Annotated in this window: 50 protein-coding genes and 1 pseudogene; 25 read left to right on the top strand and 26 right to left on the bottom strand. The window is 37.2% G+C overall.

Features of this window, described 5'->3' with window-relative positions; translation table 11 throughout:
• Positions 1 to 477: 477 nt before the first annotated feature.
• The 8 genes from H8B04_RS12465 to H8B04_RS12430 form a co-directional block, all read right to left on the bottom strand.
• On the bottom strand, positions 478 to 837 hold the full coding sequence (locus H8B04_RS12465; protein WP_165291749.1) for a CoA-binding protein: 360 nt from the start codon (positions 835 to 837) through the stop codon (positions 478 to 480).
• A gap of 18 nt (positions 838 to 855) precedes the next feature.
• Positions 856 to 2,043, bottom strand: coding sequence for a serine hydrolase domain-containing protein (locus H8B04_RS12460; RefSeq protein ID WP_190302567.1), 1,188 nt, complete (start codon positions 2,041 to 2,043; stop codon positions 856 to 858).
• Positions 2,044 to 2,158: 115 nt separating this feature from the next.
• A complete protein-coding gene (locus H8B04_RS12455) occupies positions 2,159 to 3,784 on the bottom strand; it encodes a 2-oxo acid dehydrogenase subunit E2 (RefSeq protein ID WP_190302566.1) in 1,626 nt (541 codons plus the stop codon).
• A gap of 48 nt (positions 3,785 to 3,832) precedes the next feature.
• Entirely contained in the window at positions 3,833 to 4,828 is a 996-nt protein-coding gene (gene pdhA / locus H8B04_RS12450) for a pyruvate dehydrogenase (acetyl-transferring) E1 component subunit alpha (protein WP_190302565.1), read from the bottom strand.
• A gap of 173 nt (positions 4,829 to 5,001) precedes the next feature.
• Positions 5,002 to 6,381 carry a histidine--tRNA ligase gene (gene hisS / locus H8B04_RS12445; RefSeq protein WP_190302564.1) on the bottom strand — a complete coding sequence of 460 codons (1,380 nt, stop codon included), beginning with the start codon at positions 6,379 to 6,381 and terminating at the stop codon, positions 5,002 to 5,004.
• Positions 6,382 to 6,449: 68 nt separating this feature from the next.
• A complete protein-coding gene (gene rnc, locus H8B04_RS12440) occupies positions 6,450 to 7,178 on the bottom strand; it encodes a ribonuclease III (RefSeq protein ID WP_165291744.1) in 729 nt (242 codons plus the stop codon).
• Positions 7,179 to 7,254: 76 nt separating this feature from the next.
• Positions 7,255 to 8,508 (bottom strand): beta-ketoacyl-ACP synthase II, encoded by a 1,254-nt coding sequence (gene fabF / locus H8B04_RS12435; protein ID WP_165291743.1) that lies wholly within the window; start codon positions 8,506 to 8,508, stop codon positions 7,255 to 7,257.
• A 27-nt stretch (positions 8,509 to 8,535) separates the two neighbouring features.
• Positions 8,536 to 8,772 carry an acyl carrier protein gene (locus H8B04_RS12430; protein WP_159633049.1) on the bottom strand — a complete coding sequence of 79 codons (237 nt, stop codon included), beginning with the start codon at positions 8,770 to 8,772 and terminating at the stop codon, positions 8,536 to 8,538.
• Between the two features lie 269 nt (positions 8,773 to 9,041).
• Here H8B04_RS12430 and H8B04_RS12425 point away from each other — a divergent pair, with 269 nt between their 5' ends.
• Both H8B04_RS12425 and pyk read left to right on the top strand, forming a co-directional pair.
• Entirely contained in the window at positions 9,042 to 9,539 is a 498-nt protein-coding gene (locus tag H8B04_RS12425; protein WP_190302563.1) for an IPExxxVDY family protein, read from the top strand.
• Between the two features lie 126 nt (positions 9,540 to 9,665).
• Positions 9,666 to 11,096: a pyruvate kinase gene (pyk, locus tag H8B04_RS12420; protein WP_165291741.1), complete on the top strand. Its 1,431-nt coding sequence runs from the start codon at positions 9,666 to 9,668 to the stop codon at positions 11,094 to 11,096.
• A gap of 33 nt (positions 11,097 to 11,129) precedes the next feature.
• Here pyk and H8B04_RS12415 read toward each other — a convergent pair whose 3' ends face one another.
• Positions 11,130 to 11,480, bottom strand: coding sequence for a hypothetical protein (locus H8B04_RS12415; RefSeq protein WP_190302562.1), 351 nt, complete (start codon positions 11,478 to 11,480; stop codon positions 11,130 to 11,132).
• Between the two features lie 110 nt (positions 11,481 to 11,590).
• Here H8B04_RS12415 and H8B04_RS12410 point away from each other — a divergent pair, with 110 nt between their 5' ends.
• The 4 genes from H8B04_RS12410 to H8B04_RS12395 all read left to right on the top strand — a co-directional run bounded on the left by H8B04_RS12410 (position 11,591) and on the right by H8B04_RS12395 (position 15,424).
• Positions 11,591 to 13,432 carry a sensor histidine kinase gene (locus H8B04_RS12410; RefSeq protein WP_165291739.1) on the top strand — a complete coding sequence of 614 codons (1,842 nt, stop codon included), beginning with the start codon at positions 11,591 to 11,593 and terminating at the stop codon, positions 13,430 to 13,432.
• Positions 13,433 to 13,453: 21 nt separating this feature from the next.
• A complete protein-coding gene (locus H8B04_RS12405) occupies positions 13,454 to 14,140 on the top strand; it encodes a response regulator transcription factor (RefSeq protein ID WP_190302561.1) in 687 nt (228 codons plus the stop codon).
• A 104-nt stretch (positions 14,141 to 14,244) separates the two neighbouring features.
• A complete protein-coding gene (locus H8B04_RS12400; protein ID WP_190302560.1) occupies positions 14,245 to 14,928 on the top strand; it encodes a hypothetical protein in 684 nt (227 codons plus the stop codon).
• Positions 14,929 to 14,989: 61 nt separating this feature from the next.
• The gene (locus H8B04_RS12395) at positions 14,990 to 15,424 is read left to right on the top strand and encodes a hypothetical protein (RefSeq protein ID WP_190302559.1); all 435 of its coding nucleotides are present in this window, start codon (positions 14,990 to 14,992) and stop codon (positions 15,422 to 15,424) included.
• A 24-nt stretch (positions 15,425 to 15,448) separates the two neighbouring features.
• On the opposite strand, the gene trmB is transcribed toward H8B04_RS12395, so the two are convergent.
• The 4 genes from trmB to H8B04_RS12375 all read right to left on the bottom strand — a co-directional run bounded on the left by trmB (position 15,449) and on the right by H8B04_RS12375 (position 17,563).
• Complete coding sequence (trmB, locus tag H8B04_RS12390; protein ID WP_165291735.1) at positions 15,449 to 16,102, bottom strand: tRNA (guanosine(46)-N7)-methyltransferase TrmB; 654 nt, start codon at positions 16,100 to 16,102, stop codon at positions 15,449 to 15,451.
• Between the two features lie 147 nt (positions 16,103 to 16,249).
• On the bottom strand, positions 16,250 to 16,765 hold the full coding sequence (locus H8B04_RS12385) for a hypothetical protein (RefSeq protein WP_165291734.1): 516 nt from the start codon (positions 16,763 to 16,765) through the stop codon (positions 16,250 to 16,252).
• A gap of 2 nt (positions 16,766 to 16,767) precedes the next feature.
• The gene (locus H8B04_RS12380) at positions 16,768 to 17,226 is read right to left on the bottom strand and encodes a hypothetical protein (RefSeq protein WP_165291733.1); all 459 of its coding nucleotides are present in this window, start codon (positions 17,224 to 17,226) and stop codon (positions 16,768 to 16,770) included.
• A gap of 67 nt (positions 17,227 to 17,293) precedes the next feature.
• Entirely contained in the window at positions 17,294 to 17,563 is a 270-nt protein-coding gene (locus tag H8B04_RS12375; RefSeq protein WP_190302558.1) for a YtxH domain-containing protein, read from the bottom strand.
• Positions 17,564 to 17,768: 205 nt separating this feature from the next.
• On the opposite strand from H8B04_RS12375, the pseudogene H8B04_RS12370 reads away from it, so the two are divergent.
• From H8B04_RS12370 to H8B04_RS12335, 8 genes and pseudogenes are all read left to right on the top strand, one after another.
• Positions 17,769 to 18,863, top strand: a pseudogene (locus H8B04_RS12370) (YifB family Mg chelatase-like AAA ATPase); the annotation flags it as partial.
• A gap of 593 nt (positions 18,864 to 19,456) precedes the next feature.
• A complete protein-coding gene (locus tag H8B04_RS12365; protein ID WP_190302557.1) occupies positions 19,457 to 21,007 on the top strand; it encodes a DUF6377 domain-containing protein in 1,551 nt (516 codons plus the stop codon).
• Between the two features lie 212 nt (positions 21,008 to 21,219).
• Positions 21,220 to 24,213 carry a SusC/RagA family TonB-linked outer membrane protein gene (locus H8B04_RS12360; RefSeq protein ID WP_190302556.1) on the top strand — a complete coding sequence of 998 codons (2,994 nt, stop codon included), beginning with the start codon at positions 21,220 to 21,222 and terminating at the stop codon, positions 24,211 to 24,213.
• A 12-nt stretch (positions 24,214 to 24,225) separates the two neighbouring features.
• Positions 24,226 to 25,719 (top strand): RagB/SusD family nutrient uptake outer membrane protein, encoded by a 1,494-nt coding sequence (locus tag H8B04_RS12355; RefSeq protein WP_223815411.1) that lies wholly within the window; start codon positions 24,226 to 24,228, stop codon positions 25,717 to 25,719.
• Positions 25,720 to 25,757: 38 nt separating this feature from the next.
• Complete coding sequence (locus H8B04_RS12350) at positions 25,758 to 27,221, top strand: SusF/SusE family outer membrane protein (RefSeq protein ID WP_190302555.1); 1,464 nt, start codon at positions 25,758 to 25,760, stop codon at positions 27,219 to 27,221.
• Between the two features lie 80 nt (positions 27,222 to 27,301).
• Positions 27,302 to 29,053 carry an endo-dextranase gene (locus H8B04_RS12345; RefSeq protein ID WP_190302554.1) on the top strand — a complete coding sequence of 584 codons (1,752 nt, stop codon included), beginning with the start codon at positions 27,302 to 27,304 and terminating at the stop codon, positions 29,051 to 29,053.
• Positions 29,054 to 29,062: 9 nt separating this feature from the next.
• Positions 29,063 to 31,567, top strand: a complete 2,505-nt coding sequence (locus tag H8B04_RS12340) for a glycoside hydrolase family 31 protein (RefSeq protein ID WP_223815410.1) — start codon at positions 29,063 to 29,065, stop codon at positions 31,565 to 31,567.
• Between the two features lie 12 nt (positions 31,568 to 31,579).
• Entirely contained in the window at positions 31,580 to 33,739 is a 2,160-nt protein-coding gene (locus H8B04_RS12335) for a glycoside hydrolase family 97 protein (RefSeq protein ID WP_190302553.1), read from the top strand.
• A gap of 191 nt (positions 33,740 to 33,930) precedes the next feature.
• On the opposite strand, the gene H8B04_RS12330 is transcribed toward H8B04_RS12335, so the two are convergent.
• From H8B04_RS12330 to rsfS, 5 genes are all read right to left on the bottom strand, one after another.
• On the bottom strand, positions 33,931 to 34,101 hold the full coding sequence (locus H8B04_RS12330; RefSeq protein WP_190302552.1) for a hypothetical protein: 171 nt from the start codon (positions 34,099 to 34,101) through the stop codon (positions 33,931 to 33,933).
• 274 nt (positions 34,102 to 34,375) lie between these two features.
• Complete coding sequence (locus H8B04_RS12325; RefSeq protein WP_190302551.1) at positions 34,376 to 35,005, bottom strand: rhomboid family intramembrane serine protease; 630 nt, start codon at positions 35,003 to 35,005, stop codon at positions 34,376 to 34,378.
• A gap of 5 nt (positions 35,006 to 35,010) precedes the next feature.
• Positions 35,011 to 35,658: a LutC/YkgG family protein gene (locus tag H8B04_RS12320; protein ID WP_165291725.1), complete on the bottom strand. Its 648-nt coding sequence runs from the start codon at positions 35,656 to 35,658 to the stop codon at positions 35,011 to 35,013.
• A 42-nt stretch (positions 35,659 to 35,700) separates the two neighbouring features.
• Positions 35,701 to 37,782 carry an ATP-dependent zinc metalloprotease FtsH gene (gene ftsH, locus H8B04_RS12315; RefSeq protein WP_165291724.1) on the bottom strand — a complete coding sequence of 694 codons (2,082 nt, stop codon included), beginning with the start codon at positions 37,780 to 37,782 and terminating at the stop codon, positions 35,701 to 35,703.
• Positions 37,783 to 37,815: 33 nt separating this feature from the next.
• Positions 37,816 to 38,190 (bottom strand): ribosome silencing factor, encoded by a 375-nt coding sequence (rsfS, locus tag H8B04_RS12310; RefSeq protein ID WP_190302550.1) that lies wholly within the window; start codon positions 38,188 to 38,190, stop codon positions 37,816 to 37,818.
• A 44-nt stretch (positions 38,191 to 38,234) separates the two neighbouring features.
• Here rsfS and H8B04_RS12305 point away from each other — a divergent pair, with 44 nt between their 5' ends.
• The 4 genes from H8B04_RS12305 to pfkA all read left to right on the top strand — a co-directional run bounded on the left by H8B04_RS12305 (position 38,235) and on the right by pfkA (position 42,379).
• The gene (locus H8B04_RS12305; protein ID WP_190302549.1) at positions 38,235 to 39,005 is read left to right on the top strand and encodes a biotin--[acetyl-CoA-carboxylase] ligase; all 771 of its coding nucleotides are present in this window, start codon (positions 38,235 to 38,237) and stop codon (positions 39,003 to 39,005) included.
• 107 nt (positions 39,006 to 39,112) lie between these two features.
• Positions 39,113 to 39,565 carry a protein-disulfide reductase DsbD domain-containing protein gene (locus tag H8B04_RS12300; RefSeq protein WP_190302548.1) on the top strand — a complete coding sequence of 151 codons (453 nt, stop codon included), beginning with the start codon at positions 39,113 to 39,115 and terminating at the stop codon, positions 39,563 to 39,565.
• A gap of 84 nt (positions 39,566 to 39,649) precedes the next feature.
• The gene (locus H8B04_RS12295) at positions 39,650 to 41,356 is read left to right on the top strand and encodes a protein-disulfide reductase DsbD family protein (RefSeq protein ID WP_190302547.1); all 1,707 of its coding nucleotides are present in this window, start codon (positions 39,650 to 39,652) and stop codon (positions 41,354 to 41,356) included.
• Positions 41,357 to 41,404: 48 nt separating this feature from the next.
• Complete coding sequence (gene pfkA, locus H8B04_RS12290; RefSeq protein ID WP_190302546.1) at positions 41,405 to 42,379, top strand: 6-phosphofructokinase; 975 nt, start codon at positions 41,405 to 41,407, stop codon at positions 42,377 to 42,379.
• A 67-nt stretch (positions 42,380 to 42,446) separates the two neighbouring features.
• Here pfkA and H8B04_RS12285 read toward each other — a convergent pair whose 3' ends face one another.
• From H8B04_RS12285 to H8B04_RS12275, 3 genes are all read right to left on the bottom strand, one after another.
• Complete coding sequence (locus H8B04_RS12285) at positions 42,447 to 43,703, bottom strand: metallophosphoesterase (protein WP_190302569.1); 1,257 nt, start codon at positions 43,701 to 43,703, stop codon at positions 42,447 to 42,449.
• Between the two features lie 9 nt (positions 43,704 to 43,712).
• Positions 43,713 to 44,741: a ferrochelatase gene (gene hemH / locus H8B04_RS12280; protein ID WP_190302545.1), complete on the bottom strand. Its 1,029-nt coding sequence runs from the start codon at positions 44,739 to 44,741 to the stop codon at positions 43,713 to 43,715.
• A 71-nt stretch (positions 44,742 to 44,812) separates the two neighbouring features.
• Positions 44,813 to 45,661: a 4-hydroxy-3-methylbut-2-enyl diphosphate reductase gene (locus tag H8B04_RS12275; RefSeq protein ID WP_190302544.1), complete on the bottom strand. Its 849-nt coding sequence runs from the start codon at positions 45,659 to 45,661 to the stop codon at positions 44,813 to 44,815.
• A gap of 130 nt (positions 45,662 to 45,791) precedes the next feature.
• On the opposite strand from H8B04_RS12275, the gene H8B04_RS12270 reads away from it, so the two are divergent.
• A complete protein-coding gene (locus H8B04_RS12270) occupies positions 45,792 to 46,211 on the top strand; it encodes a nucleoside-diphosphate kinase (RefSeq protein WP_165291715.1) in 420 nt (139 codons plus the stop codon).
• 118 nt (positions 46,212 to 46,329) lie between these two features.
• On the opposite strand, the gene H8B04_RS12265 is transcribed toward H8B04_RS12270, so the two are convergent.
• From H8B04_RS12265 to H8B04_RS12255, 3 genes are all read right to left on the bottom strand, one after another.
• A complete protein-coding gene (locus tag H8B04_RS12265; protein WP_190302543.1) occupies positions 46,330 to 46,671 on the bottom strand; it encodes a redoxin family protein in 342 nt (113 codons plus the stop codon).
• Complete coding sequence (locus H8B04_RS12260) at positions 46,659 to 46,904, bottom strand: DUF5106 domain-containing protein (protein WP_190302542.1); 246 nt, start codon at positions 46,902 to 46,904, stop codon at positions 46,659 to 46,661. Before H8B04_RS12260 ends, H8B04_RS12265 begins: the two co-directional genes overlap by 13 nt.
• Positions 46,905 to 46,993: 89 nt before the next feature.
• On the bottom strand, positions 46,994 to 47,236 hold the full coding sequence (locus H8B04_RS12255) for a hypothetical protein (protein WP_190302541.1): 243 nt from the start codon (positions 47,234 to 47,236) through the stop codon (positions 46,994 to 46,996).
• A 273-nt stretch (positions 47,237 to 47,509) separates the two neighbouring features.
• Here H8B04_RS12255 and H8B04_RS12250 point away from each other — a divergent pair, with 273 nt between their 5' ends.
• The 4 genes from H8B04_RS12250 to H8B04_RS12235 all read left to right on the top strand — a co-directional run bounded on the left by H8B04_RS12250 (position 47,510) and on the right by H8B04_RS12235 (position 51,896).
• Positions 47,510 to 48,310 (top strand): tyrosine-protein phosphatase, encoded by an 801-nt coding sequence (locus tag H8B04_RS12250; RefSeq protein ID WP_223815407.1) that lies wholly within the window; start codon positions 47,510 to 47,512, stop codon positions 48,308 to 48,310.
• A gap of 141 nt (positions 48,311 to 48,451) precedes the next feature.
• Entirely contained in the window at positions 48,452 to 50,452 is a 2,001-nt protein-coding gene (gene dnaG, locus H8B04_RS12245) for a DNA primase (RefSeq protein ID WP_190302540.1), read from the top strand.
• A 27-nt stretch (positions 50,453 to 50,479) separates the two neighbouring features.
• Positions 50,480 to 50,833, top strand: coding sequence for a YraN family protein (locus tag H8B04_RS12240; protein ID WP_190302539.1), 354 nt, complete (start codon positions 50,480 to 50,482; stop codon positions 50,831 to 50,833).
• A 10-nt stretch (positions 50,834 to 50,843) separates the two neighbouring features.
• On the top strand, positions 50,844 to 51,896 hold the full coding sequence (locus tag H8B04_RS12235) for a glutaminyl-peptide cyclotransferase (protein WP_165292555.1): 1,053 nt from the start codon (positions 50,844 to 50,846) through the stop codon (positions 51,894 to 51,896).
• A 26-nt stretch (positions 51,897 to 51,922) separates the two neighbouring features.
• Here H8B04_RS12235 and def read toward each other — a convergent pair whose 3' ends face one another.
• Complete coding sequence (def, locus tag H8B04_RS12230) at positions 51,923 to 53,143, bottom strand: peptide deformylase (RefSeq protein WP_190302538.1); 1,221 nt, start codon at positions 53,141 to 53,143, stop codon at positions 51,923 to 51,925.
• A 79-nt stretch (positions 53,144 to 53,222) separates the two neighbouring features.
• Between def and ruvX the strand changes: the two genes are divergently transcribed.
• Positions 53,223 to 53,636: a Holliday junction resolvase RuvX gene (gene ruvX / locus H8B04_RS12225; protein WP_190302537.1), complete on the top strand. Its 414-nt coding sequence runs from the start codon at positions 53,223 to 53,225 to the stop codon at positions 53,634 to 53,636.
• A gap of 4 nt (positions 53,637 to 53,640) precedes the next feature.
• Complete coding sequence (gene ybeY, locus H8B04_RS12220; RefSeq protein ID WP_165292553.1) at positions 53,641 to 54,075, top strand: rRNA maturation RNase YbeY; 435 nt, start codon at positions 53,641 to 53,643, stop codon at positions 54,073 to 54,075.
• On the opposite strand, the gene tnpA is transcribed toward ybeY, so the two are convergent.
• Positions 54,072 to 54,311, bottom strand: a 240-nt coding sequence (gene tnpA, locus H8B04_RS12215) for an IS200/IS605 family transposase (RefSeq protein ID WP_190302536.1), incomplete at its 5' end; no start/stop codon positions are given. The genes ybeY and tnpA overlap by 4 nt on opposite strands.

The raw sequence follows: 54,311 nt of genomic DNA, 5'->3' as shown, positions 1-54,311 counted from the left end.
TGGTTATTTTGTTTGTTCAATAGGTGAAGCATCTCCTGATACTATTCGTGAGTATATTCTCAATCAGGGTTAGTCGCTTACATCCCACAGGCTAAAGACCTGTGGGGTTTACGCTCCGTTTTATAAATTAGGTGTTATAAAATTGAAAATAAACAAATCTCTAAGAGCACATTAATAATAAAAAGAAGAGGACGTACATCACCCATATGATTCGATTGGCAAAAAATTATATAAAGTATGGGAACAATTACATTATCAGGCTATATTCAAATTCAATATAATATTTTAACTTAAAGAAAGATTTATAAATATTGATAACTAAAGAAGTTCAATTTTCTACTTATAAGAAAATCTGACTTAGTATAATTTAGAGCAATTGACAACTACAAGCAAAGGGTCAATCTTTTACATAAAATAAAGACGCTTGTGATTTGATTTCACAAGCGTCTTATATTTATAAACTCTAAAATTTTAATATTAATACTGACCAGTATTTAACATCACTAATGTACAAGCTTCTACAGGCTCTATTCCTGCCTCTTTCAGCATAGAAGATAGCTCTGGATTCTCGGCCCCAGGGTTGAATATTACACGTTTGGGTTTAGTCTTAAGAATATAATCATAATAAGGAGCCTGATTTCGAGGCCCTACATATAATGTAATAGTGTCAATGTCTGTATGAATTTCTTCGGCTGGCTCAATAGCTACCCCTGCTACCTCTCCTACTTTACGGCCGACATTGACAATGGGATATCCCTTTCTAACTAATTTATTTGCTACTAAATAAGAATATCTCGCTGAATTCGTGCTTGCTCCTAAAATCAATGTCTTTTTCATATACTTAAATTTATAATATTAATGTTCCACAAATCCGCCGTTGGCATCATATGCATTTTGTCTTAATATAGGCATTTCTAAGATTTTATACAACTCATCGAGTTGATTTAAGCTTCCGTTTACCATATTTGACAATAACACAATTGTCACATCATTTGTTAAATCTCTTACGTAAAGATTTTTAAATCCGTGCCACCATCCTGTGTGATAGACAATTTTTTCCTTACCAGAAGTAAACATTCGCCAACCATAGCCATAGCTAAAAACACCTCTCTTGGCGTCCGAGCGAGGCACATATGCAGAGTCCAACAATTCGGGTTTTAACAAACGACCTTCTTTCAAAGCTCTATCCAACAAATACATGTCCTTTACTGTACTGTAAATCCCCTTATCGCCTAATGGCCCATCCAAATAATCCTGTACTACAGATCTGCGCCATACACGATCATGCCCAATTACATCGGTAGGAATTTTATCGTATTTAACACGAGATAAGGCAGCTGTTTTCTTCATGCCTGCAGGCTTAAAAACATTTTCCTGCATATACGTGTCAAAGTCCTGTCCTGAAACTTTCTCTACGATAGCACCCAACATCATATAGTTGGAATTATTGTAGTGAAATCTACCATCAGGTTTACCATATCGACCTGGCTTATGCTCGATCAGTAAATTTATTGCATCCGTATTGGACATTCCCATTTTACGATCAGGCCAAATTTTATCTACGAAGTACACATAATTAGGCATTCCAGAACGATGTGTCAGTAGCTGTCTAACGGTAACTCCTTCATATGGGAAACCTGGAAAAAAGTCCGAAACTAATTGATCGATCCCTACTTTTCCTTTATCTATTAATTGTAAAACAGCTAAAGCTGTCATTGGTTTTGATACTGAGGCTAATTCGAATTTAGAATCAATATGTAAACTATCCTTATGTAAATAATCCGCCCATCCAAAAGAATTTTGATAAATGATTTTTCCTTTCTTAGCAACTAATACATTACCATTGAAGCCTGATCGTTTATGCAGTTTTTGCATAAATTCATCCACACGAGGATCAAAATTTTTGGGATCATATATTAAAGCTATGCTATCTAATTCAGATTGCTTTTGCAATACTTCCTCTTGTTTTTTAGCTTCTGACTTACACGAAATAATAAAAATTGTACTTACAAAAAATGCTATTAACCTAACTAATCTATTCACGCTACAATACGATTTTTCAATTCAATTAAATATAAAAGGAATCTCAAATAAAAACCAAAAAAGAAGCCACTTTATTTTGTAAAGTGGCTTCTTTTTATGCTAAGCAACAATCTTTTTACGCTAATAAACGGATTGGCGCTTCTAATAATCCTTTTAATGTTTGTAAGAATTGAGCTCCTGTCGCACCATCCACTACGCGGTGGTCACAACCTAAAGTCAATTTCATTACGTTACCAGGTACTACCGCACCATTTTTCACAACAGGGATTTGTTGGATTGCTCCTACTGATAAGATTGCACCATCAGGAGAATTGATAATTGATGTAAATTCATCAATACCAAACATACCCAAGTTAGATACTGTGAAAGTTGAACCTTCCCAATCTGCTGGAGTTAATTTTTTAGATTTCGCTTTACCTGCGAAATCTTTAACCTCTGCTGAGATATGTGATAATGTTTTGCCATCAGCAAAACGTACCACTGGTACCAATAAACCATCTTCTACCGCCATAGCAACACCGATGTTTGTATGTTGGTTAAATCTGATTTTATCCCCTTGCCATGAAGAGTTTACTGCAGGGTGTTGTTTCAACGCTACAGCAACAGCTTTGATTACCATATCATTGAAAGATACTTTTACCGGAGCTACCTCATTGATCTGAGTACGCGCAGCAATAGCATTATCCATATCGATACTTACTGTCAAATAGAAGTGCGGAGCAGTAAATAAAGATTCTCCTAAGCGACGAGCGATTGTTTTACGCATTTGCGAAACATTCGACTCTGTATATTTTTCTTCGCCAACGAAAGTTGGTAAGCTAATAGTTTTAGTTTCTGATTTTGCAGATTCTTGAGCTGGAGCAGATTCTGACTTAGCTGCAGGAACAAAGTTTTCTACATCTTTTTTTACGATTCGACCACCGTCTGCTGAACCTTTAACCTCATTCAAGTTAATACCCTTTTCTTTAGCAATTTTACGTGCCAAAGGAGAAGCTTTCACCCTAGAGTCATCATTAGATGAAGTCGAAGCAGTAGCCGCTGGAGCAGAAGTAGTAGATGCTTCAGGTGCTTTTTCTTCTTTCGCCTCAGCTTTTGGAGTAGAAGCAGGTTGATTCAATAATGGAGTAACATCAGTTCCAGCAGGGCCTACAATCGCAATGATATCATTTACTTTTGCAGCTTCACCAGCTTCTAAACCCACATACAATAGGGTACCATCAGCATACGCTGTAACTTCCATTGTTGCTTTATCAGTTTCTACATCAGCGATGGCATCATCCGATTTGATGGTATCACCTACTTTGAAGTTCCATTGTGCAATAACACCTTCTTTCATCGTGTCACTCAACAATGGCATTGTAATTACTGTAACTCCCAAATCTTCCGCTGTAACTGTAGGAGTCGAATCCGCAGGAGCAGCAGTTTCTTCAGCTTTAGCTTCAGATTTTTCTTCTTTTGCAGGAGCTGCATCTCCTCCGCTTAATAAAGCTTGGAAATCCTCTCCTTCTTCGCCCAAAACAGCGATTACAGCATCCACTGGAACTGCTTCGCCTTCTTTTGGACCTATATATAACAATGTACCATCTTGATAAGATTCAAAGTCCATTGTTGCTTTATCTGTTTCAACCTCTGCTAAAAGGTCTCCAGAATTTACTTTATCACCAACTTTTTTGTGCCATTTCGCGATCACCCCTTCGGTCATCGTGTCGCTCATTTTAGGCATTTTTACTACTTCAGCCATGTATTATAGTAGATTATATCTTTTATAAAAACCTTGAATAATGTTGTATTAGTCCATTACGAATGGATAGTCCTCTTGTACATAGATATCTTTGTACAATTCATCCACTGAAGGATACGGTGATTCTTCAGCAAATTTCACTGATTCTTCTACCACTTTTTTCACTTCAGCCTCTACCTCAGAAAACCAAGCCTCGTCAGCATATTTGTTCTCTAAAATAGCTGATTTAGTTGTAATTAACGGGTCTCTACCTTTATACTCTTCTAATTCTTCTTTAGTACGGTATTTTGCAGGATCTGACATAGAGTGACCTTTGTAACGGTAAGTACGAATCTCTAAGAATGTAGGACCTTCACCCGCACGAGCACGTTGAACAGCCTCATCCATAGCATTGTGAACAGCTACTGGATCCATACCATCTACTGGCGCACATGGCATATCAAAACCTAAACCGATTTTGAAAATGTCCATCATGTTTGTAGTACGTTTTACAGAAGTACCCATTGCATAACCATTGTTCTCGCAAACAAAGATTACAGGTAATTTCCATAACATCGCCATATTGAAAGTTTCATTCAAAGCACCTTGACGTACAGCACCATCACCCATAAAACATACGTTCACGTTGTCTGTACCCAAGTATTTTTCTGCGAAAGCAATACCAGCACCTAGTGGAATCTGACCACCTACGATACCGTGACCACCCATCATACCTTTTGACTTATCAAAAAAGTGCATCGACCCACCTTTACCTTTTGAACATCCTGTAGCTTTACCATAAAGCTCGGCCATACATGCATTTGCAGATACACCTTTAGCTAATGCTTGAGCGTGATCTCTATAAGATGTGATAAATGTATCTGAAGGACGTGTTGCTGATACAGTACCCGCTACAACGGCCTCTTGACCAATATACAAGTGACAAAATCCACGGATTTTTTGTTGTCCATAAAGTTGTCCTGCTTTTTCTTCAAATTTACGCATGAGTAGCATTGATTTATACCACTCTAGATATGTCTCTTTTGTTATAGGTGTTGAACTCATTTTAAAGTATTGTTTCTTACTTAACCGATTACAAATCTAATAATTTATATCGATAATTATGATACTTTTAATTCTTGATTTAAGTAATTTTTGTCATAAATAGATAAAAAGTTCGGCCGAGATTGTTATGATGCAATAAAATTATCCGATTTATCCTATAGGATATTTTTCCCTTAACTTAATTGTGCTATAAGGTCTTCTTTACTCACTTTCACTTGCTCGCCTGATTCCATATTTTTTAGACTTAATAAGCCAGATTCTTTCTCCTCATCCCCGATCAATAGTACGTATGGAATACGTTTTGCGTCAGCATAACTCATTTGTTTCTTCAGTTTTGCAGCCGTTGGATAAAGTTCTGCGGCAACACCTGATTGACGAAGTGAAGCTAATAAAGGTAGGGTAAATGATTCTAAAGTTTTATCGAAATTGATAATCAAGACTTTAGTATTAGTTGAATTTGACTCTGGATATAAGTTTAATTCTTCCAACACATCATAGATACGATCAGCTCCAAATGATACCCCCACTCCTGTTAATCCTTTCAACCCAAACATGCCCGTTAAGTCATCATAGCGTCCACCGCCACCAATACTGCCCATTGCCACTTCGTTCGTCTTCACTTCGAAGATACAACCGGTATAATAATTCAATCCGCGCGCTAAAGTAATATCGACTTCTACAAATTTTGGCAAGATCTGTTCACCTGCGAACGCTTTTACATAAGCAAAGACTTCTTCAATTTCTTGAATACCTTTTAAACCGTTTTCAGAAGTTGCTAATACAGTTTTTAGCTGCGAAAGCTTTTCCTCATTCGAACCTTGTAACTCAATAATAGGCTTCAATGTTTCCAAATCCTCGTTGGTAAATCCTCTTTCCAATAATTCTTTATTCACACCAGCCAAACCAATTTTATCCAACTTATCAATAGCCACAGTCATATCAACGATAAGTTCTGGTTTACCGATAATCTCGGCAATACCCGATAAAATTTTGCGATTATTAATTTTGATAGTGAAATCTTTCAAGCCTAATGCTTGCAACGCCTCTTGATAAATCAAAATAAATTCAGCCTCATTCAATAAGCTATCCGAACCTACAACATCCACATCACATTGATAAAATTCGCGATAACGACCACGTTGCGGACGATCCGCACGCCAAACCGGTTGAATTTGGAAACGTTTGAAAGGTAAAGCAATATCATTTTGATGCATAACAACATACCTTGCAAAAGGTACTGTTAAATCATAACGAAGTGCTTTTTCTGTAATATGAGGAATTAATTTATTGGAATTACGTTCTGTCAATTGTTCGTCGGATACTTTAGACAAATAATCTCCAGAATTTAAGATTTTAAAGATTAATTTATCACCTTCATCACCGTATTTTCCGGTTAGAGTTGATAGATTTTCGAAGGAAGGAGTTTGAATTTCGTTGTAACCAAACTTTTTGAAAACTGTTTTTAGCGTATTGAAGATATAATTTCTTTTCTCCATCTCAGCAGGAGAAAAATCACGCGTACCTTTAGCTAATGATGGTTTAATTGCTGCCATACTGCAAAGGTAAGATAACAAAGCGAATATGAAAAAATACAGCGAAAGATTATCACCAAGAGAGAGAATTATATGATTTTCAAAAATTCACAAGCTTTTTCAGCCGCCAATTTTTCTGCACTTTTTTTGTTAAAATCTCGACCAATACCACAAACTTCTCCAGCAACAGCGACTTCAATACTGAACATTTTAGAAGATTCTCCTTCAGGATTTTCGATAAGATTGAAAACAACCTCTTTACCTTCTTGCTGACACCACTCGATCAAACGACTTTTGAAGTTTGACTCTGTAACCTCGAGTGTCTCAATATCCACATGCGGATCTATAATTCTGGTAAGAAGAAATTCTTTAGTAAACTGATAACCTTTGTCCAAATAGATCGCTCCTACGACGGCTTCGAAGGCATCACCCAAGAGAGAGCCTTGCTTTGTAGTATAAGAAATCATACGGGAATCATATTGGATAAGTTGATCAAATCCCAACTTACGGGAAAGCTGGTTAAGATTAGCTCGAGATACAATTTTTGAACGCATCTCAGTTAAAAAACCTTCTCCCTTGTAAGGGTACAATTTGAAAAGTAATTCCGCGATTACAGATCCCAGTACAGCATCACCCAAGAATTCTAAACGCTCATTACTATTTTTGACCCCTTCTTTGATAGGAACGGCTACAGACTTATGACGAAAAGCCATTTGATATAGCTTGACATTCCCTGGTACAAAACCAAGTATGTTTTTTAGCTTTTTATAATAGGCTCTATTTCTTGAAAAGTATAACTTATATATCTGTAATGACATTCCCAATATGCTACAAAGAAGAAATAGGTAGTTTAATGTATTAAACTACCTATTATCTCTTTATCCTTATTCAATACTATCCTTTATATTTTTTAACGATGACAGTTGCATTGTGACCACCGAATCCAAATGTATTACTCAAAGCCGCATTTACTACACGTTTTTGAGCTGTATTGAATGTAAAATTCAATTTGTTATCTATTTCAGGATCATCTGTAAAGTGATTAATTGTCGGAGGGACAATATCATTTTTAACAGCTAATATAGAAGCGATTGCCTCTACAGCACCTGCTGCTCCCAACAAGTGACCTGTCATAGATTTGGTAGAACTAATGTTTAATTTATAAGCATGATCGCCAAATAAATCAGCAATTGCTTTTGTTTCACTGATATCTCCTACCGGAGTAGAAGTACCATGTACATTGATGTAATCAATATCTGTGAATTCTAATCCTGCATCTTTAACAGCCATAGTCATTGCTAACTTAGCTCCTAAACCTTCAGGATGTGAAGCAGTAATATGATGAGCATCTGCACTCATACCACCTCCCACTACTTCTGCATAAATTTTAGCGCCACGTGCCAAAGCATGGTCTAGGCTTTCTAAAATAATTGCACCCGAACCTTCACCTGAAACAAACCCATCACGATCTTTATCAAAAGGACGTGAAGCTGTTTTTGGATCATCATTGCGAGTGGACAATGCATGCATTGCATTAAAGCCACCGATTCCAGCTTCGTTGATTGTTGCTTCCGAACCACCTGTGATGATAATATCTGCTCTACCCATACGGATATAAGTAAAAGCATCAATCATCGCATTAGTCGAAGACGCACAAGCTGACACAGCTGAAAAGTTAGGCCCACGTAAACCATGACGCATAGAAATGTGTCCTGGGGCAATATCTACAAGCATTTTAGGGATGAAGAATGGATTAAAACGTGGTGTACCATCGCCATTAGCAAACCCAGCAACTTCGTCTGTAAAAGTAGTCAAACCACCAATACCCGACCCCCAAATTACTCCAATACGGTTTCTGTCTAATTTATCAAAGTCCAATCCTGCATCCTTCACTGCTTCATCGGTAGAAGCAATAGCGTATTGCACGAAAGGATCCACTTTGCGAGCTTCTTTACGATCCATAAATTGATGAGGATCAAAACCTTTTACTTCGCAAGCAAACTGAGTTTTAAATTTAGACGCATCAAAATGCGTAATAGGAGCGGCCCCACTTACACCATTAATTAAAGATTCCCAAAATTCGGAAACCGTGTTACCTATTGGTGTAAGCGCGCCTAATCCTGTTACAACTACTCTCTTAAGCTCCATTTATTATGTTTGGCCTAATAAAATTAGTTAGTTAACGTTTTTTTCTAAGTAAGCAACTGCCTCACCAACTGTGCTGATGTTTTCAGCTTGGTCATCAGGAATTGCTACGTTAAATTCTTTTTCGAATTCCATGATCAACTCAACTGTATCAAGTGAGTCTGCACCTAAATCATTCGTGAAAGAAGCTTCTGGTGTTACTTCGTTTTCATCTACACCTAACTTTTCAACGATAATTGCTTTTACTCTTGATGCGATATCTGACATGATTGTATAGTTTAATTGTTTAATAAATCTGTGCAAAGAAAAATAAATTTACTCAAATATCAAACCTTTTTGATATTTAGGTACAAAATAAAAGAACGTCATCCTTGTTACAGTACGTTTAAGCCGTATCTTTTTATTAATAATATTATACTCAATAATACTAATTCCAACAAGTAATAGCAAAAAAAGTTTGAATTTAAACCGTTTAAAATTCCTTTATGCGTATTAATTATTGTATTTTCGTATAACAAATATATTAAGCTAAAATTTTGAACAAAGTTACTTTCAAACTTGATCTTGACTTCGACTTAGAGCTAGATTTTACCTTAATAGGTATTAGCTCCTCCTTGAGAGATTACAGACTTTGTCATTTTATAAATAAACGCACAGGTCTTCAATTCCAATTCGGAAAAGAATCTCCTATTGATCATAATGGAAACTTAAAATCTAAATCTCAGGAAGAATTAGACTATCACATCATTGCAGAAAAAAATAAAAATAGCATTATTACTCATCATTTTCCAATGTATCGATATTGTTGCGAACATTTTGAATTTGAATACTATATCATCAACAATAAAAGCTTGGAAAATGGCGTTTTAATACCTGAAATACCTAATTTCGATTATTTCATGTTGATTAAACATTATATTGACACAGAAGATTTGAATAAGCTAGTTGACAACTTAAAATCAATTAATGAGATAATGTTGGTAAAAGAAATTGAGCCAACATCATTGAAATCTAAAGAAAATCTAATATTTTAGCAAATTCTTTACAAAGTGTACATTTTACACTCTGAAAAAAGACAAAATAATTATGCCTAAATACTGCATCCTTTCGTTAACAATTATAAGACAAGGGTGTGATTTTTAATAAAGAATAGAACTCAAATGAAGAAAATTCAAAAAAGAACTAAAATAGTTGCAACACTAGGCCCTGCATCCGCAGACAAAGAGGTTTTAACTCGCTTGATTGCAAAAGGTGTAGATGTTTGTAGACTAAATTTTTCGCACGGTAGCCAAGATGACCATTTAAAAGTAATCAACACTATTAAAGAAATCAACGAAGAACATCCTTTTCACGTAGCAATCTTAGCCGATCTTCAAGGACCAAAAATCCGTATCGGTAAAATGAAAGAAGGCGGTGCAATCCTTGTGAATGGTTCCCAAATCGAAATGACTACCGAAGAATTGATAGGTGATGAAAAAAGAGTATACATCACTTATGAAAACTTCCCTAATGACGTAAAAGAAAACGAAATTATATTATTAGACGATGGTAAATTGCAATTGCGCGTACTATCGACTAACCACAAAGATTCTGTAGTATGTGAAGTCGTTCATGGCGGTATTTTGACTTCACGTAAAGGTGTGAACTTACCAAATACAAAAGTTTCTATCCCTTCATTGACCGAAGAAGATTTAGATAATTTAAACTTTGCTTTGGATCACGGCGCAGACTGGATTGCAATGTCATTCGTTCGCTCCGCTGAAGATATCAAACAATGTAAAGAAATCATCGCTGCTAAAGGAAGCCACGCAAAAGTAATCGCGAAAATAGAAAAACCTGAGGCTATCGAAAATATCGATGCCATCATCGAAGCTACTGATGCTGTAATGGTAGCGCGTGGTGACCTCGGTGTAGAATTGCCTATGGAAGAGGTTCCTGGCCTTCAAAAAATCATCGTTCAGAAATGTCGTAACCTATCAAAACCAGTAATCATCGCTACACAAATGTTAGAAAGTATGATTACAACTCCTCGCCCTACTCGTGCAGAGGTGAATGACGTTGCTAACTCTGTATTAGATGGTGCTGATGCAGTAATGTTGAGTGGTGAAACTTCTGTTGGAGAATTTCCCGAAATCGTTATCGAAACGATGGCAAAAATCATTACACACGTTGAATCCACTTCTTACCCTTACTACATTGCAAAAAGTGATTCATCTACTGATGATACTATCATTCAAGACTCTATTTGCGGCTCTTCCATCTTCTTGGCAGAAAAAACAAAAGCTTCGGCTATCGTAGTAATGACTTCTTCTGGGTACACTGCAATGGAAATTTCGAGTTATCGTCCAGACACAAACATCTATGTATTCACTGGTAATACGAAATTATTAAATCAATTAAGTTTAGTTTGGGGTGTAAGTACATTCATCTACAAAAAATTCGAAAGTACAGACGGAACTATCCAAGATGTAAACGAATTATTGAGAGAAAATCAATTGGTTGATCCAGGACAAATTGTGATCAACACAGCTTCTACTCCACTACACAAAAAAGGGAAAACAAATACGATCCGCGTTTCAGTGGTTCAATAAAAACAAAGGCGAGATTTTAAAATCTCGCCTTATTTATTTCTTAGTTTTCAACGAATCAAGAAGAAGCCTATTTTCCAGTTTATCTAAATTCTCTGTTCCTGGCATGGGCGCTAAACCCTTTCCACTTACTTTTTTAATGGGCATCGAATATATTACCTTTTCTTGTTTCGAATAAGCATTAGGAATGGAAACAGCATTACTATCTTTTTGAATATATGATTCCAAATTCAAAGGCTTAGACTTTTGTAAGGAATCCAAATGCTTTTCATATATGTTAGGAATCGAAAATCTTTTATTTTTTGAATTGTTGCTTTCCTTATCTTCTTGTGCATTTGCACAAATGCAGAATCCAAAAGAAAAAATGAATAGTATTAATGATTTCATAATTATACTAGTTACTAATCAATTAAAGTTATCAATTAATCCTTATTCATTGAAGTTAAATTCTGTTAAATGAAAGGTTTAAGTAGCAATCATTCTTATTTTTGTATAAAATGAAGAAAAAAAGCATCTCGTTAATTATTTGGTTGATGTCCATTGCATTACTAGGCGTAATGGCGATGCAATATTATTTTATACGAGAGACATACTTTCAAGAATCTCAGCTTTTTGACGAAAAAGTAAACACCTCCCTTTCAAAAGTAGCTTCTGAAATTGAAAAATCGGAAGTATTGGATTTTGCTAAAATACAATCGAAGGTCAATCGCGACAAGTACATAGCTGAACAGAAAAAACAACAAAAACTAGCTCAACAACTTGGCATTCAAGAAGAGATAGATCGTTTGAGATTAAAGCAACAATCCAACTTTTTAAAATTTAAAGAAGCGGATGAAGAGTTAAAATCTAGATATCCAAATGTTACGCCAATCGAAAACTGGTTTTATGAAACATATTATAAAATCAAACCGAACAGGAAGTTTATCCAAATAAGATTAGAGCAAGAACCGATATTAGGCACCACTCTTGCAAACACATATGTAATCGTATCTGCTAGCAGGCAAGTACCAAAAGTTGCAGCAAAAGATGATTCCGTACGTTACGTTATTTCGGAATTTGACTTATTGACAGGTCTTGTAAACTGGTATCAAATCGCAACATTGCCTCCCAAAGAAGATGTTAAGATCAATAGAAGAATTTCGGATTTGGTTGGTCAACTTGATCGGATCCGTGAGAATTTATTAGCCGAATCAAATCCTACTACCTTATTCGATTCTGTCGCTATTCTTAGCGGTAAAAAAGCTAGTGTGGTCGAAGATGTAGCCATGAGTGTTCAACTGGCAAATAGGCCTCTACACAAAAGAATTAATACACGAAGGATTCAGCAGCTCATTCAACAAGAATTATCCAGCAGGGATATTCATTCTCCGTTTAACATGGAGATTCGTGATCATTTCAAATTGATCTATGAAACTTCCGATCCTTCTACATTATTAGAACCTCAAAAGTTAACTCGCTACACTACAGATCTATTTAAAGGTGATATTGGTGAATCTCGAGGAAGATTATCCATTTATTTTCCAAACAAAAAGAATATAATAGCTAAAAATATAAGCTACTTGTTCTTACCTACAATCGCGTTGTTTGCTCTTTTGGTTGGATGTTTTGCTTACACTCTGAGCATTATTTTCAAACAGAAAAAAATATCGGAGATGAAAACGGATTTCATCAATAACATGACACATGAATTCAAAACTCCCGTAGCTACCATAATGATTGCCAGCGAATCACTTCGTGATCCAGAAATATCAGATGACAAGAAGCGAGTAAACAGACTTGCTAATATCATCTATGATGAAAATGTCCGACTAGGCAACCATATTGAGCGAGTATTGAACATTGCGAAACTGGAGAAAGAAGATCTAAAAATTGAGAAAACTGATGTTCATCTCAATAATATTGTCGAAGATGTCGTAGATAGTATGTATTTACGCATAGACAAAGTAAATGGTAAACTGACTAAAGAATTGTATGCAGAGAAGGATTTAGTGATTGGCGATGAATTGCATCTATCAAATGTAATGTTTAATTTAGTTGATAATGCTATTAAATATAGCCTGGAGTCACCTGATATTACGGTAAAAACATATAATTCCAATAATAAAATAATAATTTCCGTTTCAGACAAAGGAATGGGAATGACCAAAGACCAACAAGAGAAGATATTTGATCAATTCTATCGTATTCCAACGGGGAATGTCCACAATGTAAAGGGATTCGGCCTTGGATTGAGCTATGTGAGCGATATCATCAAACGATTTGACGGAAAAATCACCGTAAAAAGTGAAAAAGACAAAGGCACAACTTTTGAGGTAATATTACCGCTTAAAAGCAAATAAAGATTTAGTAAAAATATACTTATGCAAAAAATATTATTAGCAGAAGATGACCCAAATCTAGGTGAGCTACTAAAAGACTATCTAGAACTCAAAGGGAAATTTGATGTGACATTATCCGTAGATGGAGATAAAGCGATCGAAGAATTTCGTAAGAATGATTTCGATTTATGCATATTTGATGTCATGATGCCTAAAAAGGATGGTTTCACATTAGGCAAAGAAGTTCGAAAGATAAATAGCACTGTACCCATTATATTTGCAACTGCAAAAGGAATGATGGAAGATAAAACCCAAGCTTTTGAGCTTGGTGGGGATGATTACATTACCAAACCTTTTCGCGTAGAAGAATTACTGTTGCGTATCAACGCTTTATTGAAAAGAGCTTCAAAAGATAAAGAAGAAGAACTTGCAGATAAATTCGAGATAGGAAATTATTTCTTCGATTATACAAGTCAAATCATCTCTTATAAAGGTCAGCAACAAAAGCTTTCTACAAAAGAAGCCGAGTTGTTACGTCTCTTGTGTCTAAAGAAAAATGATGTATTGACTCGTGAGGAAGCGCTGAAAAAAATATGGCATGATGATAATTACTTCACTGGTCGTAGTATGGACGTGTTTTTAAGTAAGCTTCGTAAATATCTTAAAGAGGATACAAGCGTAGAAATTGTGAATGTTCACGGACGAGGATATAAACTTCTCGTAAGTTAATGATACTAGAAAGGTCTGAATTATTTCAGACCTTTTATGCATATACGATTTATATGATTGTGTAAAAGTATTTTACGCATATTTGTGATAACAAATATATTCTTATGAAGCGAATCTTCTCACTCGTACTATTATTCTTATTCTCGCTTCCGAGCTTTTCACAATATCCTACGTTCAAGATCGATTATAAATACCTAGTGGATGAAGCTATTTTGCAGCAGAACAACAAGCAAGTTGATGAGTCGCAATTGTCATTTATTTCCGCGATAATTAAATCCTTAGCCTTTCAAGAAGAAGGAAAACCTCTTACGCAAATTTGGGTAAATAAACATTTTGTACGAGCAGAGACTAGTCTTTTCAGCAATACTTATGAACTCAATAACAAGATTGACCAATTAACTTTCATTGTATATCCCGAAACCAAAGAATATTACAAAACAGATGGTCTCAATGATAAGCTTTTGGATTTTGGTGATTCAATAAAATTAGCTTCAGAATTGCCAATAAAATTTGTTGATGGACAAGAAAAGAAAATAGCAGGTTACACGTGCAAATTAGCAAAGATTATAGTTAATGAAGATCACACTTCGACTATTCATATATGGTATACCGAAGATCTCCCTCAAGTTTATTGGGGCGAATATGCCTACCTAAAAAATATTCCTGGAGCGGCGCTAGAAATTTCTACATCAGGAATAGGTATTCAAGCCTATCAGATAAAACCTGATGGAGATGTGAATTTGTTCAAAATCCCAAGCGATTTTAGCGAAATAAAAGCTCTTAATTAATTATGGAAATATTCTCCAACATTACGCTATTTAGAGTGTAATTGATTTTTACTTTTGCACCATGATAAAGCAATCATTTGAAATCAACACCTTACATCGGGGAAAATATATGCTTAGTTTCTTTTCATTATTGATTCTAGGGGGTGTTTTATCTTCTCAAATTCCCGCATCCGAACTTGTAAAGGTGATTTCGATTCTATTTACTATTCCTCTTATACTTTATTTATCGGTGAAATGGAGTAAGAATAAATCCATTTGGACTTTATCAGATAAAGTGCTGACGATTCAATTCGAAAATAAAATCGAAACTTATGAAATAGAAGACATTGACAACATTCAAAGTCTTACACGCTCAGGCGGAAATCTTTATGTAATTCATTTTAAAAAGAAATCACCAAAGCGTTTTTGGCGGAACAAATTATTTTCTAGTGACGATGATAATTTAGAATTGCACAATGCCCTGACCGCTCATTCTGTAGAATATTATAAAATGTAAAGAGCCTATCGAGGCTCTTTACATTTATTTCTTGAATGTCCATTGAACATAATTGATATTCTTGTCCACCGCCAAATATTTGCGCTCGTAATAGGTTTTAATTGAAAGCACTTCATCCACTAAATTTGATTTGTACAAATCTGTAGTTTCTTTGAATTTAGTCAAGCCTAAAGCCTCTATTTGTTCCAATGTATACGCATAGAAGCCGTCGTTGTCTGTTTTCAAATGCATTATACCATCTTCTTTCAGGATAAATTTATAACGCTCCAAAAATTTAGGATTTGTCAAACGTTTTTTCTCACGACTATCCTGAGGTTGAGGATCTGGGAAAGTAATCCAAATCTCAGAAACTTCATTTTCTGCAAAATGTTCTAATATTGTTTCGATTTGAATACGCAGAAAACCAACATTTTTGATTCCTTCTTCCAAGGCCGTTTTCGCTCCGCGCCAAATACGATTTCCTTTGTAATCAATACCGATGAAATTATGTTCTGGGAACATTTTCGCAAGATTAACCGTATACTCGCCTTTTCCACAGGCTAACTCCAAAATAATTGGTTTATCGTTACCAAAGAATTTTGAAGCCCATTGACCCTTATATTCAAATCCTGCATCCAGTTGTACTACATTTTCAAACGTAGCCACTTCCGCAAATTTTCTTAATTTATCCTTACCCATAACATGAATTAAGCCGCAAAAATAACCTTATGTTCTCAGTTATTCAACTATTTAGGGCTTAAATTTTCTGGAGTCTAATGAAATAACAATCTCTAATTATAAAAAAATCCCTTCAGTCGAAGGGATTATATATTTTAACATAAAAGATTAGTAAGTTTCGCTGTCTGGTGGTATACCAAAATTAGCAGTATCCTGTTCATCAATTCCTCGTATATTTTTATGCTTCTTTTTAGATTTTTTAGGACGAATGTAATCTGCAATCCTGCCTACAAAATTATTCACCTTATCTTTATTAATCTGACCAGCAGCACCTTCTGAAGCTAGCAGCACAAGTGATTTTTTTAGCCAACCACTATTCTTGAGTAATGTTTTGTTAAGCAAAAAAGGAAGCGCTAATTGCGTAGCTTTTGTAAGCCAATCGGACTTATTCCCTAATACCTCTTCCGAAGTTTTAGATTTGCTAAAAGATGAAAATAAACTCTTTACCAAACTTACGCCTGGTACAGATGAAGTAACAGCACCTAAAACACGAGCTGGAGTCTGTACTTTATTTTTTAGAAGTCGGTATTGATCTCCTATGTAAACTTCCTGCTCCTTTCTCAAGCGATTAAGACGCAAAAGCTCATTTTTAAGCTCTTCAGAATTATTAATATTTACTCTCATGATCAAACTTCCTTTTCAAAAATATCTTTTACCGTAGCTGTACCCTTAGGAGATTCATATGTTTCCTTTTGCTGAGATTCTTCGCGTTCCATTTCAGCAATAAAATCTTCTTCCTCATTCCATTTACCTAAGAACTTTTTAATGGTAATGTCCATGAATTTAGCTTCCAATTTAGGCTCTAAAAGCTTAACAATTAATAGAATAATCAAAAATATCCCTCCTGTAGCCAAAAATCCTAAAGAATTGCTTTCTAATAATTCACCTAACCAAAATCCTAAAGCTAATGACCAAAAGAAAATAACAATAAGAATCAAACCCAATTTGGAAACATCCAATATGATAGCTCCCATAATACGAGAAGACTTGGAAATAGCTTTAAGCTTTAATATTTCCAGTTGCGTATCAAGGTATTCTTTGGTCTTCTGAAAACTACCTGAAAAGGAAAATTTTTGTTCTTCCATCCATTATTTATTTATTGGCGAGAATAGATTACCTCGCCAGTACGATTATTAAATATCTTTATCTTATTTATGCGTGTTCTTCGATTTCATCATCGATAATCGATTCTACTTGATGAGCTTTTGATTTTACCGAAGCTAATACTTTCTCTTTCAATTCATTTAATTGATCAATTTGTTGCTCCGCACGCTCTTTAATTGCATCAGCCAAATCTGATAACGAATCATTGATTTTATCACGAGTCTCTGATCCTTTTTCTGGTGCAAACAATAAACCTAAAACTGCACCTGCTGCTAAACCAGCTAATAATGCTGTAACTACTTTTCCGCTGTCTTTCATTATTCCGTTGTATTAAATTTTAATAAATCACTTACTATATAAACACTAAAAGTGCCAAAACGTTTAAAAATAAAAATATTTTTTGTGGGCTACGTCAAAATAAGGTATTTATTACAATTCATCAAAAACAAGACCAAACGAACCTATAAAAAGAATTTTTATGCAAAAAATTTTCTTTAAATTTAATTAACCAATTTTTCACACTATGCTAGTAAAGACTTTCGGAAGTGTCGTTTACGGTATCGAGGCGACTACAATTACGGTAGAAGTAAACGAGTCTACATGAACTAAATATTATATAGTAGGTTTACCAGACAACGCCGTTAAAGAAAGTCTACAGCGTATAGAAAGTGCAATAATATCCATAGGCTATCGTATGCCAAGACAAAAGATAGTAGTCAATCTTGCACCCGCTGATATTCGTAAGGAAGGATCATCGTATGATCTTTCTATAGCAATTGGAATTCTAGCCTCATCAAATCAGCTCACCACAGAAGAATTAGATAAATTTATAATCTTAGGAGAATTGTCTTTGGACGGTGCAGTGCAGCCTATAAAAGGGGCTTTACCAATAGCAGTTCAAGCCAAAAAAGATGGCTTTAAGGGAATTATTCTTCCTTCTGTAAATGCGAAAGAAGCAGCTATCGTTGCAGACATGGAGATCTATGGAATCGATAACTTGAATGATGTCGTTGACTTTTTTGAAAGAAAAATAACGATAGCTCCGACTTACGTCAATATCAATGAGGAATTTGAAAAAAATATCAACAGTTATGAAGTAGATTTTTCCGATGTAAAAGGACAAGAAAATATAAAAAGAGCTTTAGAAATAGCAGCAGCTGGGGGACATAATGTCATTTTGATAGGCCCTCCAGGAGCAGGAAAAACCATGCTTGCTAAAAGGCTACCCACTATTTTACCACCTCTTACAGTTGAAGAATCATTAGAAACAACAAAGATTCATTCTGTTGCCGGAACATTGCCCACAGCAGAATCCCTCATGACCACTAGACCTTTTAGAACTCCTCATCATACCATTTCTGACGTTGCTTTGGTTGGCGGAGGAACTCATCCGCAACCTGGAGAAATATCCTTAGCACATAATGGAGTTTTATTTTTGGATGAATTGCCCGAATTCAAAAGAACAGTATTGGAAGTAATGCGTCAGCCTCTAGAATCACAAAGCATTACGATTTCACGTTCCAAATTTACGGTAGATTACCCAGCACGTTTTATGCTTATAGCTGCAATGAATCCTTGTCGTATTGATGAAAACCTTCACCATAAGAAAGAATGGATAATTCACTCTTAAGGTATGCTTTGACAATTTACCAAAATTCTTATTATTTAAGTATCTGTTGTGTTGACTTGTTGGCTTTGAGGCTAATTATTGAAATATTTGAAAATTATCTCGGTACCCCTTCACCAAATAATTTGTCAAGTGCTGAATAAAAATAGGCATATAACCTATCATTATTATTTTATATACAAACTAGATTATTGGTAGGATTCAAATCTAGCACCATTTAAATTCTCGGTTTCTAACCTAAGTTTCAAAATAAATCTAAAAATTAGCTGGATAAAGGACAAGAAGCCGAATATTGGCCAATTATAGAAGACATAAATTTGCTTTTATCAGTTTTATGTGGGAGCATATTAAATTTTTTCTTAAATTCTATTCATATTTCCCAAATATAGAATATATGCAAGTTTTGTTATTGGAAAAGAAAATGTTACTATTGTGTTTTGTCACTTTTGGTTTAAAGTATCATGTATAGACGTGTCGTATGTGTCCTGTTGATTGTCATATCGGTTATCCTTTGTAAAGCAGGAACCGGACAGGATACTTCGTTGATACAGCTGCTTCAGATGGTCGATAAAAAGGAAGAGTTTATGGCCATCAAAGAAGCGAGAATAGAGGATTTGGTACGACAGCTTCAGAAATCAACAAATAACGCTTCCGGACAATACGAATTAAATAAGCTCCTTTACCAGGAATATGCTTCATATAAACTAGATTCTGCGATTATATATGCCAGGGGAAATGTAAAGTTAGCACAAAAGAGCGGCGATTCCTTTCAAGTCAATGAGAGTAATCTGGACCTTGCTTCATTTTACTTCACAGCAGGTATGTATATTGATGCCTATAAGATATTGGTCACTGCGGAGAAGAGCAAGCTTCCTAGAGAACTGTTGATCAAGTATTACGATGCGTGGAAAAGGCTCTATAAATTTTATTCATTTTCAAATACCGACGATCGGCAGTATGCCATTCGGAGTGATCGCTATCGCGATTCGCTCTTAAGTGAACTGGACACGAAAAGTAGTCAATACCGTATTGTTTATGCCGAAAAGCTCCATGATGAAGGGAAATTTGAGGACGCGAAAAAGACGTTGATGTATATGCTTGATCTTTCCCGAAAAGAGGATCATGAACATGCCATCTTATGTTATGCCTTGGCTAATATCTATGAAAAGGAAGGAAATGTTGACCTTCAACGCAAATATTTGACGCTATCCGCGATTAGTGATATTAAAAATGCCATCAAGGAGAATGCCTCAATGCAGGCATTAGCGACCTTATTGTATAAATCAAACCATATTGAAGAGGCCTATAGATGTATCAAATCATCAATGGAGGATGCTATATTTTGTAATGCCCGTTTCCGGACCTATGAAGCTTCGCAGATCTTTCCGATCATAAACTCTGCTTATCAAGAAAATGAATTACAACAAAAGTCAAAATTGACAATCTTTCTAGCGATTGTCAGTATGCTATCGCTGTGCCTCATTATAGCAGTTATTTTGATATACAGGCAGATGAAGCGGGTAAATCGCGTCCGTAGAGAGCTCTTCGAACTCAATCAAAAATTGCAGGTGCTCAATCAGCAATTGAATACAGCTAATGACGAACTTCATACCACCAATAGCGAAGTGCTATCTATGAATAGCGAGTTGGCAGAAACCAATCACATCAAAGAAGCCTATATCGGTGAGTTCCTAAACTTATGTTCCTTATATATTGATAAGCTCGAAAAATACCAGATTTCGCTCAACAAGATGGTCATGGCCAAGAAGATCGAAGAGCTCAAGCAGATGCTTAAATCACGCGATATGATCGACCATGAAGTAAGAGAATTATACGCCACTTTTGATCATGTATTTTTGCACTTGTATCCGAACTTTGTGGAAGATTTCAATGCACTGTTAGTCCCAGATATGCAAGTTGTCTTGAAGCCAAATGAAGTACTGAGCCCGGAACTCCGTATTTTTGCATTGATACGTTTGGGTATTACAGACAGCGCAAAGATAGCCCGTTTCTTGCACTATTCAACGAATACCATTTATACCTACCGGACCAAATTCAGAAATAAAGCTGCCGTCCCGCGCGAAGATTTTGATGAATTGGTCACAAAAATAGGTCGAAAAGCCCTAAATTATTGACCTAATCTTCTATATATTTCTTTGTTGTATTTGATGTAATATTCTGTTTTTTAGATTTTTACATTTTTGTTGTTTCTATATTCGGCGATACACCTCTTTTATCTGCTCTTTGATCCTCTTATTTTTGGATAAACCAATTAGGGGGCGATTTGACACTAGTTTCAAATCGAAATTAAATAACAATTATAAGCAATACGTAAAAATCAAATTTTATGAAAAACCAGGGGCGATTACGTTTTACGTATCCCATTCTCATGCTTTTAATGATTTTAATCTGTTTAAATTCATTTGCACAGCAAAGGGAGATTCAGGGTACTGTTAAAGACGAAAACAAGCTAGCTATTGAAGCCGTTTCTGTCAGCAACAAGGGGACAACCCAGCAAGTACAGACAGATCGAAATGGCCATTTTAAAATGACCGTTGCACATGGTTCAGTTTTGAGCATCTCCTATATCGGCTACAAGACTCAGGAAGTAAAGGTCGACAATGCATCAATTTATGATATTATACTAGTCAAGGATAACACTGCACTTGACGAAGTGGTTGTTATCGGATATGGGACCGTTAAAAAGAAAGATCTGACGGGTTCTTTAGCCTCTGTGGGTGCCGAGGCAATGAAAGATAAGCCTGTGGCAAATGTTGGCGAAGCACTTCAAGGACGTGCCTCTGGTGTACAGGTTATCAACTCAGGTGCGCCCGGAAGCAATGTATCCATACAGATCCGAGGTCTGGGGTCAATCAACAATAGTGCACCATTGTTAGTGATTGATGGCGTTCCAACGGATCTGTCTCTCAATGCGCTCAATCCAAATGATGTGGAGACAATCGATATCCTCAAGGATGCTTCTGCTACTGCCATTTATGGTTCCAGAGGAGCCAATGGTGTTGTACTGATTTCAACAAAAAAGGGCAATAAAAATAAAGGCAGTATTGCGGCAAGTGCCAATTATGCGATTCAGCAGGCAACGAGTTTGCCCAAAATGCTGAATGCACAACAGTTTGCATCGCTGCACAATGAGATGATGGCCAACAACAATAACCGTCAACGACCCGATTTTGCCGATCCTACATTGCTTGGCCGAGGAACAGATTGGTTAGATGCACTCTTACAGACAGGTAAATTAGCTAATTATGCCCTTAGTTATGATGGTGGTGGCGAAAAGAATACATACTACGTCTCTGCTGGCATACTCAATCAGGATGGCATCGTGAAAAACACCGATTACAAACGGTATAATTTTCAGTTTAACAATGAAGCTAAACAGACAGCATGGCTCAAATTGGGCAATACGCTCACGCTAAGCCATGATGTAAAACACAGTGGTTCCTATAGCGTATTGAATACGTTGGCCTCATTGCCCACACAACCAATTTTCAATGAAGACGGCACCTATTCAGGTCCTGGAAATGAAGCTATATTCTATGGCGACCTGCGCAATCCAATCGGTACTGCCATGCTTGAACAAAATACAACGAAAGGCTATAATCTTCTTGGAAATATCTATGCGGAAGCAAGTTTCTTGAATCATTTCACCTTCAAAACTTTGTTTGGCCTCGATTATAAGGCTTGGGACAATATGACCTTTTCGCCTAAATACAATTGGAAACCGATCCCCGTTCCTAATTCCTATCGGAGTGAAAGCTTCAACAAGAGCCTCACCTATTTGTGGGACAATACCCTTACTTATGCAAATACTTTCGAGGGGGGACACGAAGTCAATGTGATGTTAGGATCTAGTGCGCAAAACAATGATTATAATTACATGAATGGAAGCATCAAGGAGTTTCTTTCCGACAATAATAACCAGTTAAACAATGGTTTGTTAGATCCAACCGTAGGTGGGAGCCGCAACGAATGGGCGCTATTGTCATTCTTCGGACGCGCCAATTATACGTTTAAAAATCGCTATCTCCTTACTGCCACTGTACGTCGTGATGGTACATCAAGAATTACTACGGCCAACCGTTGGGGGACTTTTCCTTCTTTTTCTGCCGCCTGGCGTATCTCTGAAGAGTCTTTTTTTAACAAAAATGATTTTTGGAGTGATGTTAAACTCCGTATCGGTTATGGAGTTACTGGTAATCAGGCCGTGTTGGACAACTATGCTGCATCCGCTCGCTTAAAAACTGGTCAATATGTTTTCAATGGTATTCCCGTTTCGACATTGTACCCACTCGTTATGCCTAACCCAGGCATACGCTGGGAAACGATCAAACAACAGAATGTTGGAATTGATGCAAGTTTTTTCAAAAACAGGATCCAGTTGACGATGGATGCTTACATCAAAAAAACTTCAGATATGCTTGTCAAGATGAGCGTGCCCATTACGACAGGATATTCAGACAGCTATACGCCAATGATCAATGCTGGAGAGGTAGAAAACAAGGGTTGGGAATTGAGTTTACGTAGCAAAAACCTAAAAGGAGAACTGATGTGGAATACCGATTTCAATATCTCCTATAATAGAAATAAGGTCGTTAGACTTGATGGCGATGTACCTATTTACTATGGTTATCAGTCCCATACCATTGGACAGCCTGTTGGATCATTTTATGGCTATTTGACCAATGGTATTTTTCAGAACTGGGCCGAAGTGAATAGTTATGCTTATCAATACCAAGGGGCAGATCCAGCCAATAGTACGGCACCCGGCGATATCAAATTTAGGGACATCAATAAAGATGGAGTCGTCAATGACTATGATCGTACCTATTTAGGTAATCCAACACCAAGTTGGAGTTTTGCCATGAATAATAAGTTGTCCTATAAAAATATAGATCTTGAAGTATTCTTTCAAGGGGTATCCGGAAACCAGATCTATAACGCCAATAGGGTTACCCTGGAGGGTATGTATACGATTCGAAATCAGACGACTAAAGTTCTTGATCGTTGGACTGCGGAGGGAACAAGTAACGAGGTGCCCAGAGCGATTTACAGCGACCCCAATAAAAATACACGTAATTCAGATCGTTTTATAGAGCAGGGAAAATACCTGCGTCTGAAAAATCTGACCGTAGGTTATAGCTTGCCTGAGGCTGTAGCCAAACGTCTGCATGCAGGGCGGTTGCGGTTTTATTTTTCAGGACAGAATTTGTTCACCTGGACCAAGTATTCTGGCTTCGATCCTGAAGTGATAGGAGGTGTTGATAATAGTAATTACCCGATCACAAAAAACTTTAGCTTGGGATTGGACCTTAGATTTTAACCAATTAGACTCATGATGATGAAAAAAATATTTTATATGGCTCTTGCGGCGATGCCCCTTTGGTTGGGCTCATGTTCAAAATTTTTGGATAAAGAACCTCTTGAGGATCCCAGTGCCGAATCCGTCAAGGATGCTTCCGCTGCTGTTGCAATGATCAATGCGGCATATCAGCCACTCCAACGACCCAAGTTATACAATATGCGGATATGGTCATTAGACATTATGGCCGGGAATAGTGCCGTGGGCGCAGGTGGTGGCGATGACGGAATAGAAACGATCCAACTGTCCAATTTTTCCACTGGCCCCGACAATTTCTCGGCGGTTGATCTTTGGCGTGGGCCCAATCCTGGTATTTTATATTGTAATACCGTCTTGGAAAATGTCCCTTCGATGGATATAGATCTCCAATTGAAAAACAGATTGATCGGGGAAGCCAAATTCCTCCGTGCGAACTATTATTTTATTTTGGTTCAGCTGTTTGGCGATGTGCCACTTTCATTGGTACCTACAAAACCCGGAGATGATCTTAAACCGGCTCGCGTGAGCAAAGAACGCATCTATAATGAAGTTATAGTACCAGACCTTAAGGAAGCCATTACACTGTTACCACGTCGTGAGGAATATGCCGATCAGGATAAGGGACGCGTCAGTAAAGGAGCTGCGGCAGGCCTTTTGGCAAAAGTTTACCTCACGCTAAAACAATATCAGTTGTGCATTGATCAATGCAATCAAGTCGAGTCGCTGGGCTATGTGCTTAATGCAGACTATAGTGATTGTTTTGGGGGGGAGCCTCGTCATAAAAATACAGCCGAATCGCTCTTTGAAGTACAATATTATGGACTTACCAAGGCCGGATTTTGGGACGATGAAAATCAGGCAAACTGGCTGAGCACCTATATGGGACCACGCAATTCGGGCTGGGTGGGCGGCGGCTACGGCTGGAATCAGCCAACAGCTGAGTTTGTCTCCCAATACGAAACTGGAGACTTGCGCAAAGATAAAACTGTTTTGTATGAAGGCGGACCACTTTTCGACGGTAAGGCCTACAAATCCAATATGTCGTCCACAGGATATAACGTGCGCAAATTTTTGGTTCCATTGTCCATTTCACCCGATTACAATACCAATGCAGCCAATATCGTTGTGTTACGTTATGCAGACGTGCTATTGATGAAGGCTGAGGCACTCAATGAACTCGGCAATACGGCTCAGGCGGTGGATCCCCTGTATTTGGTGCGACAACGAGCAGGTTTGACCGACAAAAAGTCAATTACAGGACTTTCCCAAGCTGATATGCGTGAAAAAATCCGTCACGAAAGAAGAATAGAACTTGCTTTTGAAGGACAACGCTGGTTTGATATGATTCGCTGGGACAATGGACAGTATGCGCTTAGTTTTCTGCACAGCATCGGCAAGCTCAATGCGACCGCAAAACATTTGTTGTTACCCATTCCTCAAGTTGAGATTGACGCCAATCCAAATTTGAAGCAGAATCCTGGTTATTAAATCCCTTTGGTAATTAACCAACTAACAAATTCAAAAAGATGAAAAGACTATATTATATTATCAATTTGATCTTGATTTCGTCCTTGTTCTGTCAGTCCTGCAAAGACGATTTTGGCAATATCATCTATCCCGATGGTCCCTTAGAACTCAGTGTCTCAACATCAGATATTGTATTGAATGTTGCCGCACCGGAACAGGAAGCTGTCGTATTTGACTGGACTTCGGGTTCTAATTTTGGAACGAATGCAGCCATCAAGTATACCCTTGAAATCGGTGAAAAAGGTAAGGATTTTAAGCCTTCCATTAGCAGTACTTTTGAGAAAGGATTGCGGTCACAAAGATATGTTACCAAAGATTTTAATCAATTGTTAATTGAAAAGCTTGGCATCACAGCAGGAAGCGGAGCACAGCTGGAAGCTCGTGTCACGGCAGAGCTCCAAGACGGACAAAGCGCAACACAGCTGTCTCAAATCCTTAGTTTAAAGGTCAAAACCTATAGGCCGATCACCGAAACCCTCTACATGTTGGGTAGTGCTACCAGCAATGGCTGGGATGCACATAAAGCAAGCAAGATGAATCAGATACAGGGTACACCGGGAGCCTTTATATGGCAAGGCGTATTGAGCCCGGGCGAGTTTAAGTTTATCAGCACTTTGGGCGATTTTACACCTTCGTACAATAAAGGAACAAGCAATGAAAAGCTCTATTATCGTGAATCAGAGTCAGATCCATATGATGTTCCATTTACTGTTGCCAAATCTGGCTTATACCAAGTCAAAATCAATCTGATCGATCTATCTATTGCCATTACTGAAATTGAAGGAGCTATGTATGATGCATTGTGGTTTGTGGGTGGCTTTACCGGTTGGTCCTTTCAGCCTATGGCGAAAGATCCGAATGACCCTTTTATTTTTACCTATCATGCCGTCTTAAATTCTAGTAATAACGCAGACGAGTTTAAGATTGCAACGAAGCCAGATTTTGATCCAAGTGTTGTCTTTTTGCGCCCAGAGACAGATCAACAGGGCGTTGGAACAGACCTACCTGTCGTAAAGTGGTCCGAAAGTGAAAATAAGAGTGATTATAAATGGCGGATTAATAAAGGAACCTATAAGATCAGGCTGGATCTACGGGCCAATAAAATTACCATTGCTCCTTTTACACCATTTCCGGCTATTTATCTTGTGGGCGATGCGACGCCTAATGGTTGGGATATTGCCGCAGCAACCCCAATGGTCAAGGGTGATACACCCCATAGGTTTACCTGGTCTGGAACACTCAAAACTGGCGAATTAAAGTTCAGTTGCGATAAACAGTCTGATTGGAATGGCGCATGGTTTTTGGCCTCACAAAATGGCAGGACACCGTCAGCGCAGACCGAGCAGATGATCTTTAGCAAGTCTGGCTCTAATCCAGATAATAAGTGGAAAGTGACCACTGCGGGTACCTACAGTATCACACTGGATCAGCTACAGGAAACAGTCACAATTGTCAAACAATAAATCAATCTTAAGCTTTTTCCTCCATCGGCAAAAGGGAGGAAAATAATAAGCTTCTGAGTGCGTGATAAAATTATTTACAGATGAAACGAATATTTAGACTTTTGGCTGCCGGCGGAATGCTTTTAAGCGCGAGCTGCAACAACTATTACGATATTGACAAAGACCCGATCACCTATGGGCAGACCTATTTTAAACCTGTCATCAATACGGATAAGGCTGTTTATAAACCTGGGGAAAAGATCACATTTACAGCTGCTATCTCCGACAATAATTTGAGTGTCGCCTATACCTATCTGGGCGAATTGATCAAAGACGAGCCGCTTTCACAGTCGAGCTGGACCTGGACACCACCTACGACAGACTTTCGGGGCTACATGGTCTATCTTTTTAAAACTGATGATACAACTAAAAAGCCGCTCTACAGCATAGCTGTGGATGTATCTTCCGACTGGCGCAAGTTTCCACGGTATGGATTTGTATCCAATTACGATCGTCTTGATCAGCAGGCAATACAACGCAATGTCGAAACGCTCAACCGTTTCCATATCAATGGAATCCAGTTTTATGACTGGCAGATGGATCAACATAAACCTTTGGCCGGTTCAGTATCCAATCCAGCTGATTCCTGGCTGGATCTTATCGGTCGGACCAATTACAAATCTACCGTTGATGGCTATATTCAGGCCGCTCATGATAAAGGAATGAAAGCGATGTTCTACAACTTGTTGTATGGAGCTTTATCCAATGCGGCAAGTGATGGGGTATCCGAACAATGGTACCTTTTTAAGGATAATCAACATCAAGAGAAAGATATGCATCCGTTGAATGCACCCTTTCGAAGCAATATCTATTTGGTTGATCCCAGCAACTCGGCTTGGCAGACCTATATTAACAAAAGACATCAAGATGTATTTGCGGTCTATAATTTTGACGGCTATCACATCGATCAGTTGGGAGACCGCGGAAAACTATATGACTATACTGGCAAAGAAGTGAAACTAGACCAGAGCTACGCCCCGTTCATCGCAGCGTCAAAGAAGGCTTTTCCGGGCAAGTATCATGTGATGAATGCAGTTAATCAATACGGTCAGGAGTATGGGATAGCACCATCTGCTGTTGATTTTTTATATACCGAAGTTTGGGATCCCAACAAATCATACGATGAATTGGTGAAAATTATTCAAGACAATGACCGTTTTAGCAATTACAATAAGAATACCGTATTAGCAGCTTATATGAACTATGCTAAGTCCAATCAGGCAGGCTTTGTCAATGAGCCGGGTGTGTTGCTGACCAATGCGGTCATTTTTGCCAATGGAGGGGCTCACCTTGAAATGGGAGAACATTATTTGACCAATGAATATTTTGCAAATAACAACCTGCAGCTTAAAGGAACAACAAAGGAAAAGCTGATCCAATATTATGACTTTATGGTCGCCTACCAAAACGTATTGCGAGACGGTGGTACAGCCGCGGTCTTTAGTGTCACCGGTACAAACGCTTTGACTATCAGTAATGGTAAAGCAAGATCAGGCAGTATTACAAGCTATGGGCGACATTTTGCTAATCGTGATGTAATCCATTTGATCAATTTTAAGGATGCCAATACTATGGAATGGCGCGACACCAACGGGACCCAACAGGAACCCTCCCGTATCGATGGCCTACAGATCAAGCTCGACGTGACACGTACTGTCAAGCGAGTATGGTTTGCATCGCCCGATATGCAAGGGGGCGTCGCTATTCCGCTTACTAAAGCGCAGACAGGAAATAAATTGACCATCGATCTGCCGGGGCTCAAGTATTGGGACATGGTTGTGATCGAATATTAAAAACCTATTATGCATAAACTAAAATCTTTTTATTTGATGCTGTTTTGCCTGATCTCCATCGTTCATGGAGCAGCAGGGCAGGTGATGAAAGCGACACAATGCCAAGATTATCAGATCGAGGGGCGAAAGGTGACTTTCAATTGCAGCGACGGTGCTAAGCTGGAGTTTTATTTTTGCAGCAGTTCTGTTGTTCGGATATGGTATGATGCCAGCGGCACACTACAAAGGAAGAACGCTTCCTTTGCAGTAGTTCATGAACAGCTTGAGGACATCGGTGAAATCAAGGTGAATAACGAACCGGCAAGCTTCGAAATCTTCACCGGAAAGCTGCGTGTCCGCCTCAACAAGGATCCCATGCAGTTGCTGATTTACGATAAGTGGCAAAAGTTGGTTTTCAGTGATTATAAAAGTCTTGGACACCGCACGAGCGGCACCAAAACCGTGGCACATAAAGTACTGCGTCCCGATGAGCAATTCTTTGGCCTAGGCGAAAAGACTGGGCCGCTCAATCGAAGAGGCCGGTCTTACAAGATGTGGAATAGCGACAAACCCTGTTATAGCAGTCAAGAAGATCCATTGTATAAGAGTATTCCTTTTTTCATGAGCAGCTACCATTATGGTATTTTTTTGGACAATACCTATAAAACAGCTTTTGACTTTGGAACCAGCAGTACAGAATCCTATTCTTTTGAAGCACCAGATGGTCCCTTCATCTACTATTTTATCTATGGGAAGGATTATAAAGAGATCCAACAGCAATATATCGCTTTGACTGGGAAACCGATCATGCCACCAAGGTGGGCGTTTGGTTTTGCACAGAGCCGTGGACTTTATACACGGGAAGACCAGGCTTTGGAGATCGCTTCCGAATTTCGAAAGCGCGAAATTCCCTGTGATATCATCTATCAGGATATTGGCTGGACACAGGAACTGCAAGATTTCAACTGGCGTAAAGGAAATTATAAAGATCCCAAAGGAATGCTCAAAAAGCTGAATGATCAAGGATTTAAGATGATTCTCTCACAAGATCCAGTGGTGTCGCAAGCAAATAAAAGACAGTGGCAGGAGGCCCATCAAAAAGGATATTTTGTCAAGGACCGCCGTACGGGTACATCTTATGATATGCCTTGGCCATGGGGTGGTAATTGTGGGGTCGTTGATTTTACAAATCCATCTGTGGCCGACTGGTGGGGGCAACTCCAGCAGAAGCCCTTAGCCGATGGTGTTAGTGGTTTCTGGACAGATATGGGGGAGCCTGCCTGGAGCAATGAAGAGGATGTTGATAGACTTCATATGCAACACCAGTTAGGCATGCATGCCGAGATCCACAACGTATACGGTCTTACCTGGGATAAGGTGGTGAAAGAGCAGTTTGACAAGCATAATCCCAACAAGCGGATCTTTCAGATGACACGCGCAGCTTATGCCGGACTTCAGCGCTATACCTTTGGCTGGTCTGGCGATAGCGGCAGCGGGACCGAGGTGACCGAAGGCTGGAGCCAATTGGCCAATCAGGTTGCGGTCGGATTATCGGCGGGTCTTGGCGGTATTCCGTTTTGGACGACAGACATTTCAGGTTATTGTGGAGACATTACAGATTACCCTGCTATGGCAGAGCTGTATACACGTTGGATGCAATTTGGTATTTTTAATCCATTGAGCCGCGCCCATCACGAGGGCAACAATGCGGTCGAACCCTGGTTATTTGGTGAGGTCGCCGAAAAAAATGCCAAGACAGCCATTGAACTCAAATATCAACTGTTTCCATATCTCTATTCCTATGCGCACAAAGCACATCAGACTGGTCTACCTATATTAAGGGGCTTGTTTATGGAATTTCCACTAGACGACCAGGTTATTGGGATCAATGATCAGTTTATGTTTGGACAGGAAATCCTTGTGGCCCCTGTGCTGAAAAAAGGCGAACGGGTCAAAAAACTCTATCTGCCCGATGGCGAATGGATTGATTTTAATGACAAAAAGACGGTATACCTTGGGGGGCAGCAGATTGCCTACCGCGCACCTCTAAACCGAATCCCGATGTTTGTCAAAAGAGGTGCTATCGTACCCATGATGCCGATCATGCAATATATCGGCCAGGATCCAACACATCCGCTTTATATCCATATCTTCCCCAATTATGAAGGAGAGTCCGCTACATTTGAACTTTATGAAGACGATGGTGAGACACAGGATTATCTCAAAGGTATTGGTGCTACGACACGCTTTACCTGCACAACCCTGGCAGAAGGAGATTTTGAAACAGCGATTCAGCCCCAGGATAAAGGCTACATACCTGCCAAAGGAAGACAGCTCTACTTAAGCTATCATCTTGAACGCGAGCCAAATGGAGTCACCATTGATGGTAAGATCATACCCTATGCTGTAGCGGACAATAATCAAACGTCAACGATAAAGAAAAATGAGACGAGTTGGACATGGGACGCTCAACAGGGGAGCTGTATCGTTAAGTTGACCGATAATCGAAATGCGAAAAATATAAAAATCTACTAATTATCATAAAAAATGAAGAAAACGACGCTCTTGATGAGTTTATTTTTAATCACTTTAGGACTGCAAGCCCAAGAGCTGCTTTCGCCTTCGGGAAAATTGAAACTTCAGTTTTCATTGGATGCATCAGGTACACCGACGTATACCTTGAGTTATAAAGGCAAAGCTGTAATCAAACCCAGTAAGTTAGGATTGGAATTGACCGGCAATACCAAGAAAGTTGACTTTTCAGGGGCAGGAGAAGGCAATGGAGAACAGTTATCCAGTTCACTGTATGACGAGTTTGAAGAGATGGCACAAGAAAGCAAACATGTTGATGAACGCTGGAATCCTGTTTGGGGCGAAGAAAGTGAGATTCGAAACTATTACAACGAACTAGCCATTAGCTTGCAACAGAAAACGTCCAAAAGAAAACTTGTGGTCCGTTTCAGGTTATTTGACCAAGGTTTAGGATTTCGCTACGAATTTCCCGAGCAAAAGGAGATGACTTATCTCGTTGTAAAGGAGGAAAAAACGCAATTTGCAATGAATGGCGATCATACAGCCTTTTGGATTCCAGGAGATTACGACACCCAGGAGTATGATTACACCAAGTCTCGTCTGTCTGAGATCAGAGGATTGATGGCCAAAGCGATTACGCCCAATGCCTCGCAGACCCCATTTTCGCCTACAGGTGTACAGACGGCTTTGATGATGAAAAGTGACGACGGGCTATATATCAATATCCACGAAGCGGCTTTAATTAATTATGCGTGTATGCATCTTAATCTGGATGACAAAAATTTTGTGTTTCAATCTTGGCTGACACCCGATGCCAATGGGACCAAGGGCAATTTGCAGACCCCTGCCCAGACCCCCTGGCGCACAATTATGGTGAGCGATGATGCCAGGGATATTTTGTCCTCCCGGATGACGCTCAACCTCAATGAGCCCACTAAAATTAAAGATCCTTCGTGGATAAAGCCTACTAAATATGTAGGTGTATGGTGGGAGATGATTACCGGAAAGAGCGAGTGGTCCTATACCTATGAACTTCCTAGTATACATCTAGGTGAAACTGACTATAGCAAAGTGAAGCCTCATGGCAAACATGGTGCTACGACGGCGAATGTAAAACGTTACATTGATTTCGCAGCAAAACACGGGTTTGATGGCGTATTAGTTGAAGGCTGGAATATTGGTTGGGAAGATTGGTTTGGCAATGCTAAAGATCATGTGTTTGATTTTGTCACGCCGTATCCCGATTTTGATCTGGCAGGCGTCCGGGATTATGCCAAGCAAAAGGGTGTTAAGATGATTATGCATCACGAGACCTCGGGAGCAGTCCGCAATTATGAGCGTTATTTGGATAGCGCTTATAGATTTATGAAAGACAATGGTTATGAGACTGTCAAAAGTGGCTATGTAGGCAATATTATTCCCCGAGGCGAATATCATTATAGCCAGTGGATCAATAACCATTATCAATACGCCTTGGAGAAAGCTGCTAAGTATAAAATCATGGTCAATGCGCATGAAGCCGTACGTCCGACAGGTTTATCGCGTACCTGGCCCAATCTGATCGGTAATGAGTCTGCACGTGGTACAGAGTATCAGGCATTCGGGGGTAACCATGCAAACCATGTTACCATTTTACCTTTTACACGGCTTATCGGAGGACCGATGGACTATACACCGGGCATCTTTGAGATGGACATCCAAAAGATCAATCCTAAGAATACATCCCATGTCAATTCTACTTTAGCCAACCAGCTGGCATTGTATGTGACCATGTACAGTCCATTGCAGATGGCAGCCGACCTCCCTGAGAATTATGAGCGTTTTATGGATGCTTTTCAGTTTATCAAAGATGTTGCTGTCGATTGGGACAGTAGCCAATATCTCGAAGCAGAACCGGGAGAATACCTAACGATAGCCCGTAAATCAAAAGGTAAAAATGAATGGTTTGTCGGGAATGTCAGCGGGGAGAAAGGACATGAATCTATCTTGGATTTTGGTTTTTTAACAACGGGCAAAAAATATGAAGCTACGATCTACGCTGATGCTCCAGATGCTCATTACAAAACCAATCCCCAGGCTTATGTGATAAAAAAGCTTAAAATAAATAATAAAAGTAAATTAAAACAAAGATCTGCACCTGGCGGTGGCTTTGCTATTCGGATTGTGGAACTATAATAATCAGTAATTAATAATCTAAAAGTTATAGGTGGCAATTGTTTATTAGTTGTTTTTTTGGCCTTAATCAGAAATGGTTAGGGCCCTATTGATTTGAATAACAATTGATATCCATTTTGTAAACCTATAAACGGACGATACAATTGCAGCTGTTGTGTTTTTCCATTATAGAATTTTTCATTAAAAAACAGCTAATATTCATTTATATTAAAGTTATAATTTGCTAAAAACTGTTCCATTTCGCCCCTCTTAAGACCATTCCCCTGCCCCTTTCCCCATTGTAGAGCAGTTCTTGGATCAATTTTCATTAAGATTCCAAATTGCTTCTGGCTAAGGCCATTTATAAATCTAAACGCTTCCATTCTTCCTTTGAATGTAGATAGATCTAGTCCAAAGGGATAATAGCCCAAGAATTTAATTATATGAGGATAATACTTCATCTGAGGTTCACTGCGATTATTCTCCCAATATGTTATACAATCTTCACTGACATTGAAAATTTTGGCAACATCCTATTGTAATAATTTCAAATCCAACCTTTTTTTCCTTATGTGAGCTCCAATTGTCTTAGGAACATCTCGCAGAAGCTATCCAATTCAGAAGTCTAGACCGCGAAAGTTGGGCAGGATAAAAATATTAGAACTGATCTATAAAATGTCTAATAATCCACGGATGAATCAGTATAGTAATTAATAAACCAGCTAATGCGCCAAATAAATGGGCATCGTGATTAATACGATCATTCGAATTTTTGGAAGCCCAAATACAATAACCAATATACAAGACTGCAAAAAGATAAGCAGGCATAGGTATAATCATAAATATGCCCAGCATAGCTTTAGGCTCGAACAAAATAAAACCAAACAAAACTGCAGATATTGCCCCAGATGCTCCTAAACTGAAATAACTTGGATTATTTTTTTGTTGTATAATCGTAGGAATATCACTCAAAACTAGGCTAACAATATAAAGAATAGCAAAATAAAAATGTCCTACGCTTCCATTTGCGGCAACAAAATAACTTTCTAATGCAAAACCGAAGAAATAGAAAGTAATCATATTGAACAATAAATGTCCCCAATCAGCATGAACGAGACCGCTTGAGAATATTGTATAAGCTTTACTCTTATCACGTTGAATGCTATATGGATGGAGCATCATTCTTCCTAAAATTTCAGGATTGGAAAAGGCATAAATGCTAGAAGCTACAGTAATGGCAAATATAAAACTCGCAACTGGAGTGTGTAGTATATAGTCTTGAATCATAAAAATTAAAATCGGTCTTCAATCAGAAATACATAGAGGTCTTTAGGACCATGAGCACCTAATACTAACATTTTTTCAATGTCAGCAGTGCGACTAGGTCCAGTAATTGTGGTGATCATAGAAGGTAAATCATTACCATATTTTTCCTTAATTGCCTTCATCGCATGACGAATATCCATTACTAATTGTGAGGCTTTTGCAAAAACAATATGTACAGGTGGATAAATGCTTAATCGACGACCGCCTGCGTTCGCGTTCGAAATCATAATACTGCCATTGCGTGCAATTAGCGATTCACAGGTGGTTATACCTACTTCAGCCTTGTCGAAATCATTATCCGTACGCAGAAAAGGGAATCCGTACGTTTTTAACAGCTCTTGTACTTCGGGTTCCCACGCAAATATTTTACTCACGCCTAATTCTTCCACTAATGCGATTAGATTCTCTATCACAGCTATTTCTCCATCACAATAGATGAATTTTCCGGATACATTTGTAAATTCTCTTGCAAACGTTACATCCAAACCATCTTCCTCATCTTTATACAATGGAGAATCTTCAAAATCCGGATGCGGATTATCACGCTTTTGAAGTAAAGCCTGTCTAATGCTTTTAAGCATCTTCTCTTTAGCTGTAGTATTACGGATATTCATTTCAAAAATAAAATAGGTGTACCTGGCGGCACACCTTATTGCTTACTTTTTTTCTTCATTCACTTGTGATGAACTCACCTCTGGCTGAGTAGTTTGCTCAGGCAAAGGAGGTAATGGTAATTCGGTTTGTGGAACACCTCCACCATCTGCACCACCATTCACGAATTCATCGTAAGTTGTTCTATTTGTAAATGGACGCTTACCTAAGATTTCTTCTAAATCAGTTTGGAATAAAATTTCTTTTTCCAACAATTTCTCCGCAATCTTAATCAATCCATCTTGTTTTTCTAACAACAATTCTTTTGTACGATCATATACCGCTGATATCAAATTCCTAACTTCTTCATCAATCAGCTGTGCTGTCTGATCAGAATAAGGTTTTTGGAATTGTGATTCACCCGAACTATCGTTGAATGAAACGTTACCGACCTTATCGTTCATACCATATACGGCAGTCATGGCATAAGCCAATTTAGTGATGCGTTCCAAGTCATTTTGAGCACCTGTACTGATTCGACCAAACGTAATATCTTCAGCGACACGACCTCCCATTGTCATACACATACTGTCTATTAACTGCTCAGTAGTGTATAAAAATTGTTCTTTTGGAAGATATTGAGCATATCCCAACGCAGCAACGCCACGTGGAACGATAGAAACCTTTACCAATGGATCTGCATGCTCTAAAAACCATCCCGCAATAGCGTGACCAGCCTCATGGTAAGCCACAATTTTTTTCTCCTCTGGAGAAATGATTTTATTTTTCTTCTCAAGTCCACCAATAACGCGGTCAATCGCATCTTGGAAATCCTGCATATCCACAGAAGGTTTCCCTTTACGTGCTGCAATCAAAGCGGCCTCATTACAAACATTGGCAATTTCCGCCCCGGCAAAACCTGGAGTTTGAGCGGACAATTTTTTAGCATCTACTTCTTCGGCTAACTTAATAGGTTTTAAGTGCACATTGAAGATATGCTCTCGCCCAATTAAATCTGGCTTATCAATGGAAATTTGTCTATCAAAACGTCCGGGACGTAGTAATGCTTGATCCAAAACATCCAAACGGTTTGTAGCAGCAAGAATGATAACTCCTAAGTTCGTTCCGAAGCCATCCATTTCTACCAATAATTGGTTTAATGTATTTTCACGCTCGTCATTTCCACCCATAATGGAGTTTTTACCACGAGCACGACCAATAGCATCAATCTCATCAATAAAGATAATACACGGCGCCTTTTCTTTTGCTTGCTTGAATAAGTCACGAACACGTGAAGCTCCTACCCCAACAAACATTTCTACGAAATCAGAACCTGACAACGAAAAGAAAGGAACTTGCGCTTCCCCTGCCACGGCTTTAGCTAACAATGTTTTACCTGTTCCCGGAGGACCTACAAGTAATGCTCCTTTCGGAATCTTACCCCCTAAATCAGTATATTTTTTTGGATTTTTCAGGAAATCCACGATTTCCATCACCTCAGTTTTGGCTTCTTCAAGACCAGCAACATCGTTGAAAGTAATATTTATCTGCGATTCTTTATCAAATAATTGGGCTTTCGATTTACCGATGTTGAAGATTTGACCACCGCCAGCACCACCGCTACCCATTCTTCGCATTAAGAACATCCAAATAGCGATAATAATAACTAAAGGAAGAATAAATGAAATTATGCTGCCCCATGGATTCGAACGCTCTTCAAAACCTTGTGCAAAGATTTTAGGTGTTCCTTCTGGTAGGTTCTCTTGCGAATCCTTTAATTTTTGAGTTAAAATTGAGGATGAAGCTTCAGAAAATACAAATTGTGGTCCTTGAGAGACACCAATTCCAATTTTATTATCAGTTGGAGCAACATCCTTATATTTTGGATCATTTTTAAGCTTATCTGGCTTAATGTAAACCTCAGCCTCCACGAAATCACCCGTACCTTTTTTATAAACAACTAATTTTTCGACATCGCCTGTCAGCAACATCTCTTTTTCAAATTTTTCATAGGTAATTTCCTTTGTTGCATTACTACTATATAAGAAGTTTAATGCAAAGAAACCCGCTATCACAGCAATGTAAATCCAAATCATATTGAATTTGGGCGGGGTTGGAGTTACCTTTTTACTCGGAATTTTTTTCATTATATATTTAACGTATCTAATCTAAGAATTATACTAAGCACTTTTAAAATTTTCAACTTTGGCATCGCCCCAAAGGTCTTCTAAGCGATAACGGTCACGTGCTTCGGTTTTGAAAATATGAACTACCACATCAACAAAATCTAACAAAATCCACTCACCATTTCCTTGACCTTCTTTGTGCCACACATCGTGACCAAAAGCTTTATAAACTTCATCTTCTACACTTTTAGCAATAGCGTTGACTTGCACATTGCTATCAGCGTTACAAACCACGAAATAATCAGAAAGGGTTGAATTTATCTCGCGCATATCCATCTTCACTATTTCACTTGCTTTTTTTTCCTGCATGCCGAACACCACAACATCTGCCAATTTGTTAGACAATTCTGAATTTTTCTTTTTACTCATTAAGAAATATTATAGTTTTACTGCGTAATTTTAATCTTTATCCTTTGCAAAATAACACATTTTTTGAAGATTCTAACCCAACTAACATAATTGTTTTTGAAGAATTGCCTTCTACAAATGATTATCTCAAAGAACTATTGTCAAAAGTCAAGCCACTTCAACCGTACACTGTCATAATGACAAAAAATCAGACAGCTGGAAAAGGCCAAAGAGGAAACCAATGGAAAAGCGCACCAAACCAAAATTTGACAGCGAGCTTTTTGATTTCCCCCGAAAAGTTAGAAATTTCTAATCAATTTCTATTAACTACAATAGCAAGCTTAGCGGTTTATGACACTTTAAAGACCTTAGAGATTCCAAATATCTCGATAAAGTGGCCAAACGATATTCTTATCGGGAATAAAAAGGTGGCTGGCATATTAATCGAAAACAAAATCTCTGGGAAATATATAACAAACAGTATTGTTGGAATAGGAATAAATGTGCTCCAACAAGAATTTGCGGAAGAAATCTCTCACAAAACAACTTCTCTTGCTTTAGAAAGTTACAATCTACATATCGAAATCATAGATTTAGTAAAAAAAATTCAACAGCAAATAAAGCACTATACCTTACTTTCATTGGAAAACAGTCATTTATTAATAGAAGAGTATAACAATAAATTATTCAGAAAAAATGAGATGCACTCCTACGATTTCGAAGGAAATATTGTGGAAGGTAAAATAATCAAAGTAGAAGGCGATGGTTTACTCCAGATTAAAATCGACAATATCCTGCACAAAGTCGATTTAAAAGGTATATCTTATATATTATAACAAATAATTTACTTGTTATTTATTTTTTTTAAAGTGTAAATTCGCATTAAACTTTTAGACCGTAGAATAGTCTTAAAAGCAGAATTGAAAATTGAACATTTTATAATATGAAAAAATTAGGTTTATTATTAGTAGCCTTAGTAATGACAATGTCTGCTGCTTTCGCACAGATTCAGTCTCCTGTTAAATGGCAAGTAGCTTCAAAAAAAATTAATAGTAAAGAAGCGGTTGTATTGATCAAAGCAGTTATCCAAAATGGCTGGCACATCTACGGACAAAATGTTCCTGACGGAGGTCCTCTTTCAACAACATTTGCTTTCAAAAATTCTAAAGATTTTGCATTAAACGGAAAGCCAGTTGAGAGCGTAAAAGCAAAAACAAAATACGAGGAAATATTTAAAATGAATGTTCCTTATTTCACAAATGAGGTTATTTTCCAACAAAAAGTTAAGCTAAATGGCAAACAAGCAACAGTAAGTGGTACTGTAGAATATATGGCTTGTGATAAAAGCCAATGTTTGCCACCAGATGAATATAATTTCACTGTAGCAATAAAGTAAAATTTAGATACCAACATATTTAAAAGGCAGTTTTTAACTGCCTTTTTTTTTATTTTTACCGCTTATCAAAGTTTATTTATAATAATGAAAACCTACTTGTTTTCTTTTTTCCTCATTGTACTTTTTAGTTTCTCAAATAAAACTATTGCACAAGACACATTAATCAATTTTGATGATGTAGAATTCACAGATGGTAATACGGAGTTAGTCGACACAACTGATATCGTTTTCTCGGACGGGGAACCCCTAGATAGCGCCGAGCAAGTCAGTACGCAAGTAGATTCACTACACACGAATCTTCCTGCATCGGACGATGCCAAGACTGAAGATTCTTCCCTTTGGAGTATATTTATTACTGGTGTATTGGGCGGTTTTGCAGCATTCTTTATGCCTTGCATTTTCCCAATGGTTCCTCTAACAGTAAGTTTCTTTACAAAAAAAGCAGGTTCTCGCTCTAAAGCTATATCTCAGGCTTTTATGTATGGCTTGTTTATTATTGTGATTTATGTGGCTCTGGGCATGTTGATTACCATTGCTTTTGGTCCGGAAGCCTTAAACGAACTGTCCACTAATGGTATTTTCAATTTCTTCTTCTTCTTATTGCTCGTGGTATTTGCGACCTCGTTCTTAGGAGCTTTTGAAATTACTTTGCCAAGTTCTTTTGTCAATAAAATCGATGCCAATTCAGACAAGGGAGGATTGGTTGGATTGTTCTTTATGTCAGCTAGTTTGGCTGTGGTTTCTTTCTCCTGTACTGGTCCTATTATTGGAACTTTGTTGGTGGAAGCGGCTACGCGTGGAGAACGTTTGGGACCCGCTATCGGAATGTTAGGCTTCTCCAGCGCACTGGCAATTCCTTTTGTGCTTTTTGCAATGTTCCCATCTATGTTGAAATCATTACCTAAATCTGGAGGATGGTTGAATAGTGTGAAAGTGGTTTTAGGATTCTTAGAACTGGCTTTAGCTTTGAAATTCTTGTCGAATGTAGACTTGGCTTACAACTGGAATTTCTTGGACAGAGAAGTGTATTTAGCTTTATGGATTGTGATTTTCGGGTTGTTGGGACTATATTTAATCGGCAAAATTAAATTCTCACACGACAGTACATTAGATTATTTGTCAGTGCCGCGTACGATTATCGCCATATTGGTTTTCACTTTTGTGGTCTATATGATTCCTGGAATGTGGGGCGCACCATTGAAAGCCATTTCAGCTTTCTTGCCTCCTGTAGGAACGCAGGACTTTGATCTTACTTCAGGTATTACATCCTCAAACACTACAGCACATGCTGATGCTTCTTCACGCAAGCATTACACCTATTTCCATAGCAAAGCAACGATAAAAGGCATGGATCCTTATTACGATTACGAAGAAGCTTTAGCTGCTGCTAAAGAACAAAACAAACCTCTTTTGGTCGATTTTACAGGCTGGAACTGCGTAAACTGCCGCAAGATGGAGGCTGAAGTGTGGAGCTCGCCTAAAATCAAAAACTTAATCAACACGGAGTTTATTTTGGTGGAATTGTATGTAGATGATAAAGTCTTGACGCTGCCAGAAAGTGAACATTATATTTCCCCAAAAACAGGAAAGAACGTCAATACAGTCAGCAAACGCAATGCAGACTTGCAAATCACCAGATTTGAGAGCAATTCACAACCGTTGTATGCTTTACTAGATACTCAAGGAGAATTATTAGTTCCAACAAGTGGCGCTGTATATGATATCGACAAGTATGAAGCTTTTCTTCAATCTGCACTAGATCAATTTAAAGTAAAAGAATCAAGCAAATAAAAATATTTAAACAATAAATTTTAGGCCGATATTGATATATTTGTATATATGGGTGAAATTAAAAATATAGCAGTTTTGACATCTGGTGGAGATTCCCCAGGAATGAATGCCGGTATTCGTGCCGTAGTTCGTGCAGGTATATATCATGGTCTAAACATGTTTGGCGTTAAAAGAGGATATGATGGTCTTGTAAATGGAGACATCATTCCAATGGATGCTAAATCAGTAGCAAATATTATCCAACGAGGTGGTACAATATTGAAAACGGCACGTAGTGACGAATTCAGAACATATGAAGGCCGTAAAAAGGCTTATGAGAATATAAAGAAATTAGGTATTGATGCTTTAGTAGTAATTGGTGGTGATGGCACTTTTACGGGAGCATCCAAATTCATTGAAGAATTTGATATTCCAATCATAGGTCTACCTGGTACCATCGACAACGATTTAGCTGGGACTGATTTTACGATCGGCTATGATACAGCAATCAACACTGTAGTTGACGCTGTCGACAAAATTCGCGATACGGCAGAATCTCATGACAGACTGTTTGTAATTGAAGTAATGGGTCGCGACTCAGGACTTATTGCTTTACGTTCCGGTATCAGTACGGGAGCTGAAGCTGTGCTTATCCCTGAATTGGAAGTGGATTACAATGCTATCATGAAACGTTTGGATAGCACACGTAAAAATAAATCCTCACGTATTATTATCGTTGCGGAAGGAGATGATGAAGGCGGATTAGTTGTTGCAGATAAAATCAAAGAGAATTTCCCTCACTATGATGTTCGTGTATCCATCTTAGGACATATTCAGCGTGGAGGTAAGCCTTCTTGTATGGATCGCGTATTGGCAAGTCGTCTAGGCGTTGCTGCTGTAGAGGGTCTGATTGCAGGCCGTCGTGGTGAAATGGCTGGTTTGATACATGGAGAAGTAAATTTCACTCCATTTAGTAAAGCAATCAAACATATTGATAAAGTCAACACCAACTTAACACGAATAGTTGAAATACTATCTTTATAAATTTAAAAATCCCTCTAAAAAAAATTTAGAGGGATTTTTGTTTGTATATAATTACTAATTCTATAGCTTATGCTGATACCAATTCAAAAATAGTGATTTCGGGTAGAATGCCAACTCTTCCTGGATAACCTAAGAAACCATATCCAACATTTACGTACAATTGCTTTTGACCTTCAGTATATAATCCTGCCCATTCTTTATAAATATATTGAGCTGGACTCCATTGAAAATTTTCACCTCTAACACCGAATTGCATACCGTGCGTATGACCAGCAAACATAGCATCCACATCCGTATTCAATACTTCTGCTCTCCAATGTGAGGGATCGTGGGAGAGCAATAGTTTAACAGATTTATCTTCTGTCCCTATCAATGCTTTTTTTAAATCACCTTTCTTTGGAAAACGGCCTGTACCCCAATTTTGCACTCCAACTATAGATATTTCTTCATTACCTACTTTTATAGTTCTGTTTTCATCCATTAGAAGATCATACCCCATTATCTTATGAGTAGCTATAACATCCTGTAAATTTTTGCGCTTAGCTTGACTATCTTCTTTACCATAATAGTAATCCCCATAATCGTGGTTACCCAGTACTGAAAATACTCCTAAGTCGGCATGAAGTTTGGAAAAAATATCTTGATAATCACGCATTTCACTTGCAACATTATTTACCAAATCTCCAGTAAAGAATATCATATCAGGTTTTTCACCCAACAACATTTCAACTCCTCCCAATACTGCCTTTCTATTATAGAAAGATCCAGAGTGAATATCTGATATCTGTGCTATTTTAAGGCCATGAAAAGCTTTTGGCAAATTAGGTAAGATTAACTTTTGTCTTCGAATTTGATAATCATAAGGCGATGACAAGACACCCCAAGCCAATGGAAATATAGGCAATGAAGCTATCACTATTCCGGATTTAAGAAGAAATTCTGATCGCGATATAGCATCTTCGTTTTTTTCAGGTAAAGGCTTTTCTAATTCTTCAATATTCTCCTCAACCGATTTCTCTTTCTTAATATTTACTAATCTAGAAATCCATACCCCACCTCTACGCAAATCATCTAATAATAATATAATTACATAAATAAATTTACTAACAGCAGTCATAAAGAAGGCTACAAGTATTATAGATCGATATGCTAAAGGTATACTGAACTTAAAGGAAATAAACAGGCCTATATACAGCGCAATAGAATACCCCCACCATATACAAGTAAACCATTTTTGCTTTACAAAATCAATTTTAGTAGATCGTAGAGCAAAAAAAATATAGAAATCTAAAATAAATAATAGAATAGCATTGAATATTAGCATCACAGAATATTAATTAGAAAGAACCAATCTCTTAAGTGATTGGATCCATCTCGGATCATCATTTAAACTTTCCACCATCACGACTTTTTCTCCACCTAACTCTTTAAATTCATTGGCATATTCAACCTGTATTTCATCCAGCGTCTCGATACAATCCGAAACAAAGGCAGGGCTAAACACTAACAATTTCTTAACGCCTTTGTTTGCTAAATCATGCAAGGCATCAGATGTGTAGGGCTGAATCCAAGGAGTTTTACCCAAACGAGACTGAAAACAAACTGTATATTTATCTTCTGAGATACCAATTTTAGCTGCTATAGCTCTAGATGTGGCATAACATTGGGATAAATAACAGAATGGATTTGTGGCTTTTTTGCAGGCATCGCAACCCGTATCCGGACATTTTAATCCTCCTGTAGGATCAACTTTTCCCAACTGACGAACTGGAAGTCCATGATAACTAAACAATATGTGATCAAATGAATCCACATCATGTCGCATACCATGTTCAGCATAGGTTTCGATCATTAAATCATCTTCACAAAAACTACTTACAAAAGACACTTTAGGAATATATTGCCAGGTGCGCATAATCTCCATCACTTTGTCAATTACCGAGCCCGATGTAGCAGAGGCATACTGTGGGAATAATGGAATTACTTTAATGCTTTCCAAAAACATCCCTTCCATTTTTTTCAATACGGATGAAATAGAAGGATTTTGGTAACGCATAGCTAGCTCCACGTGATATTCCTCTCCTAATTGCTCTTGAAGCATTTTTTGTTGGAGTTTTGAATAATACATCAAAGGGGAGCCGTTTACCTCATCCCAGATTGTAGCATAAGTTTCGGCAGATTTAGCGGCTCGCTTAGGTACAATGACACCTTTTACCAATAGATTTCTTCCTAAAACAGGAATATCGATGACACGGCCATCCATCAAAAACTCTGTTAAATATTTTCTAACCTCTGGAGCAGAAGGAGCATCAGGTGTCCCTAATTGCACCAATAAAACACCTTTTTTTCTTTGATTATTCATTGGTACAAAAATAAACAAAATTTATATCAGCCATTAGTAGGCTATCGAAAATGATAATAACATGACTAGTATTAGAATTGCTCAAGTGCTTTCTTCACTTCTTTCATCAACCACATAGGAGTAGACGTAGCTCCGCAGATACCTATAGTCTCTCCTTCATTAAAATTTGAAGAATCTAACTCGTCTGATCCCGAGATAAAATAAGAATTTGGATTGGCAGCTTTACATACATCATAAAGCACTTTACCATTAGAGGATTTCTTACCCGACACAAAAACTATTTTGTCATAACCTCGAGCAAAATCATTCAAATCTTCATAACGGTTAGACACTTGACGACAAATTGTATCATTTGCCTTAACATCATATCCACGCTTTAGCAATTCATCCTTTATAGCATAGAATTTATCAACACTTTTAGTTGTTTGACTATATAAGGTAAATGAACTTGGGAGTTCAATTTGATTTAATTCAGCTATATCTTGAAATACAATAGCTTCATTATTGGTTTGACCCTGCAATCCTATAACTTCTGCATGACCATGCTTTCCGAAAATCAAGATTTTTTCATCCTCATCATACGAAGTTTTTATCCTATTCTGCAATTTCAGTACTACAGGACAAGAAGCATCGATTAACGTGATATTATTTTCAAGTGCGATTTTATAAGTTTCAGGCGCCTCACCGTGAGCACGGATAAGCACTTTTTCATTCTGCAAAGATGGCAAAACATCATGATTAATGATTCTTAAACCTTTTGCCTTTAAGCGAGCAACTTCTTCATCATTGTGGACAATATCGCCCAAGCAATATAAATAGCCATCCTGCTCCAGAATTTCTTCAGCCATATCAATAGCGTAGACAACCCCAAAGCAAAAGCCTGAATCCTTATCAATTGTAACTTGCAGATTTTTTGACATATCACAAAGTTAGTAATAAGATTTGGGACGTGAAATATTTACAAATAAGCGTAGTGAATATTCATTATAATATTTCTTTATAATTTTTCCTTTTTCTGTACCTTTGCAACAAATTTATTGATAATACGTTATGGCAACTAACAGAACTTTCACGATGATCAAACCAGACGCAGTAGCTAATGGTCACATCGGTGCTATTTTAAACGACATTATTGCAGGCGGTTTCAAAATCGTAGCAATGAAATATATTCAGTTATCTACTGAAACTGCTGGCAACTTCTACGCAGTACACAAAGAAAGACCTTTCTATGGTGAATTAGTAAGCTTTATGACTTCAGGTCCTATCGTTGCTGCTATCTTAGAAAAAGACAATGCTGTTGAAGACTTCCGTACATTGATCGGTGCGACTAATCCTGCTGATGCTGCTGAAGGTACTATCCGTAACAAATACGCAAAATCTATTGATGCTAACGCTATCCACGGATCAGATTCTAACGAAAATGCAGAAATCGAAGGTAACTTCTTCTTCTCTCAATTCGAAAGATTTTAATATAAAATAATTAGAATAAAAAGCACGATGCAAATCGTGCTTTTTATTTTGTATCCAATGTTCTCAAATACGTTAATAATTTAGGCAAATCAGTGTCCTTTAATAAGATTTTCTAATTTTAATCTAACAAATAAATAGTTGTTGAAGCCTTCAAATCATATAACGACCTCTTTAATATGGTCTTCTCCAAGTCGATTCCATTAATCCAATAATTCGGAATATTCTCAGCATATTGTTCCCAAATTTTCCTTTCACCATCAGGATAAATCGCCAATAAAACTACATTTATATTAAGAAGCTTAGAAAAGTCTTCATCCTTCTTAAGTATAGCCATTGCACTTTCACAATACGGACAACCCGGTTCATAGAAAAAAAGAATTATAAACTTACTTTTGAGATCATATAAATTATTGACCTTACCATCAGCATAATATTTAAAATCTGTTGCTAAATCACCCACTCTATTCTTTTTGGCCAAACCTTGGCTAAAAAATCTTTAATTACTAGATTTTGTTTCTCTTTGGGCACATGAGCAAAGAGATTAATAAAATCTACAAAATGCTGTTCTCCATAATCTGCAGAAGTAGCTCGGCCTTTATCCTCAAAATCAAACTTATCCCAAAAAGATTGAATCCGTAGTTCTTGTGCTTCTGGGCTATGTATAGTTGTTTGAATATTGTTAGAAGTATCCACAGTCGATGAAGTCCCTTTCTCACTCTGAGAATTACAAGCAATAAACAAGAAAATTATAATAAGAAAGTATATAAAACGTATATCGTATATTATGTGAAAAACAACCATCCCTTTTTTGTTTTAGCAGGTCTAGATGAAAGTTCTAAATCAAATTGTAAATTTAACGCTTTTTTATGCTGAATAGATTGATAAATGAAGTGCCAATCGGGAAGTCCTCCAAAATTTCTATCGTCGATAAATAAGTCCGCTTTTAATTTGCGAGGAGCTAAAGATCTATATTCTTCTGGAAAATTGGCATTATGAGCATAAAAATATAAGCCATTTTTGAACAAAATTTAATAGCATCTTCTAGCAAATGACCTTCTCTAACTGTCCAAAGAATGAGCGTATTATTTCTCCATAAACATGTAAACATATACCTACATTTACTTAATAAAAAAAATTATTATACTGTAACAAAACTATTCATATAGTATTTTTGTGACATATTTTAACATTATTAATGAGACATGGCATGGAAATTGCCTAATACCTAATGATAGGGTAATTAAAAATTAAGGCGCTAAAAATTTTAAATTGCCTAATTTAATTTGTTAAATTATATTATGAGTTTTTTTTCTAAAATATTTGGTTCTAAAAAAGTGGAAGGTGATAAGGTTAGATCTTTAGGGAAACTTTCTTTTTTAGAAGTGGATATGCATAACCATTTATTACCAGGGATTGATGACGGTAGTCCATCAGTAGACGAATCATTAGATTTGATAAAAGGATTAAATGGATTTGGATTTCAAAATTTTATTTGTACACCACATATCATGGATGGTGTACATCCCAATAACAAATCAACGATTAATGAAGCCTATAAATCATTAAGTGAAGCATTGTCACAAAAAGGGAGCAAAACTAAAATTTTTGCGGCGGCAGAACATATGATAGATGATGGTATAGTTCCACTAATTGCAAAAGACAATTTATGTGTGATGCCAGGTGGATATGTCCTTATTGAAATGTCCTATTTAGCTGAATCAAAAGCTTTATTCCAAACTATTTTAGACATTCATAATTTAGGTTATAAACCTATTTTAGCTCACCCTGAACGTTATAATTACTATCATTATAATTTTGATATGTACAAACAAATTAAAGACGCAGGGTGTTTGTTGCAATTAAATCTATTATCAATAAGCAGATATTACGGTACAGAAGTAAAAGTTGCCGCATTAACTATGCTAAAATCAGGTATGTATGATTTTGTAGGAACCGATTTACATCACCAGAAACATTTAGCTGCATTGCAAGATGTAGTTGCTAAATATCCTATTCGCGATCTTCTAAGAACTTGTAATATATTAAATCCTTCTTTATTGAACCATCTTAGTAAAGATGCCTCAATAGCAGCAGGATAAAATAATAAATATTAAGAGGGAATTTTATAAGGTGGAACTACAATTCCACCTTTTTTATTTTATCTAATTTTTATTTCTGAAGATTGACTAATTATTTTTCTAAATTTGAAATACGTCATATTCAATTGAAAGGATAGAAAATTGATAGCAAAGGAAACAATAGAGAAAGTATTAGATACAGCTCGTATCGAGGAAGTTGTAGGGGATTTTGTTGACTTAAAAAAGCGGGGCACCTCGCTTATAGGGAATTGTCCATTTCATAATGAAAAAACCCCATCCTTTCACGTTTCAGTAGCTAAAGGAATTTATAAGTGCTTTGGATGTGGAGTAGGTGGAGATTCACTTAAATTTATTATGGAGCTGGAGAAGTTTACTTATCCAGAAGCCATTCGATACCTGGGAAACAAATATGGTATTGAAATAGAAGAGATCGAACGCAGCCCCGCTCAAATTGCTGCCCAAGACAAACGAGAAAGTTTATATATCTTAAATCAATGGGCTAGCAAATTCTTCAAACAAAATCTTTGGGAGACTGATTTTGGTAAATCCATTGGATTGTCCTATTTCAAAGAGCGCGGATATCGTGAAGATATCATTAAAAAGTTCGAACTCGGCTATTCACCAGACCAATGGACAACTTTAGTCGATGAAGCTAAAAAAGCTGGTTTTCATGAAAGTTTTTTAGCAGAACTTGGACTTGCAATAGAGCGCGACGATAAATCCCTATACGATAGATTTAGAGGACGTGTTATATTTCCTATTCACAATTTGACTGGACGTGTAATAGGATTTGGTGGACGTACGCTCAAAACCGAAAAATCTGTAGCCAAGTATGTAAACTCTCCCGAGTCTGAAATTTATCACAAATCGGATGTTCTTTATGGTTTAAATTTTGCCAAGAAAGCCATTATGGATGCTGACCTGTGCTATTTGGTAGAAGGTTATGCCGATGTGATCGCTATGCATCAAACTGGAGTTGAAAATGTGGTTTCTTCTTCGGGAACCTCACTTACAACGGGACAGATTAAGCTTATTTCGCGTTTCACAAAAAACGTAGTTATCTTATATGATGGAGATGCCGCAGGGATAAAAGCCTCATTGCGTGGTACGGATATGCTGCTGGAAGAAGGCTTGAATGTAAAGGTTTTACTATTTCCAGACGGCAATGACCCCGACTCTTACGCTAAACAAGTTGGCTCCTCAGTGTTCAAAGAATATATAGAAAAAAATCAAGAGGATTTCATTTTTTATAAAACGAATATACTGCTGAAGGATGCAAAAGACGACCCTATTAAGCGAGCGGAAGTTATTCGCGAAGTGGTTACCAGTATAGCTTTGATTCCCGATGAAATAAAGGTTTCGGTATTTATACGACAATGTAGTTCGCTTCTAGATATTGAAGAACGTATACTTTTATCGGAGTTAAACAAAATTCGTCTGGGCAAAGCTAAAGCTCAGGATAAGAAATTTGCTCAGAGCAAAGGATATCAAACACCTTCAGCTCCATTAGCGGTGGACTTCCCTCCTGATATGCCTCCTGCTGATTTCTTTCTCACCGAGGATGAAAAAAAAGAAGCAGGAATCCAGGGACAGACGAATCAACAATTAACATCAGAATTACTTCAAGAAAGAGAAATTGTTCGAATACTTCTCAATTACGGAAGAGAACTCGTAACCTGGGAAGGAGACGGAGATATTCCTGTAGCCCCGTATTTATTAGGAAGTTTAGATGATATTGAATTTGAGGACAACACATGTCATAAAATCATTATAGAATTTCAGAAGCAAGCTGAAAATTTTGAAGTACCAGATGCTAAATTTTTTATATCCTCTCCCGACAAAGAGGTGGCTGCTTTAGCAATTGATTGCATTGCTTCAAAATATGAAATCAGTCCCAATTGGAATGATGATAAACGAAAAATTTATGTCACACAAGAGATTGAACATTTAAAAGAATTAGTAATCCAAGCAATATATCGGATTAAAAAACGAAAATTCTCTCGTGAAATGCATAAGGTGCGTGAAGAAATGAAAAAGAATCTTTCAGCAGAAGATCTGGAAATTGAACTAAATAAATATCAAAAGCTTAAAGAAGCAGAGAAAATGCTAGGTCAATTATTAGGAAATATAGTAATAAAATAAACATTCATTACTCTTAGATATATTGATATGGCTAAGCATCTAGAATCCGGAAGATTTGGTGAAAACTTAGCATTAAATTATCTTCGAAAAAATGGATATGAAATTCTAAAAGTAAATTGGCGCTACAAATATTGGGAAGTAGATATTATTGCTAAAGAAGGAATTTACCTAGTACTTGTAGAGATAAAGAGTAGAAAATCCAATTTATTTGGTGAACCAGCAAATTTCGTGGATGACAAAAAACAAAAGAATCTAATTCAAGCCGCAGAAGCGCATCTTAAGGTAAATAATTACGAAGGCGAGATTCGCTTTGATATTGTATCAGTATATTTAGATTCAGACAAAATAGAATTAATTAAGGATGCTTTTTGGAGCAATTAAACAAAAAAACATGCGCATAAAATTAATATCAGGATTATCCTTAGCTATTTTAATAGCCATTGGAGGTTGTAAATCACAAAAAGGAAAATTTGAATTTGTAAAACCAGAATCAGGTCAACGCGTAGCTTTTGGAGAACAGGTAAAACTTACACTCAACATTCCATTTACATCTTTGGACTCGGTAGTTTATTCCATCGATGGAGAGCACTTTATTACGAAAACTGATACTTCAAGTGTAGTTTTTAACACGAAGGATTATGGTTTTGGAGACAGGTCATTGTCTGCCAAAATATATGCAGAAGGAAAAGAAGATATAGCTTATAGCAACGTAATAGTATTACCACCCACTGCAAAAAATTATGCTTTCGAAGTAATAAAAGAATATCCTCATGATACCAAAGCATATACACAAGGTTTACAATATGCAGATGGCGTTCTTTATGAAACGACAGGTTCACCTGACGATTTAATTAGCGAAGGTGTGGTGACAACACTGCGTAAAGTAGATTTGAACTCAGGAAAAATTCTTAAGATGGAAAAACCAGAAGGATTTTTCGGTGAAGGAATGACCATTGTAGGAAATAAAATAGCATTTCTAAGTTGGAGAGAAAAGAAAGGTTTTTTCTATTCTAAAGACTCCTTTAAGAAATTAAGTGAATTTTCATATGAAAATAGCCTTGAAGGATGGGGACTAACTTACGATGGCAATCGCTTAATTAAGTCGGATGGCACTAACCGTCTTTACTTTTTAAATGCCGAGACAGGAAAAGAAGAATCTTCTCTGGGTATTTATGATGAAAATGGACCTGTTAACTCCCTAAATGAGTTAGAATATATTGATGGTAAAGTATATGCCAATATTTATGGTGAAGATATAATTGTAATTATTGATCCGAAAACTGGTGCAGTAGAAGGTCGTATTAATCTAGTGGGATTATATTCTGAAAGAGCTCCAGTTAATAATGAACTTAATGGCATAGCCTATGATTCAGCCAATAAAAGATTATTTGTGACAGGTAAGCTTTGGCCAAAATTGTATGAAATAAAATTAGTGGAAAGATAAAAAAGGCAGCTTAAAGCTGCCTTTTTTTATGGTCTTATATTTCCGTTTTCAATAGAAAATTTCAACTTCTCGTTTAGCTCTATTTTTTGATTTGCCGCTTGTTCTTCTAGACGATCTGGGTATAAAATTCCGTAAAGATGATCTACTTCATGTTGAAATATTACAGCAGTAAACCCCTCAATGTTTTCTTCAATAACATTTCCGTTTTTGTCCCAGTATTGCAATCTAATAACATAGCTTCTTGTAACATCATCACGCCTGTCAGGTATAGAAAGACAACCTTCAGCACCCAGGCGCGTTAGTTTTGATCGCCAAATAATCTTTGGATTGATAAAAAATTCAAAAGGCTCACCTGCTTTGTCAAAACGCTGTACCCATATCAAATTTTTATTGATTCCAACTTGAGGAGCTGCAATGCCCACACCTGCATGCTCTGGCGCTTGAACTGTTGCAAGCATTCTTTTTTCCAAAATTTCTAATAATGGGTCATCTATCTTAATATCTTGAGAAGTAGCCTTTAATATTGCTAATTCTTTCTCATCTGTATTTAGGTAAACGTGCATTTTGCTGCTTACATCGCCACTTGAAATAATGGCTTTTTCTTTTTCTGTAAAGTTCTTTGCCATAGCTTTATTGACTGGTCTTTCGTTCTTTGGTCCTTTATATGCTTTTTCTCCAGCTAAAATATGAGTTTGAAGTATATTTTCTGCTGGTGGCTTTGGACATCTGTATCCAGAGCTGTATGCACAATATGGATTGTATGCTTTGTTAAAATCAATTGTAATTTTTCCGTTGACCACTTTTGATGCATCTAATTCAATGTATCTGCCACCAGTATATGTCTCAAATTCATTTGTCTCATCAATGAAAGGTAAGAATAAATAATCTTTATACTGGGGATTTTGAAATATAGCGGCACTTTGATAAGCCGTTAATGTGTGTTTCTCGCCCAAAATTTCGAAATGAAGTAAGGCATATCGCTTATAATCATTGCTAGTTCCATCGTAAGTAGGCATTCGAAAAGGTTTTTCACCGAACAATATTTCTACATCTGCCTGAACAACAAAGTTTTCATTTGCGGTATAGTAATCTAAATAGCCAATATTTTCTTTACGTAATGGACCAAAAGTATCCTTCTCAAATTTGGATTTTATTTCGTTCCTGTATGAATCAATCTTTTGCTGATATGTTTGAGCCTTGCTTCCAAATGGCAATAGAAATAGTAATAGGTATAAGATAAATCGCATAAAAACTAAAATATACGACCAAAGTTATAGATTTTTATCATCAATAATGAATTGTACCTTTGTTAAAATTTTTGAGGTTATGCGATTAATGGCATTTGATTATGGTACAAAGCGTATTGGGATAGCTGTTACGGACCCGTTACAGATAATTGCAACTGCGTTGACCACTGTGCATCCTGATGATATATTTAAATACTTGAAAGAATATTTGCAACAAGAGCAAATTGAAACTTTTGTTGTTGGTAGACCTCTGCAAATGGATGGCACAGATTCCGAATCGGCTCAGCATGTTGTAGGATTTGTACGAAAATTAAAAAAGGAATTTCCTGCAATCAATGTTGTAGAAGTGGATGAGCGTTTCACATCAAAAATGGCTTCCTCGGCTATAGCGCAATCGGGCATGAAAAAGAATAAAAAGCAAAATAAGGGATTGGTGGATACGATTTCTGCGACGATTATTTTGCAAACATATATGGATACAAAAGGATTTTAATAGAATGGCATTAAAAGATATTTCATTTTTTTCAGAAGATATTGATTTTGTTCTTAAGGATAAAGCAAAAGTTAGAACTTGGATTGGAGATACCATCAAATCTGAGGGATTCAGACGTATAGGAGAATTAACTTTTGTATTTTGTTCAGATGAATATTTATTAGACATCAACAAGCAATACTTGAATCATGATACATACACAGATATTGTAACTTTTGATTCCTCGGAACAGCAGGATGAGATCTCTGGAGATATCTTTATCTCTATAGAAAGAATTCGTGAAAATGCCGCAAAATTCGCAGTAACCGAAAGAGATGAATTACACCGCGTGATTATTCATGGCGTATTGCATTTATGCGGTTATTATGACAAGAAAAAGCAAGACAAAGAACTCATGACTTTAAAAGAAAATGAGTATTTGGAAAAGCGTACCTTCTAACCCTGATTGAGAATATACTCACGAATAGTATCAGGAGATGCTTCACCTATTGAACAAACAAAATAACCATCAGACCAGAAAGTATGTTCTTTCCAAAAATGTTTAAATAAGAATGACCTGTGTGGTGAACGCCAAATGTAATAAGTAGATTCTTGTTTTAACTTGCGAACAATAGAAGTAATTGAAACACGAGGGATATAACGAATAAGAAAATGGATGTGTTCTAAATCAGATTC

Source organism: Sphingobacterium litopenaei, assembly GCF_014692495.1.
Lineage (GTDB): Bacteria > Bacteroidota > Bacteroidia > Sphingobacteriales > Sphingobacteriaceae > Sphingobacterium > Sphingobacterium litopenaei.
Note: the sequence above shows the minus strand (reverse complement) of the source record. Positions and strands in the feature narration are given on the sequence as shown.

Coding starts and splice junctions, on each gene's coding strand:
- hemH (WP_190302545.1), bottom strand. CDS start 44,741: ATGAATAATCAAAGAAAAAAAGGTGTTTTATTGGTGCAATTAGGGACA.
- trmB (WP_165291735.1), bottom strand. CDS start 16,102: ATGGGTAAGGATAAATTAAGAAAATTTGCGGAAGTGGCTACGTTTGAA.
- H8B04_RS12455 (WP_190302566.1), bottom strand. CDS start 3,784: ATGGCTGAAGTAGTAAAAATGCCTAAAATGAGCGACACGATGACCGAA.
- rsfS (WP_190302550.1), bottom strand. CDS start 38,190: ATGAGTAAAAAGAAAAATTCAGAATTGTCTAACAAATTGGCAGATGTT.
- H8B04_RS12415 (WP_190302562.1), bottom strand. CDS start 11,480: ATGAAATCATTAATACTATTCATTTTTTCTTTTGGATTCTGCATTTGT.
- H8B04_RS12295 (WP_190302547.1), top strand. CDS start 39,650: ATGAAAACCTACTTGTTTTCTTTTTTCCTCATTGTACTTTTTAGTTTC.
- H8B04_RS12340 (WP_223815410.1), top strand. CDS start 29,063: ATGCATAAACTAAAATCTTTTTATTTGATGCTGTTTTGCCTGATCTCC.
- pyk (WP_165291741.1), top strand. CDS start 9,666: ATGAAGAAAATTCAAAAAAGAACTAAAATAGTTGCAACACTAGGCCCT.
- rnc (WP_165291744.1), bottom strand. CDS start 7,178: ATGTCATTACAGATATATAAGTTATACTTTTCAAGAAATAGAGCCTAT.
- H8B04_RS12300 (WP_190302548.1), top strand. CDS start 39,113: ATGAAAAAATTAGGTTTATTATTAGTAGCCTTAGTAATGACAATGTCT.
- H8B04_RS12275 (WP_190302544.1), bottom strand. CDS start 45,661: ATGTCAAAAAATCTGCAAGTTACAATTGATAAGGATTCAGGCTTTTGC.
- H8B04_RS12385 (WP_165291734.1), bottom strand. CDS start 16,765: ATGAGAGTAAATATTAATAATTCTGAAGAGCTTAAAAATGAGCTTTTG.
- H8B04_RS12345 (WP_190302554.1), top strand. CDS start 27,302: ATGAAACGAATATTTAGACTTTTGGCTGCCGGCGGAATGCTTTTAAGC.
- fabF (WP_165291743.1), bottom strand. CDS start 8,508: ATGGAGCTTAAGAGAGTAGTTGTAACAGGATTAGGCGCGCTTACACCA.
- H8B04_RS12365 (WP_190302557.1), top strand. CDS start 19,457: ATGGCCATCAAAGAAGCGAGAATAGAGGATTTGGTACGACAGCTTCAG.
- ruvX (WP_190302537.1), top strand. CDS start 53,223: ATGCGATTAATGGCATTTGATTATGGTACAAAGCGTATTGGGATAGCT.
- H8B04_RS12410 (WP_165291739.1), top strand. CDS start 11,591: ATGAAGAAAAAAAGCATCTCGTTAATTATTTGGTTGATGTCCATTGCA.
- H8B04_RS12325 (WP_190302551.1), bottom strand. CDS start 35,005: ATGATTCAAGACTATATACTACACACTCCAGTTGCGAGTTTTATATTT.
- def (WP_190302538.1), bottom strand. CDS start 53,143: ATGCGATTTATCTTATACCTATTACTATTTCTATTGCCATTTGGAAGC.
- H8B04_RS12285 (WP_190302569.1), bottom strand. CDS start 43,703: ATGCTAATATTCAATGCTATTCTATTATTTATTTTAGATTTCTATATT.
- H8B04_RS12400 (WP_190302560.1), top strand. CDS start 14,245: ATGAAGCGAATCTTCTCACTCGTACTATTATTCTTATTCTCGCTTCCG.
- H8B04_RS12350 (WP_190302555.1), top strand. CDS start 25,758: ATGAAAAGACTATATTATATTATCAATTTGATCTTGATTTCGTCCTTG.
- H8B04_RS12375 (WP_190302558.1), bottom strand. CDS start 17,563: ATGAAAGACAGCGGAAAAGTAGTTACAGCATTATTAGCTGGTTTAGCA.
- H8B04_RS12395 (WP_190302559.1), top strand. CDS start 14,990: ATGATAAAGCAATCATTTGAAATCAACACCTTACATCGGGGAAAATAT.
- ftsH (WP_165291724.1), bottom strand. CDS start 37,782: ATGAAAAAAATTCCGAGTAAAAAGGTAACTCCAACCCCGCCCAAATTC.
- H8B04_RS12335 (WP_190302553.1), top strand. CDS start 31,580: ATGAAGAAAACGACGCTCTTGATGAGTTTATTTTTAATCACTTTAGGA.
- H8B04_RS12360 (WP_190302556.1), top strand. CDS start 21,220: ATGAAAAACCAGGGGCGATTACGTTTTACGTATCCCATTCTCATGCTT.
- pdhA (WP_190302565.1), bottom strand. CDS start 4,828: ATGAGTTCAACACCTATAACAAAAGAGACATATCTAGAGTGGTATAAA.
- H8B04_RS12250 (WP_223815407.1), top strand. CDS start 47,510: ATGAGTTTTTTTTCTAAAATATTTGGTTCTAAAAAAGTGGAAGGTGAT.
- ybeY (WP_165292553.1), top strand. CDS start 53,641: ATGGCATTAAAAGATATTTCATTTTTTTCAGAAGATATTGATTTTGTT.
- H8B04_RS12270 (WP_165291715.1), top strand. CDS start 45,792: ATGGCAACTAACAGAACTTTCACGATGATCAAACCAGACGCAGTAGCT.
- H8B04_RS12330 (WP_190302552.1), bottom strand. CDS start 34,101: ATGGAAGCGTTTAGATTTATAAATGGCCTTAGCCAGAAGCAATTTGGA.
- H8B04_RS12240 (WP_190302539.1), top strand. CDS start 50,480: ATGGCTAAGCATCTAGAATCCGGAAGATTTGGTGAAAACTTAGCATTA.
- H8B04_RS12320 (WP_165291725.1), bottom strand. CDS start 35,658: ATGAATATCCGTAATACTACAGCTAAAGAGAAGATGCTTAAAAGCATT.
- H8B04_RS12235 (WP_165292555.1), top strand. CDS start 50,844: ATGCGCATAAAATTAATATCAGGATTATCCTTAGCTATTTTAATAGCC.
- hisS (WP_190302564.1), bottom strand. CDS start 6,381: ATGGCAGCAATTAAACCATCATTAGCTAAAGGTACGCGTGATTTTTCT.
- H8B04_RS12465 (WP_165291749.1), bottom strand. CDS start 837: ATGAAAAAGACATTGATTTTAGGAGCAAGCACGAATTCAGCGAGATAT.
- H8B04_RS12380 (WP_165291733.1), bottom strand. CDS start 17,226: ATGGAAGAACAAAAATTTTCCTTTTCAGGTAGTTTTCAGAAGACCAAA.
- H8B04_RS12430 (WP_159633049.1), bottom strand. CDS start 8,772: ATGTCAGATATCGCATCAAGAGTAAAAGCAATTATCGTTGAAAAGTTA.
- H8B04_RS12405 (WP_190302561.1), top strand. CDS start 13,454: ATGCAAAAAATATTATTAGCAGAAGATGACCCAAATCTAGGTGAGCTA.
- pfkA (WP_190302546.1), top strand. CDS start 41,405: ATGGGTGAAATTAAAAATATAGCAGTTTTGACATCTGGTGGAGATTCC.
- H8B04_RS12355 (WP_223815411.1), top strand. CDS start 24,226: ATGATGATGAAAAAAATATTTTATATGGCTCTTGCGGCGATGCCCCTT.